The organism is Vibrio sp. VP6 (assembly GCF_028823755.1).
GTDB classification, from domain to species: Bacteria; Pseudomonadota; Gammaproteobacteria; order Enterobacterales; family Vibrionaceae; genus Vibrio; species Vibrio parahaemolyticus.
On the sequence record NZ_JAPEID010000011.1, the window covers coordinates 1 to 57,671 of the forward strand.

The following is a 57,671-nucleotide window of genomic DNA, read 5'->3' on the forward strand; positions in this document are numbered from 1 at the left end:
TAAGATCCACAGAGTAATGAAAGCCGCGAGTGAGCTAGAAAAGCCGAACGCGATGTTGACCAGACCTGTCGCAATCAATCCTAATCCCATGAAATAACGAGGGTTAGAGCGATCTGAAATCGTACCGGAAATAAATTTCGAGCAGCCGTAAGTAATGTAGAAAAGCGTACCGATAAGACCCAAATCACCTTTATCTAAGCCAAGATCGGTAATCATCGCTGGTGCGGCGTAGTTAAAGGTCTTACGGGTAAAGTAGAAACCTGCGTAGCCGATGTACATCCCCAACATAATGTGCAAACGCCAATGGCGGTAACGCTGGTCGATTTGCTCGTTGCTCAGACTCGGCTGAGTAAATTTAGGTGAACGTAAAAATTCAAACATCTTGAGTTACACCTTAGGTAAAGTAATGCTGATTTGTGTGCCGATCACTTGATCGCTGGTGGAGTAGATAACCATTTTTCCACCCAATGCGTGCACACGCTCTTGCATGCCGCGAACGCCCATGCCTTTCATGCTGTCCTGAACTTTGAAGCCGACACCATCATCGTGAATCATCAGTGACACCGCAGCTTCTCCAATTGTCAGTTCAATATTGATCAACTGCGCTTCTGCGTACTTGGCTGCGTTATTTAATGACTCTTGGCATAAACGGAATAGGGTGACTTTGAGTGTGTCACTCAGGCTGGTGTAATCGCCTTGCCAGTTCAATTGAACAGTTGTTCCGTGATTGGCGAATTCCATCTCTCGCGTCAGTTGCTCGACGGATTCTTTTAAGTCCAAATCATCCAGCATTTTGGGTCTTAGTTTGCTCAACAGTCGCTTAGTGGTGTCGTACACGTTGAGAGAAAGCCCCTCAATGGTATCTGCGCAATGTGCGCTCATTTCTGCGTTATCGATGCGCTTGATGATGTTGGCTTGAGTACGGATAGCGGTAATGTTCTGGCCGATTTCGTCATGCAGTTCGCGGGCTATGTCGCGTCTTACCGATTCTTCCGCTTCGATAAGTTGACGAGACAGGTTTTGATTGCGGGATAGCTCGCCACGCAGTTTGTGGTTGAGATCTTTTTGCTTTTGAACCGCCAAACCCAGCATGATGCCGGTGATGGTTTGAGCTGAAAGAGACAACAACAAATCGGTGATTTCTAGATTCGATACGCCGCTACGAGCCGCAATCAGCGCGATGCTGTTGAGCATGGTGGCGAGCAGGGCTCCTTGCCAGCCGTAACGAAGTGCCAACACGATGATTGGGATAGCCATACAAAATGGCGCAAATCGTTTTAACTCTTCAGGCAAACTCGTTTGCACCAGAATGCTGCCGATAAGAAGTACGGCGTAAAACACAATGTGTCGAATGCTGAACACCACAGTGTTGTTCAAAAGATGCGACGTCAGAGGCGACCATCGGCTTTGAAATAGGTAGTTCCACAGCAGGTAGCACATAGGAACCAGCATCAGCCCACCAGAAATACTGGCTAACCACACCATGTAAACAGAAGGCACGTGAAAGCCGACCGCCATTACGTTGATGAAGGCGGTAATGATGATCACAATACCCATGACGGCTAAGTGGCGGTTTTGGTCACCGTAGTAGTATTTTTTCGCAATCAGTGTGACAGGGATGCTGGCAACGCTGGCGATCAGCACGGTGAGCCATTGAGGTTGCTCTAATAGGGTCGCAAGTGCAATCGTCAGCGCCCATTCTGATACGTAGATTGTTGGCCAGTACGCAGTGCGAGTGTGTAGCGCAATCCCCAATCGTAAGGCGAATGGGAAAAGCAGAATGGCGAGCTCTGGATCGTTGACAAAGTAGTAGGCGATCACCCACAAACAGAACCAAGCACAGGCCATAACAAACAGGCCACAAATCGTTGTGACAGAATAGGCTCGCATTAAAAGGACTCTTGAGAGAATAGTTTGGCGAGCTCAACGTTGTTTTTCACGCCGAGTTTGTCGATGGCATTCGCTCGATGAACGTGTACGGTCTTGTGGCTCAAGCCAAGCTCTGCCGCGACGGATTTTACATCCAGCCCTTTGGCTAAAAGCTGGCAAACTTCATTTTCGCGTCTTGTTAGTTGGCAAAGCGATGCAGCTTTGTCACTTGGTGTTGCCAGTTTGATGGCAATGTCGGAGGTAAGATAACAGCCGCCAGACGCACTGGTTCTCACGGCTTGAATAAGTTCGTCTGGGCTACAGCGTTTGCTTAGATAGCCTTTTGCACCAAGTTTTAGTGATTTTTCCACCATTGCAGGGGAGTCGTGCACGCTTAGCATGACACAGGCAATGCCAGTTGGAATTTCGCTCAGTAAGTTTAATCCGCTCTCATCGGGCATGGAAATATCTAGGATGACGACGTGTGGGTGTACCGCAGGCAAGCCTGTGCGTGCTTCGGCGACAGAACCAAATTCACCAACAACGGTAATATCACTTTCTAAATTTAATAATTGTGCGAAACCAGAACGCACGATGACGTGATCATCAACTAGAGCAACATGAATCATCATTACAACCAAATAGAGCAGACAACAAACAACAATAAGCCCCAAAACGGAGCTAATAGAAAAACCTTTAATGATACTGAATTGATCAACTCATTTTAATGATCTTGCGCGCTTTACCGAAGTAAAGCGCGCAGAGAAGTTAGGCTTGGTTTTGTGCAAGTTGAAGCTTCTTCGCGTGTCGAATCTTCTTCTCTTCCGCGATAGCAACGAAAGCAAGCAAAACAATACAAATCATGGCGGAGGTATCTAGGGCTGCGAAGGTACCTTTCCAGCCTGTTAGACCGAAGATTGGTGTACCGTCTGCAATCATACCGAGACCAAGTTTCGCGAAGCTGTCACCGATTAGGTAAGCGAATGTACCTTTCACACCGTCAGCCACACTGATTGCTTTTTTAGGAACAAAACCAACCGCTGCAACACCGATAAGAAGTTGCGGACCAAACACCAAGAAACCAAGTACGAATAGAGACGACAAGTACATGAATTCATTTGTTGCGTGTTGGTAGAATTCAAGCGATACGATGATCAAACCAAGAGATACACAAGCAACCAATGCGCGGCGACCGTTTGCTAAGTCAGATAAGTAACCCCACATCAAAGTACCAACAAGCGCACCAACTTCGAACAGAGTAAAGCCAGAGATTGCCGTTTCTTTTGACAGACCAAGTTCTTGGTACGCGTATACCGTTGACCATTGGTCGATACCGATACGCACGATGTACAGGAAGATGTTGGCAAAGCAAAGTAGCCAGATAACTTTGTTTTTAAGAACGTATTCAACAAAGATTTCTTTTTTGGTCATCTGGTTTTCTTCAGCGGCGGTGTCTTCTTCACTCACTGCTTCATCGAAAAGTTCTTCTACTTTACCTAGACCGTAAGCTTCTGGAGAGTCACTACCAAAGCGCATACCGATAAAGCCAACGATGATCGCGATGATAGAAGGGAACACGAACATGCCGATTACGTGGCCGTCGAATAGGTAGTTAGCGCCGAAAAGAGCAACACCCGCTGCGCCCGCACCACCAACGTTGTGTGACATGTTCCACAAGCCTAGGTAAGAGCCGCGTTTGTTACGAGGTGTCCATTTTGTAATGGTTGAGTAACTAGAAGGGCCACCAGTACTTTGGAAGAAACCACTCAGAGCGTAGAAAGCCACCATCAAGAACAGGCTTGCGCTACCGCCGCCCATGCTGAAGCTGAAACCAAGCATTGCAAGACCAGAAAGGATCAGCATAAAAGGGAGGAATTGCTTGGTGTTCTTACCGTCAGCGTAGTAAGACACAACGGTTTTACCGATGCCGTATGTGATGGAGAAGCCAAGGCCAATAAGACCTAGGTCTGTCATGCTCAAACCGTAAGTTGAGATCATGTCGTTTTGCGCGACATTGAAGTTCTTACGAATCAAGTACATGGTTAGGTAGCCGATGAATACGACCAAGTAAGATTGGATGAACGGTTTAAACCACATCTTTCTTCTAACTTCGACAGGAAGATCGAGGGTCGGCTTCCGCACCTGTTCGAGGAATTTTAACATGATGAACTCTCTTGTAATTGTTTTAGAAACACAACGGAGACCGTTATGTGCTCTTGTTACCTTTGACTGAGCGGAATTCTAGAGAGTGGTTTTGTGAGGCACATGAGATGGTTGCCTAGATCGGCTAGGAAAAATTCCTAGAAATGCCTAGGAAGGCGGAAAAGCGTGAAAAGAGTCACACAAAATCCATACTAATTTATGGGTTTTTTGACAGGGTTCTTATCGATTGGAAAGCGTTCAAATGCAAACGGATTAATATGCATAAGCTTAGTGCTGACAAGGGGTGAGCACGTTTGGTTGGAGAGAATAGTGGCTTGTCGCTAAGTATCAATTGGGAACGAGAAGCAAACAACAGAGGCCCAGAGGTCTCTGTTAGAAATATTTGGAATTCGGCTAAGTTGACGTGTTAAGGCGCAGGGCTGTATAGACGCGGCGAGCCGTGTTTTGGTAAGTGAATTAGGTTCAAATGGTTTCTTCTTGCCCATTCGACGGTTAACGCTGTAGGCGCAGATAAGCAAACCAGAGTGGGGATACGCGCGCGAACGGCTTTGTGGATCAACTCCAAGCTGCAACGGCTTGTCATGATAGCGAAGCCACTTTGCGGCTCGATGTGATTGTTGGCCAATGCACCAATCAACTTATCTAGCGCGTTGTGACGGCCGATGTCCTCTCGGCACAACTTGATGTTGCCTTGTAAATCTGCAAATAAAGCGGCGTGTAACGCGCCAGATTCACGTGCGGCTTCTTGATGCAGTGCGACTTTGTCTCGCAGCCCTTCAAATACATCGGAGCGCGGAGGAAGAGACGGTGTCAGCGGCGCCAAATCAGGCAAAGCTTGTTCCAGAGCCTCGACGCCACAAATCCCGCATCCGGTTGTGCCAGCAAGATTTCGGCGCTGTGTTTTTAACGCCCAGAAAGCGCGGTTGCTGATTTCCACTTCCGCATAGTGAGATTCGTGATCGCCACCAATTTCAATGTCTTTGATCTCTTTGAAGTCGTGGACAATGCCTGTGCTTAGGCTAAATCCTTTCACGAAGTCTTCCAGATGGCCTGGCGTCACCATCATGACCGCTTGGCTAATGCCGTTGTAGCTGATAGCTAAGGCGGATTCACTCGCCAGCGACATTTGTTGTACTGGGCGGCCATCAATCAATTCTCGGTAATTGAACGCACTTGGTTGAGGTGGTGCTTGATTGAAATCGGACAGTTCAAAATAAGATTGAGTAGTACATCTCATGAAATCACCTCATAAGCCGTTATGTATGCCAAAAATTGACGTGTGGATTCTTGTTATCGATTGAATATGTTTTTTGCTTCTGCGAAGCACTGATCGGTTAGCGCGGAGAAGGGTTCTTGTTTTCGCTTTAACAAACCTAGCGGGGCGTGAACGGCGGCTTCTTCGATAGGGATAATGCGAAGCGTATCGTTCAACTCTTCCAATCCACAATTCAGCGGCATAATGGCGCAACAAAGGCCACTGGTTACTGCTTGGATCAAGTGAAAGGTGGAGTTACTTTCAATGACGGTTTGCGGAACCAGCCCTTTACTCACAAAGCTAAGATCAATGGAGTGGCGATAGTGCATACCCTTTGAAAGCAGCCCTAGCGGAATGTTATTGAGTGACTCCCACAACACTTCAGATTCGGCAAAATCAAAATGACGCTCATCGAATAAAACGCCAAGTTTGGTCGAATCTAGCTCGATAACATCGAAGTAAGCGGTGTTAACTTGATCGACATAACACATCCCCAAATCAAGTTGATTGCGATTGAGTTGGTCTATGATCTGTTCGGTCGTCATGGAGAGTATTTGAAAGCGTAACTCAGGGAACTGTTGAGCTAATGGTTTGAGCAATTGCATAGGGTTTTGGCTGGCGAGTGGCACCATTCCAAGCCGAAGAGAGCCTANTTGGCGGCTTCGGCTTGCAATCCATCATGAGCTGCTAAGACGGTTTTTGCCCAAGCTAAAATGCGTTCTCCGGCTTCAGTAAATCCTTCAAATCTTTGACTTCTTTGGATTAATTCGAGATCGAGTTCTTCCTCTAAGCTTCGGATTCTCATGGACAAAGTAGGCTGCGTAATGTGGCACAATGCGGCGGCTTGACCAAAGTGTTTGGTCTGTTCAAGTGCGATGAGATATTTAAGTTGTTTGATATCCATAATGGCTTGTTAACCTTGCGTTGTGAGTCACATGTACGGGGGAACTCCCTAAAAAGGGCACAGCACTACCGTACTTTTTAAGCGCTGGAGCGTTTTAACTGGGGAATGAAAAACCAAAACCAAGTCAAGAATAAAACCACACTCAAAATTGATCTGAATCAAGGCTATTCCTGATATTAATTAGGGTCAAATTTAAAGTATCTATAGTGTGATAGATATTATCTATTATCAAGAGGGCCGATTTTATTGAGTTCGTTAAGCGAACTAGGTGGAATCGAATGGGAAAACGATTAACCTCATAAATTGTATTGATTAAAAATGTGATGACCGTCAGTGGAAAAATTCGTCATAGATTTTGTTTATCACTCGGTCAGGATTATCAATTGGACGCATATTGAATATCGACTTAATCTTTGATTTAGATCAAGACGCAACAATGCAAATTGAATCTAACAGTCTTAGAAACAGTAGGCGGGTATCCGATATCAAGAATCTAGATAAGTAAACACTCGGACAAGCGAGAGCATGTTGAGTGGTTACTTATTTGGATTAAAAAATACATGGATTAGAAACTAAGCCCTTCAATACTTCCGCATTATCTCAATAAATAACGCGCTTGTTTTCACGGGCACCCTGCTTGCTGGTATATCTGCGAGGAGTAAAGTCGTGAGCCAAAAAGAACAAATAAAAGCATACAAAGGTCCAGCTGGTGGTTGGGGTGCACTGAAAGCCGTAACCAGAAGTTGGTGGGGCAGTGAAAATGCAGTTAAAAACATTCGCACTATGCTCAAAACCAACCAAAATGGCGGTTTCGACTGTCCGGGATGTGCATGGGGCGAGTCGCCAGATAGTGGTAAAGTCAATTTCTGTGAGAATGGCGCGAAAGCGGTAAACTGGGAGGCGACCAATCGTCTGGTTGATCCTGAGTTTTTTGCCAATCACAGCGTTTCTTCTCTCTCAACGCAAACCGATTACTGGTTGGAATACCAAGGCCGTATCAAGCACCCAATGCGATACGATGTTGAATCCGATCACTATGTGCCAGTCTCTTGGGATGAGGCTTTTTCTCTTGTGGCTAAACATCTCAACCAATTGGATTCACCACACCAAGCGGAGTTTTATACCTCTGGCCGTGCAAGCAACGAAGCGGCGTTTTTGTATCAGCTATTTGTGCGCGCATTCGGTACCAACAACTTCCCAGATTGTTCCAACATGTGTCACGAAGCCAGTGCAATAGGGATGAAAGACACCATTGGCGTTGGTAAAGGCACAGTGATCTTTGATGATTTTGAAGAAGCCGACGCGATTTTTGTGATTGGTCAAAACCCGGGCACGAATCACCCACGAATGCTTGAACCTCTGCGCGAAGCGGTAAAACGTGGTGCTCAGGTTATCTGTCTAAACCCGCTGAAAGAGCGCGGATTAGAGCGTTTCCAAAACCCACAAATGCCGATAGAGATGTTGAGTAACGGCTCAGAACCTACAAACACGGCGTACCTGCGTCCTGCTTTGGGCGGAGACATGGCAGTGTTTCGTGGCATCGCGAAATTCTTGTTGCAATGGGAACGCGAGGCATTGCAAAACGGTGGCAAAGCGGTATTTGACCGTGAATTCATCAAACAACACACGATAGGTATTGATGAGTATTTGGCTGAAGTGGACGCAACCTCTTGGGAACAGATCGCGGAACAATCGGGTCTTGATTTAAGTGAAATCGAGATGGTGGCGAGCATGTATCGACGTGCAGAACGTGTGATCATGTGTTGGGCGATGGGGTTGACTCAGCATCGTCACTCTGTGCCAACCATTAAAGAAGTCGCAAACGTGCAAATGTTACGAGGTAACGTCGGTAAGCCGGGCGCGGGTCTTTCACCAGTGCGTGGTCACAGTAACGTACAGGGCGACCGTACGATGGGCATTGATGAAAAACCGTCGGATCTATTGTTAGATCGCATCGAAAGTCGATTTAACTTTGCCGTCCCGCGTGGTGAAGGCCACAACACTGTGCAAGCCATTAAAGCAATGGAAGAAGGGCAAGCGAAAGTATTTATCGGTTTGGGCGGTAACTTTGCACAAGCAACGCCAGACACAGAACGTACGCACAACGCGATGCGAAACTGTAATTTAACCGTACACATTTCGACGAAGTTAAATCGTTCTCACCTTGTCACAGGTAAAGATGCGCTTATTCTTCCATGCTTAGGCCGTACTGAAATTGATCAGCAAGCGACGGGCCCACAAGGTGTGACGGTTGAAGATACTTTCAGCATGGTGCATATCTCATTTGGTCAGCTAAAACCGCGTTCGGAGCATTTGCGTTCAGAACCAGCGATTATTGCCGGTATTGCCAATGCTACACTCGGGGCAAAACCAATTGATTGGTTGTGGGCGATTGAAGATTACGACCGTATTCGCGATTTGATTGCCGACACGATTCCGGGCTTTACCGACTTTAACCATAAGCTTAAGCACCCGGGTGGATTCCACTTGGTAAACCCAGCTGCCGAGCGTCGATGGAATACACCAAGCGGCAAAGCACAGTTCAGCTCTAGCGAGTTGCCGAAGCAGTTGATCAGCGAAGCGATACTCGAAAAAGGCCAAAAGCCAGATTTGATTTTGCAAACCATGCGCTCACATGACCAATACAATACGACACTTTACGGCTTGAATGACCGTTATCGTGGAGTATTTGGTATGCGCGAAGTGCTGTTTATCAATGAAGCGGATATTCGTAAACTCGGTTTTGAACCGGGCGACAAAGTGGACATGGTGTCATTATGGGAAGATGGCGTAGAGCGTCGCGTAAGCGGATTTACGCTTGTTGCCTATGATGTGCCAGCAGGTCAGGCGGCGGCTTACTATCCAGAAACGAACCCATTGGTTCCTTTGGACAGTTATGGGGATAGAACGTTTACGCCAACCTCCAAGTTTATTGCGATCAAATTGGAAAAATCGACATCCGATAAGATCGCTTTGGTGGGAACGGAATAGTTACCAAACCAGCGCTACAATATTCGGGATAAGAAAAAAAGGTTTATTTCTCAAATCAAACCGATTTAATGTTTGCGAAGATTACATTACGCTTTTGCAAACTTGTAAGTACGGTAACCACCAATCAAGTTACGAGCTTTGTAACCATTGTTGACAAGTTGACGGTATGCCACGTTACCGCGCAAGCCTACTTGACAGTAAATCACAATCTCTTTGTCTTTTGGTAGCTCACTCATACGATGGCGCAGCTGATCAACCGGAATGTTGATTGCCCCTTCAAGATAACCAACCGACTCCAATTCACCCGGGTTACGGACGTCGAGGAGAACTTGATCTTCAGTCAGGTTGTCGATTTCATCGTAATGAATCGCCGTTGCGTCACCTTTGATGATGTTATTTGCCACAAATGCCGCTTGGTTGATCACATCTTTTGCACTGCCGTAAGGTGGCGCGTAAGTCAGTTCAAGATGCTGCAGTTGTTCAACCGTCATGCCAGCACGTTGTGCAACAGCCATAACGTCGATGCGTTTATCGATGCCATCTTTACCAACTGCTTGAGCACCTAAAATCTTGCCTGATTTTGGTTCGAACAACATTTTGAACGACACCACTTCAGCGCCAGGGTAGTAACTCGCGTGGCTTGCTGGATGCACGTACACTTTGTCGTATGCGATACCAGCGCGTTTTAGTTGCTTCTCGTTTTTACCGGTAGAAGCCACTGCAAGGTCAAAGATCTTACAAATCGCTGTCCCTTGTGTGCCTTGGTAAGTTTCTTTGCGGCCGAGCATATTGTCCGCTGCCATACGGCCTTGACGGTTTGCCGGGCCTGCAAGTGGCACTAGAGTTTGCTCGCCTGTCACGAAGTCTTTCTCTTCTATCGCATCGCCGACAGCGTAGATCGAAGGATCGCTGGTTTGCATGTATTCGTTCGTGTAAATACCGCCTAGCGCGCCAATTTGAAGGCCAGCTTCTTGCGCCAGTTTTGTCTCAGGACGCACACCGATTGCCATGATCAGAATATCGGTAGTGAGTTTTTCACCGTTGTTCAGTGTTAACTCCAATTCACCTTCTAGGTGTTGGTGTTTCTCACTCTCACCAGAGTCGAAACTTGCAACGTGCTCGTTAGGTACGAATTTCACAGATTCAAGCGCGACGCCAAGTTTGAGGTCGACACCTTTGTCACGAATTTCTGCATGAGCAAAACCTGCCATTTCACGGTCTACTGGCGTCATGACTTGGTCTGCCATTTCGATCAGAGAGGTTTTAATGCCAAGTTGGTGGAAGGCTTCCATCATTTCTAAACCGATGAAACCGCCGCCAACAACTGTCGCATGCTCTGGCTTGTTCATTTGGATCGTTTCGATGATGCGATCCATATCTGGAATGTTACGTAGCGAGTGGGTGAGCGGGTTATCGAGGCCTGGGATTGGCGGAACAATAGGGCCAGCACCTGGGCTAAGCAGTAGGAAGTCGTATGGTTCTACGTATTCAGACTCATCCAACAGGTTTTTGATCGTAACGGTTTTGTCCTGTCGGTTAATAGAAACTACTTCATTCATCACGCGAACATCAACGTTAAAACGTGCTAAAAAGCTTTCTGGCGTTTGCAGTAGTAACTTACTGCGTTCTTGGATATCGCCGCCGATGTGATAAGGCAAGCCACAGTTGGCAAATGAAACAAACGGGCCACGTTCAAACATGATGATTTCGGCATCTTCGCTCAGACGACGAGCACGCGCCGCCGCAGATGCACCACCTGCAACACCACCGACGATTAAGATCTTAGTCATTTTTAACTCCAAGTTTTAGGGCGAGCTGACCTTTCACGAATAGCCTGTGTGAAAGGTCACTGCGCTCTAGATTATCTAAAACCAAATTTCTTTAAAAAATAAGCAGCAGGGCAGATTCCCGTGTAAGCACTTTGAATAAGATTAACGCCGATAAACACGGTGAACCAAATGAAGTTACTGTGAACGAACACGGTTAGTATGACCGAGACCAATACCATCGTGCCTGCAAAAACTCGTACTGCATTTTCTAACGTCATAACTCTTCTCCTTCGTACTCTCAAACTGAGAACGCCATCCTTTGATGTTCATCACTATAATTAACTAAATTAGAAATGTCTAATGTTAATTTATCTAAATTCACAATTACTAATTTAGTGTTGACTAAAGATATTGTTTTAGTAATATCTAATTTAGTTTTTAATGTAGAGGTGAGTCATGAGCTATACAGATATGGATGTAGCAGCAATGAAAGGCAATGCCAATGAAGCTGCTGATCTCCTAAAAGTAATGGCACATCCGGAAAGGCTAATGGTGTTGTGCCAACTGACCCAAGGTGAAGTTGGTGTTGGGGAACTGCAAAAGAACTCGTTCCTTAGCCAATCCGCCTTTTCACAGCACTTAACGGTGCTTCGCAAGCACAAATTGATCACGGCTCGTAAGGCATCACAGCAAGTGTTTTATTCGTTGTCAGAACCGAGAGTTGAGTCATTAATTAAAGCGCTTCATGGCGTTTTCTGTAACTAATTCGTAGCTAAGATTTTAGAGGTAAATAATGTTAAACGTTATTCCATGGGAATCGTTGTTTGGTGGCATTTTGTTAGGGATTTCCGCCACTATATTGTTGTTGGTTAACGGTAAAATTGCCGGAATCAGTGGAATTATGAATGGCATTATGTCACCGAAAAAAGGTGATTATTCGTGGCGATTGCTTTTTGCGGTTGGAATGATAGCTGGTGGCTTGATTAGCGTTCTGATGTTGGGCGTTGCGGCTCCTAGTACCGCGAACCTTTCTTTAGGGATGGTGATTGCCGCTGGTTTATTGGTCGGAATCGGGACCAGACTGGGTAACGGATGTACTAGCGGACACGGCATTTGTGGCATGGGCCGTTTGTCTAAGCGCTCTATTTTGGCGACCTGTGTATTTATGTACGTCGCTGGCCTAACGGTATTCGTTCGACTTCACCTAGTTTAAGAGAGATTCCATGAACAAGACTATTTTTCGTTTTTCTGCTCTTTTGAGCGGTGTGTTATTCGGTATGGGCATGGCGGTGTCCGGCATGATCGACCCAGCTAAAGTCATTGGATTTTTAGATATTTCTGGCAGTTGGGATCCAAGTTTGGCTTTTGTGATGGGCGGCGCACTCGCGGTATTCATGCCAAGCTATTTTTTAATCATCAAGCCGAGAAAACAATCAGTTAGCGGTGAAGCGTTTTGCACACCAACCAATAAGAACATCGACGGACGTTTGTTATCTGGTGCGGCGATCTTTGGTTTAGGTTGGGGTTTGGCAGGTATTTGTCCTGGCCCTGCGGTTGCGAGTCTGGCATTAGGCAACGTTAGCATTGTAGTGTTCTTCCTTGCGATGTTAGTTGGATCTCTGTTCGCGAAAGCGATCATTACTAACCGTAACGCGAAGAAGATGAAAACCGCGAATGCGTAAACGATCAATCTGATATGGAGGGGAAAGGATGCCCGACAAACTAAAGCGAAGTTTTGTTCAATCTGTGATGAACAGCTTTTTCCCTCCGATCATGATCTTACTCGCGCTTGTGGTCGGTGCCGCAGCCTTGTGGTTGACCCCGAAAGAGGAAGACCCGCAAATTGTTGTGCCGATGGCAGATGTATTGGTTTCGGCTCCCGGACTCAGCGCTTCTCAAGTTGAGAATCAAATCACTGAACCATTAGAAAAGCTTGTTAGCCAAATTGACGGTGTGGAATACGTTTATTCTTCGTCAATGGAAGGTGCTGCGCAAGTCATCGTTCGTTTCTATGTCGGCGAAAACCGCGAAGATGCTCTGGTTAAGCTTTACAACAAACTCTATTCCAATCAAGACAAAGTTCCTCCTTCTGTCACTAACTGGCTTGTAAAGCCTGTTGAAATCGATGATGTACCCATTGTTGTTGCCGCAATTTATTCCACCGAACCAGACATTCTCGATCGCCATCAGTTGAGACGTATTGCAGACCAAGCCACGTTAGGCATTAAATCATTGGATGCCACCAACAAGGTGGAAGTGATTGGCGGTGAGCCGAGAAAAATCCAGATAGAGCTTGATTCCGTTGCGATGGCAAACTTCAAAGTAACCATCGATGACCTAGAACAGGCCATTCAGCTCAGTAATAGCAAAACCCAAGGCAAGAACGTTCGCGTAAACGGGCAAAATTTCACATTGGAGTCGGGACGGTTTCTGACTAACGCCGAAGAGGTTGGCGATCTTGTTATCGCGGTGCTCAATGGCAAACCTGTTTATTTGAAAGATGTCGCGCGTATTTACGACGGTGAAGGTGAGGCAACATCCGATACTTGGTATCGCGATAAAAACCACGATGAAGCATACCCAGCGGTGTTCATTTCTGTCGCTAAACAAAAAGGCTCGAACGCGGTTAACGTCGCTCAGTCTGTTCGGGATAAACTGGCGGCGCTTCAATCCGAGCAATTTCCTCCACAAGTGCAAGTTGCAGTCATTCGTGACTATGGCGAAACGGCGAATGCGAAAGTAAACAACTTGGTATCAAGCCTTGGCATCTCTATTCTAACGGTCGTGGTGTTTGTCGGTTTGTTCTTGAACTGGCGAAGCGCATTGGTGGTTGGTATCGCGATTCCGATTAGCTATGGTGCTGCGCTCGGGATGGACTTGGCATTTGGCTATTCCATCAATCGAGTCACACTCTTTGCGTTGATTTTGGCGCTAGGTTTGATCGTGGACGATCCGATCGCCAGCATCGACAACATTGAACGCTACCTCAAACGAAAAAATCTAACACGAACCAATGCGATTGTTCTCGCCATGGCAGAAATTCGTAGCGCCTTGTTAATGTCGACGGTCGCGATTGTTATCGTGTTTACGCCGATGTTTTTTATCACTGGGATGATGGGGCCTTACATGGCGCCACTGGCGTTCAACGTTCCGATCAGCGTTATCTTTAGTACCGTTGTCGCGTTTATGATCACGCCTTGGCTTGCCAAGAAGCTACTCAAAGGTGCTGAGGAAAACGGCCACTATGACATCCAATCTTCGCCGATGTATCGTTTGTATCGTGGTGTGTTGATTCCGCTACTTGAAAGCCGCAAGAAAGCATGGCTTTTCCTTGGTTTGGTTGCCTTGTTGTTCGTCTTGGCAGCATTGTTGCCAGCACTTCGCTTAGTTCCACTCAAGTTGCTGCCTTATGACAATAAAAATGAGTTCCAATTGGTATTAAACATGCCAGAGTCTTCAAGCTTTGTGGATACCTCCAACGCGCTGTCGAACTTTACGGACTATTTAATGACGGTGCCGGAAGTGACAAGTGTGTCGGGCTTTGCAGGTACCGCTTCCCCAATGGATTTCAACGGCATGGTGCGCCACTACTTTATGCGTAGCGAACCATACCAAGGCGAGCTTCGAGTCGTTCTTGCAGAGAAGAATCGCCGCGCAATGCAATCACACGAACTGGTGACACGACTCAGGGCGGATTTAGAGCAGATTGCAGATAAGTTTGACGCTGACGTGCAGCTAGTCGAAGTGCCACCAGGCCCGCCTGTTATCGCCACCATTACGGCAGAAGTTTACGGTGATGAAGCGACATCTTATGAAGATCTGATGATTCAAGCAGAGAAAGTCGCGGATAGGCTTCGCAAAGAACAGTTGGTTTCTGAGGTGGATACCAGCATCCAAGGTGATTTAGAAACGTGGCAATTCATCGTTGATCAAGAAAAAGCGGCGCTGTCTGGTGTTTCTGTTGCTGATATCAATAATACGCTTATTACCGCCGCGAACGCCAAAGTGCTCGGTTATATCGCCGATCCAAGAGAAGTGGATCCATTACCTATCGAAGTGCAGCTCCGACGCGAAGACAGAGATAACCTGAATCAACTAGAGCAGCTTTATGTGCGAGGCCGTCCGGGCATTGCAAAAGTAGAATCTAATGGGGCGGTTGTGGATGCTCCTCAGCCTATCGTGCAGTTGTCTGAAGTCGGTCATTTTGTGAAACGCGCAGCGGACAAACCGATTTTCCATAAAAACCTCAAGCCTGTTGTGTATGTCTACGCCGAGGTAGTTGGGCGTGTTCCGGGTGAAGTGATTGCCGATGTGATGGCTGACCAAGATACAACTCACGCGGAAGATGTGCATCGTCACTGGCAAGATCGCACGTACTTGAGCAATGGCGCTGGTCTCACTTGGAGCGTGCCAGACAACATCGAAGTGGTCTGGAGTGGTGAGGGGGAATGGAAAATCACAGTGGACGTATTCCGCGATTTAGGCATTGCTTATGGCGCTGCGCTGCTTGGCGTATTTGTGGTGATGTTGATTCAAACTGGTTTACCTGCGGTATCGGGCATCATCATGCTGGCGATACCTCTGACCGTGATTGGGATTATGCCGGGGTTCTGGATTTTGAATGTGGTAAGCAGTGACATCGGTAATTACCCCAACCCAGCTCTGTTCACGGCGACCGCGATGATCGGCATGATTGCGCTAGCTGGGATTGTGGTGCGTAACTCACTCGTTTTGATTGAATTTGTTCAGCAATCGCTGGCTGAAGGTCGTAGCTTACATGATGCGTTGATTGAATCTGGCGTTGTTCGTATGCGGCCAATCTTGCTGACTGCGGGTACAACGTTACTGGGTAACGTCGTGATTACGTTAGACCCAATTTTTAACGGTTTGGCTTGGGCAATCATATTCGGTATTACCGCCTCGACCATCTTTACGCTGCTTGTGGTTCCGGTGGTTTACAACCTTGCATACCAAAACACCAAAGGACATGGATTACCTCAGATGGAGGAAGAGCAATGAAATTAGATACCAAATGGTTAGGCGTGATTCTGTTTGCCATACTCGCGCTTCTTTTTCTCTATATGGCTGGATTTTTTACAGAAAAGTTGCCGACCGAACATGACGCGAAAACCAACCAGATTGATGTAAATAATGCAGAGATACATCAACTGATGTTAACCAGCGAACCGGTTGTTCGAGAGTTTCCGGGCGTCGTCGTTGCAGAGCAGCACGCCGATATCGCGGCACGGTTAACGGCATCGGTGATGGAGGTATTGGTGAAGGTTGGCGATAGGGTGAAGCAAGGAGACGTGTTGGCGCGGCTAGAAAGCGATGATCTCGACGCCCGAGTTCGTCAAAGTGAGCAGGCTTTATCCTCTGCACAAGCGCAGCTCAATGCAGCGAGAAAGGAGTTTTCTCGTGTCAGAGCGCTTTTAAACAAAAAACTGATCCCTCAATCGCAATTTGACCAAGCGGAAAGTGCGTTGCAAACCGCACAAGCCAACTTTAATAAAGCGCAGGCGGCGGTCTCCGAGGCGGAAACGACCTTTGGCTACAGCATTATTACTGCGCCGTTTGATGGCTTGATCACGCAAAAGCCCATCAACAAAGGTGATACCGCGACGCCGGGGGCTTTGCTTTTATCAATGTACAATCCAAACTCGTTGGAAATAGAGGTGAACTTTGCTGAGTCTGTCATGCCTTATGTGACTTATGATAAAGAAGTGGACGTTGTTTTTCCGTCTTACAACCTCAACGCGCAAGCGGCAGTAAAAGAAGTGACGCCGTCGGCAGATGCCAACTCGCGCAGTTATACCGTAAAGCTTCAATTTGAGCCGCCAACGGCTATCTATCCAGGTACATACGCCAAAGTCGCGTTGACCTTGACCGACGATGTTGTACTTCGCGTGCCAAAAGAGGCGGTTTACCAAGTTGGCCAATTGGACTACGTAAAAGTGGTCCAAGACAGCGGTGAGGTAGAAACTCGGCTTATTCAGCTTGGAGAGTTGGGGAGAGTGCGAACGGGGTTGAAGCAGGGTGACGTAGTGCTGCTGAATCCAAGAGCGCTTTGATAGAACGGTTTCTCTTGTTAACTAGTTAAACGTCTATCTAGCAAACAACATAAAATAGCCCAGCATCATGCTGGGCTATTTTGTTCGTTCAGTTAAGCGTTACCGTTGCGTTTACAGGGCAATGGTCACTCAGTTTGTAATCCAAAACATCTTGTGAGCTAAACAGCGTTTGATGCGCGTTTTTCGCTTTTATTTGCGGGCTAACAATAATGTGATCAATCAAAGAGCGGAATTGGTGTGTTTTGCTTGGGTTCTTATTTGAGCGAACCTTGCAATCGGCTTGGGTATCTCGCGTTACCAATTGTGCATCGTTACCGAGCGTCATGATCGCCCACAACCAATCACGTTGATACGACAAGTTGTGATTGAAGTCGCCCATTACGGCATACTGCTCTTTTTTCTTTTCTCTCTCGCTCATCCATTTCGCAAGTGCTTCTCCTTGTTGACTCAGTGTCTGGCAATCACGACTGTTTTTATACGCTCCGCTGCATCCTGCTTTTAAATGCACAGAGAGTAGGTGAAGCTCGTCCTTTTGGTTTGGGTTAACGACGATGTAACTGGCAAAGCGCAACTTGCTATTACCACGCGTGATTGAGAAGTCTGCTGGGTCAGACACTTCAATGTCTTTACGCACAGCAAAACCAGTGTACTGATTGGTATCAGAAAACTGAAGGTGCTTATTGTTTGATTGAGCTCGATCAGAGATATAAATCGCGTAGCCATCGCCTACAGCTTTTTGAACCGCGGCTTTGGAGTCGACCTCCTGAAAGGCGATGATGTCGGCTTGAGTTTTATCCACATATTGGTTGAGTTTGACGAAATCGTCACTGGTTCTCGAAACCTTACCTCCATTTATAGACAGCCATTCTATATTCCAACTGGTTAAGTTGATGGAGTTTTGAGCAAGTGACGTTGAACTAAAAATTAATAAGGCAGTAACAAATAGTGATCGCATATTGGCTTGTTTCACTCCTGGTTTTTAGCGTATTCCTTTCCAACCTTTATTCTATAAGACATCCCAAAAAAGCAAGTAGATTTAGTTCCAATTTTGCAATTTTCACGGTTTTCTTCGCAACTGAGATCAGTACCAATAAGATCGATTTGTTCTTGTCCGCTAGCCGATCTTTATTGATCAAAATCAATGTTTTCAAGTGGTGCTTTTCGTTAAATACGCCACAATATATTGTGTTAGCAGAATAAAAAATAACCCCATATAGTGTGTTTGTGGATAACTCTGTGAGTATGCTGGGGTAAGGAGAAGAAAGTGAAACCAATCGTAATCAAGCGTGACGGCTCAAGAGCTCCGTTCAACAGGGATCGTATCCAAGCAGCAGTTGAAGCGGCAGCGGAAAACAAAGATAAAGATGTCGCCATTTATGCTCTTAATGTCGCTCTTGCTGTCGAGTTACAGCTAAAAGATCACGATGAAGTTCACATTCATGAGATTCAAGACTTGGTCGAGAATGAACTCATGCAAGGTCCTTACAAAGCCCTAGCACGTTCTTACATTGAATATCGCCATGACCGCGACATCGCGCGTGAAAAGCAAAGTGCACTAACTCGTGAAATCGAAGGCTTGATTGAAGAAAGTAACCTTGATTTGATCAACGAAAACGCGAACAAAGACGGCAAAGTTATCCCAACTCAGCGTGACCTTTTAGCGGGTATCGTGGCGAAGCACTACGCGAAAACGCACATCCTGCCTCGAGATGTGGTTCAAGCACACGAAGTGGGTGACATTCACTACCACGATCTGGATTACGCGCCATTCTTCCCGATGTTTAACTGTATGCTTATCGATTTGAAAGGCATGCTAACGCACGGCTTCAAAATGGGTAATGCAGAAATCGACACGCCTAAATCGATTTCAACTGCGACTGCCGTAACGGCGCAAATTATTGCTCAAGTAGCTAGCCATATTTATGGCGGTACGACAATCAACCGTATCGACGAAGTGCTTGCTCCGTACGTTATGACAAGCTACGAGAAACATCTAGAGATCGCGAAAGAGTGGAACATTGCCGAGCCAGAAGAGTTCGCTAAAGCGCGCACCGAGAAAGAGTGTTACGACGCATTCCAATCGCTAGAGTACGAAGTAAACACACTGCACACGGCAAACGGTCAAACGCCATTCGTTACGTTTGGTTTTGGTCTTGGTACAAGCTGGGCGTCTCGTCTTATTCAGCAATCGATTTTGAAAAACCGTATCGCTGGTCTTGGCAAAAACCGTAAAACCGCCGTATTCCCTAAATTGGTGTTCGGTATTAAAGACGGTCTAAACCACAAGGCAGAAGATCCAAACTACGACATTAAGAAACTTGCACTTGAGTGTGCTTCAAAACGTATGTACCCAGACATTCTTAACTACGACAAAGTCGTGGAAGTAACGGGTTCATTCAAAACACCTATGGGTTGTCGTAGCTTCCTAGGCACTTACGAAGAGGATGGCGAACTTATCCATGAAGGTCGTAACAACCTTGGTGTAGTTAGCTTGAACTTGCCACGTATCGCGCTTCGTGCAAAAGGCAGCGAAGCGAAGTTCTATGACCTGCTTGATGATCGTCTACGTCTTGCTCGTAAAGCACTAGAAACGCGTATTTCTCGTCTAGAGAACGTAAAAGCGCGCGTTGCCCCAATTCTATATATGGAAGGTGCATGTGGTGTGCGCTTGAAAGCGGACGATTCGATTGCAGAAATCTTCAAAAACGGCCGTGCGTCAATTTCTCTAGGCTACATTGGCGTGCATGAAACTATCAACGCGTTGTTTGGTACTGAAGCGCACGTTTACGATGATGCAATATTGCGTGAAAAAGCGGTCGCGATCATCAAACATCTAAAAGATGCGGTGAACCAATGGGCTGACGAAACTGGCTATGGCTTTAGCTTGTACGCAACACCAAGTGAAAACCTATGTAGTCGTTTCTGCCGCATCGACACCAAAGAGTTTGGTTTGATTGAAGGCGTAACAGACAAAGGTTACTACACCAACAGCTTCCACTTGGACGTTGAGAAGAAGGTTAACCCTTACGACAAGATCGACTTCGAGATGCCTTACCCTGAAATTTCAAGCGGTGGCTTCATCTGTTACGGTGAGTTCCCGAACATGCAACGTAACGTAGAAGCGCTAGAAAACGTGTGGGACTACAGTTACACCCGCGTTCCTTACTACGGAACCAACACCCCGATTGATGAGTGTTACGAATGTGGTTACACCGGTGAGTTTGAATGTACAAGCAAAGGCTTTACTTGCCCAAGTTGTGGCAATCACGATTCAACCAAAGTATCGGTGACACGTCGCGTATGTGGCTACTTGGGCAGCCCAGATGCACGTCCGTTTAACTTCGGCAAACAAGAAGAAGTTAAACGTCGAGTGAAACACCTATAAGGTTAATTACCACTCGATTCAACACTTTGAAAATCAACCTGCTTTAGGTTGATTTTCTTTTTCGCGATAACAAAGAGACGCATTATGAACTACCACCAATATTATCCAATTGACGTTGTTAACGGACCGGGTACGCGCTGCACATTGTTTGTGTCGGGCTGTGTGCATCAGTGTCGTGGCTGTTATAACCAGTCGACGCAACGCTTGGATTCGGGTGTGTTGTTCACGCAAGAAGCGGAAGACAAGATCATCAATGATTTGAATGACACGCGCATTAAACGTCGCGGCTTGTCGTTGTCTGGCGGAGATCCGCTTCATCCTGCTAATGTGCCTCATATTTTAAAGATCGTGAAAAGGGTGAGAGAAGAGTGTCCCGGTAAAGACATCTGGGTTTGGACAGGCTACACGCTGGCTGAACTGGATGACGCGCAAAGAGAAGTGGTGCAATACATCGATGTTTTGATTGATGGTAAGTTTGAACAAGACAAGAAAGACCTCAATCTCGAATGGCGTGGTAGTTCAAACCAAATCATTCATCGCTTTACAGACATCTAACCAAGTATTCTCCAAACATAAAAAGGGCTCACGCGTGCGTAACGGGTGAGCCCTTTTGGTGTGAGTTCGTCAGTGCATTTACAGTTACGCTGTCACCGTTTGGTCATCTTCGACCATATTGTTTATCCAACGTTTAGATTGGATACGATAAGTCGTCAGTACGCCTTTCACAAATTCTTCAGCTAGCAGAGACATCAAGACAAAATGCAAAGGCAACCCGAGTACCATACCAGTGTAATAGGTAAGGGGAATGCCAATAGCCCACTGACCGAACGTATCAATAAAAATGCTGTAGCGAATATCCGCACCACTCTTTAGTACGCCGCCAATCCCTACCATGTTGAACACTCTCAAAATCATACCCAGCGCCATCACTAAGCATACGTTGAGTGCCATTTCTGCATCGGTTAATGGGCTCAGTACCAATAGATGATGAATCAAAGGCGAGCTCAACCACACTAGGAAAAACAGTAAGGTGGCTAAGATTGCGCTGGTTAACACATACCACCACGCCGTTTTCTCGACCCGATCATAATGTTTTGCGCCAATATCATTCCCAAGAAGAACGGATGCAGCGACCGCAAATCCCATAAAGGTTGAAATCAGTACACCTTCAATTGGCGATAAGAATGAGATGATCGCAAGTTCTGAAACGCCCAATTGACCATAGATGATGCTGTAAACGATCAGCCCTCCAGTCCAGAGTGCATCGTGGACCAACATGGGTAGAGAAACCTTAAAGTATTTTTGACGATACTGCTTTAAACGGCCTTGTGCCCAATCGAATTTGGTCGGAATCAGGTGCGCATAACGTTTGCAGAAAAAGTAAATCAATACCGCAGTTTGGAAAAATCGAGAAACAAAAGTACCGACTGCTGCACCAAATACGCCCCATTGAGGAAATCCAAATAAACCGAAAATCAAAACGGAGTTCAGCACGACATTTACAACAATGGCGGAGATACTAACGTTGGTTGCCAGTTTGGTTTGGCCTACGGAGCGCAATACCGCTTCAATCGGTACCACTATCGCCGTTGCAATGAGACTAAAGCCCGTAACCACAAGATAGTCACGTGCATAAGTGACGTATTCAGGATCGTCTGACATGAAAGAGACGATCTCTTCATCAAAAATCGCATAAAGAACAATAAATGGCAGTGTCACTAAAATGGAAATACACCAAGACTGCGCCAACGTTCTACGAATTCCCGCCATATTCCCTGAGCCGTAATATTGAGAAGCCAGGACCGTTACCGCACCACACAGGCCAAAAACGACCGCAAGGTTGAAGAAAAAGATGCGGTTTCCGACACCGACCGCAGCTGTTGCGGATTCGCCGAGTAGACTCACCATGAAAATATCCACGACACCGAGTAACGCAAAAAGCATGGATTGCAGTGAAACAGGGAGGCCAATCGCAATCAGCTTTTGCCAAAATGCTTTATCGATGTATTCGCGTGTTAAGAGCATCGCATTTCTCCTTAAAGATTGATGCGAGTAGTTTATCCCCATGATTTCGCGTTGTATTTTTCAAAGGCATCCAAAACTTTTGCAAAACTCTCAACTAACACCCGCAAATAAATTTTGTCATTGTAAAAACGCGATGACTCACAGTACGAGCCACCGACATGGAAGAAAAGCAAGAGCGCTACACCATCTCAGAGAAAACCTATCAAGAGTTCATTGATCACACGCGAGTGCTTGCACTGGAAGAACGAGGCATTGTGCAGTGTGGGATCGCGACTTGCCGTGACTTCTTTTCCGTTTATCGCAAGAACCAGAAGAAACACATGCTGCTTTATACTGTGCGTGGTAAAGGTTGGTTAGAAAGTGGGGCGTGCCGTTATGAGCTTGAACCCGGATCGCTGGTGGTCGTGCCTGCGGGGATTGAAAATGGGTTTGGAATGGAAGATGAAACGTGGCAAATCGCTTGGGTATTTCTTTCCCAACATAAAGAGTGGTCGATGGTTGGAGAAAACATCAGCTATCAACTAACACCTGCACCGGAAGTGATGTATTCATGTATTCAGACATTGCTTCGTAGCATAAATCTGTCCATTGATTACGGTAGTGCGGTTGGTGCTCACAGCGTAGCGCAACTGGAATTGATGCTGAATATGCCGTCTTCGGAATCTGTTTCTCGCAATCAGCTTAAACTTCGCCGCGTATTTGACCTCGTTCAGCGTCAATTACATAAAGACTGGAGCGTTGAGCAGTTAGCGGCACTCTATCCATGTTCGGAGCCCCATTTACATCGTTTAACGCAGCAACAATTTGGTCGAAGCCCGATGGCACACTTGATGCGCATGCGAATGGAGTATGCCGCGCGTTTACTTCGTTCAACAGAGTGGCCGATTCAACATATTGGTGAGATTGTCGGGTACCCAACCAGCGCAAACTTTAGTACGCGCTTCAAAGCGTGGTCGAGCATGACGCCAAGAGAGTTCAGACAAAATGGAAGAATAGAGCGAGATCCTGAGAAGTGATTCGTACTTTTTGTGAACGATTGGGCGCACAGAACCTCTTGGCTCTCAGAATATTCTCCTCTAATTGATGAAATAAGTGAAAAATCATTTCGCCATTTTTAACGATAGTGTTAACGTGAGGTTCGATACTTGAATTTCAAAGGGTTATGACTTTCATGTTTTCTAATCTACCAACTCCCGTATTAGATCCAATTTTATCTTTATCCGTTGCATACCGTAACGATGAACGTCCAAACAAGGTTGACCTTGGTATTGGCGTATACAAAAACAGCGCAGGCGAAACGCCGATCATGAAAGCCATTCAAATGGCTCAAGATGTCGTTGTTGAAACTCAAAAAACCAAATCTTACGTTGGTCTTGCTGGTTGTGAAGAGTTCAACCAAAGCATGATTGATCTTCTACTGACGGGAACGTCAGCGATGGATCGTGTTGCTGCAATTCAAACGCCAGGAGCAAGTGGTGCACTGCGTATGCTGGGTGACCTAATGAAGGTCGCACAACCAGATACAACGGTTTGGATTTCGAATCCAAGCTATGTGAACCACAAGCCAGTAATGGAAGCTGCTGGGCTTAAAGTTAAGTTCTACCATTATTTCTCGCCAGAAACGAAACAAGTCGACACTGAAAAAATGCTGGATGATCTTGCTAAAGCAGGGCCGACAGATGTGGTTCTATTGCATGGTTGTTGTCACAACCCAACAGGCGCAGACATCGACTTTTCCGCATGGCAAGCAATTACAGAACTTTCTCAAAAGAACGGTTTTACGCCATTTGTTGATATCGCGTATCAAGGTTTTGGTGACGGCTTAGAAGCTGACGCAAAAGGTCTTCGTTACATGGCGGATAATGTCGAAGAGATGTTGATTACAACTTCTTGTTCTAAAAACTTTGGCTTGTACCGCGAACGTACTGGTGCTGCTATTGTTGTGGGTAAGAACACGCAAGACATCACTAACGCGAAAGGCAAATTGTTAACGTTGGCGCGCTCTACGTATACGATGCCACCCGATCATGGTGCTGCTTTAGTGAAAACCATTCTGCAAGATGCGAACCTGACTTCTGTCTGGAAGCAAGAGTTGAGCGAAATGCAACAACGTTTGGTCAGCCTTCGTCAAAGTTTGTGTAACGAATTGAGAAACAACCATAATACAGATCAATTTGACTTCATTGAGAGTCACAAAGGCATGTTTACTGTGCTAGGCTTTAGTGAAAACCAAATGGCGCAACTGCGTGAAGATTATGGCATTTATGGTGTTGGCGATGGTCGAATTAACATCGCTGGCTTAACCGAAACTCATATTCCATACGTAGCTGACGCAATTAAGAAAATATCTCAACCTTAATTGGAGTGTGGATGAATAACTGGAAACTGATTCTGCCGCTTATGATGAGCGGCAGTTTAATTGCTTGTACGTCAACTCAAACGACCACAGAGCCTGTTGAGCCAGAAACACCAAAAGTTGAACAACCGGTGACGGTTGAACCAGAAGTGAAGCCAGAGGTTGAACCTAAGCCTGAGGTGAAACCTAAACCGGAAACAAAGCCTGAAAAGAAACCAGAACCAAAAAAAACTGTGAAGGTGCAAAAAACACCTGATGGTATGCTGATTTTGGGTTCAGAAGAGTGGGTTTATGTGCCCGCGATTGACCAGACGTTTAAAGCGAGAGTCGATACCGGTGCAACAACGTCTTCAATCAGTGCGACGGAAATCGTGCCTTTTGAGCGTGATGGTAAAGATTGGGTTCAGTTTAAAATCGACATCAATGGTAAGACGAGCAAAGAGTTCAAAGTGCCTGTTGAGCGTTGGGCTAAGGTGAAGCAATCATCTTCTGATGAAGTAGATAAACGAGCTGTTGTTGTTGCTTATATTCAAGTCGGCGATTACAAAGAGAAGACGGAGTTTACTCTAGCTGACCGCGATCACATGAAGTTTCCAATTCTCTTAGGCCGAAGCTTCTTCAGAGATATCGCCGTTGTGGATGTGTCTAAAAAGTACATTCAAGACAAACCAACAAAGTCGACCAAAAAGTAAGAGTTTTAATACGACAAAGGCCTCCACAACGGAGGCCTTTTTATCTTACAGAGAAATCAGATTGGTCTGAATCAACACTAGAACGCGAAACGGGCAGACATTACGATCTGCTGACCATAAACACCGTTGTTTTTGAAGTCTGCGCCTAAAGACAGCTGTTGTGTCGAGTGGAATCGAGCACCAACGTTGTAAATCGTATTGGCGTTGTCGTTATCCATGATTTGACCAAGACGCGCGTGAAGTTCTAAATTTTGCATAAACCAAATGCGAGTACCGATGTTGACCTCTGTGCGCCACTCATCGCCAACTTTATCGCTGCCGTGTTCTTTGATGTTATGTACCAACATCTGACCGTAAATATCAGCAAATTGACCAGCAGGGCCATTGAAACCAATACCACCAGCAACATCCCAGTCACCACTGAATTCACTGTCAGCGCGCGCAACAAAGTGGGTGTTTTCTGTAAAGTACGTAGTGAACTCGCCACCAAAAGTACCAGGGCTAGTGCCCATGCGAAATTCCATCATGTTGTAGTTGAAATTATTTGCATGTGCGGATAGTGGCAAAACAGCACACAAACCAATGGCTGCAACCTTTAGAGCTTTACCTAGCATGGCGTCTCCGGGCAAGATGATTAAAATGAACAAAAAAATGGTCTGCAAAAAGCAGACCAAGAATCGTAAAGCTATCATTTTAAGTGCTTGCCGTCATCTGTTAACAGACACAATTTCTTACATCATGCTGATATAAAGCGAAATTTGTGACTACCTTACATAATGACTAATTGCTCAACCTCGATTTCTGGCTTGTTGCCACCTTCGAACTCACCAAACAGGCGAACTTTGGTGGTTTGGTCAATCGGAGAATTTAGACGAATGTCATCGTCTAACTCGATCATAACTTCACCGGTTCCATCGCTAAAAATGAATGTATCAGCACGAACTTGACGGAGTAAATTACCTTCTACTACTACGTCTTTCTCTGTGAACATATTGGAATCTTTCAATAGCGTATCTAACTTTTCGACGGTAACTGGGCCGCCAAATTGCACGTTAGATGGGGTTTGGCTGGGATCTTTTGCAAGTGCGATAGATGGGGCAATAGTCAATGCTGCAATTGTTGCGATAATTGTTTTTTTCATGATGTTTGATTCCTATGCGTGTTTGTTTTCGATGGTGCTATTAAAACAAACCGAGTTTGAACCAATGATGATTTCAACATTCATATTCCATTCATTTGCTTGAGTCAGGACTGACGATAACGTTATGATTGTTCATCTTCTTTTACTCCTTACAAATGTTCATGAAATCAGCAATTCCATCGTTAATGGTTCAAGGCACCACCTCAGATGCCGGAAAAAGTGTGCTTGTGGCAGGTTTATGCCGTGTATTAGCCAGAAAAGGGATAAATGTTGCCCCATTTAAGCCACAAAATATGGCGCTCAATAGTGCCGTAACCAAAGATGGCGGTGAAATTGGACGAGCTCAAGCGGTTCAAGCTCAGGCGTGTAATATTGAGCCAACTGTGCACATGAATCCGGTTTTGATTAAGCCAAATAGCGACACAGGTGCTCAGATAATTCTTCAAGGTAAAGCTTTGTCGAATATGGATGCCGCCAGTTTCCACGACTACAAAAAAGTGGCCATGAACACGGTGTTGGATTCGTTTTCTAAGCTGACTAAAGAGTTTGATTCGATCATGATCGAAGGTGCTGGTAGCCCAGCGGAAATCAACTTGAGAGAAGGCGATATCGCAAACATGGGGTTTGCGGAAGCAGCCGATGTGCCAGTGATTATTGTTGCGGATATTGATCGTGGCGGTGTGTTTGCGCATTTATACGGAACATTGGCGTTACTTTCTGAATCTGAACAGACGAGAGTAAAAGGGTTTGTCATTAATCGCTTTCGTGGCGATATTCGTTTGCTGCAATCAGGTCTGGATTGGCTAGAAGAAAAAACGGGTAAGCCTGTTTTAGGCGTGTTGCCATATCTGCACGGCTTGAACCTAGAAGCCGAAGACGCCATTACTGCACAGCAGGAGTTGAACTCTGAAGTTAAGTTAAATGTGGTTGTTCCGGTGTTTACGCGCATTAGCAATCATACTGACTTTGATGTTTTACGCTTAAATCCCGACATTAATCTTAGCTATGTTGGGAAAGGTGAGAAGATCGATAAAGCCGATCTCATCATTTTACCGGGAACGAAATCAGTACGAGACGATTTGGCATATCTAAAAAGCCAAGGTTGGGATAAAGACATTCTGCGCCACATTCGTTTAGGTGGAAAAGTAATGGGCATTTGTGGTGGCTACCAGATGCTTGGTAAAACGATTGATGATCCAGACGGTGTAGAAGGTGAACCGGGTTCAAGCGAAGGTTTGGGACTATTGAATGTTCATACCGTGCTGACTGGTAGTAAACAGCTCACCAAGACTGAAGCTGTGCTCAATCTCAATAACCAAAAAGCGAAGGTGAAAGGTTATGAGATTCATGTTGGTAGAAGCCAGGTACTTGACGAACAACCGCTTGAACTCGACAACGGAGAATGGGACGGTGCCATTAGTGAATGTGGTCAAATTATGGGAACCTACTTGCACGGATTTTTTGACGAAGCGGAAGCGCTAAACCTCATTACTGAGTGGGTGAATGGCACTCAGGTCAAACAGCAAGATTTTGAAGTATTGAAAGAACAAGGTATTAACCGTATTGCGGATGCGATAGAACAACACATGAACCTTGACTTTCTGTTTAAATAACTCGTTAACCAAACGCTATCTTTAACCAAATTTTCTCTCGGCTCCTTATTAGAAAAACGGATCGGGCTGGGAACGCATTCATTTGGCTAGATAGAATTTTCGCTTGCCTTGTACGGAGTCACTTTATGAAAGCATGGAAAACGCATGCTTGCCTAGCGGCAATATTAAGCATTTCATTCTCAACAAATGCAGCAACGGATCTGAAAGTTTATGCTGCGTCTTCGATGACGAATGCGATTGACGAAATCGCTCAAGATTTTAAAGAAAAGTACGACGTAACAGTTACGCCTGTGTATGGCGGCTCGTCTTCGATCGCACGACAAATTATCAATGGTGCTCCAGCCGATGTGTTTATTTCTGCAAACACGAAATGGATGGACTACTTGGTTGATGAAGGCGTTATAGATAGTGACAATGTCACTAATTTAGTGCGTAATAGCCTCGTTCTTATTGCACCTCAATCGTCAAGCATAGCCGTATTTAACTTCGCGGATGCAAAAGCTTGGGAAGCGGCGTTAAATGGCAGTCGCCTCGCATTGGGCAATCCTACGTCTGTGCCGGCAGGGATGTACGCGAAAGAATCACTGACTACACTGGGTGTATGGAAAGAGATTCAAACCAAAGTTGCACCAGCAAAAAATGTACGTCTTGCTTTGGCTTTAGTTGAGCGCGGAGAAGCTCCTTTAGGGGTGGTTTATAAGACCGATGCGCAGTTGACTAGCAAAGTGAAAATTGTTGGCGAGTTTGCGAGTGACACGCACGCGGCCATCGTTTATCCAGCGGCGGTAGTGAAAGATTCAACGGAATCGAGACAATTCTTCCAGTATTTGAAATCGGAAGACGCGAAGCGAGTTTTTGCTCATTACGGTTTCCAACAATAATGCTGTTTTCAATAATAGGGACAAAGAGTGACAGAACTTGAATACCAAGCCCTAATGTTGAGCTTAAAAGTTGGCGCTTATGCGGTACTTTGGCTTATTCCTTTAGGTGTATTTCTTGCTTGGTTACTTTCTCGCAAAGAGTTCTTCGGCAAATCTATTTTAGATAGCTTGATTCATTTACCACTGGTGCTTCCACCAGTGGTGATTGGTTATTTGTTGTTAGTCTCGTTAGGGCGACAAGGCTTTTTAGGGCGTTGGTTCTATGAGCATTTAGGTTTGGTGTTTAGCTTCAATTGGAAAGGGGCAGTTGTCGCTTGTATTGTTGTCGCATTGCCTTTGATGGTTCGCTCTGTCCGGTTAAGTTTGGAGAGTGTGGACCCTAAACTGGAACACGCGGCATCCACGTTGGGCGCATCGCCTTTAAAAGTCTTTTTAACCATTACTTTGCCTCTGACGATTCCTGGGATCATCACGGGCACTATGCTGTCGTTTGCCCGCAGTCTGGGTGAGTTTGGCGCAACCATCAGTTTTGTGTCCAATATTCCCGGGGAGACACAAACCATTCCTCTCGCTATGTACAATTTTATTGAAACGCCGGGAGCGGAAATGGAAGCGGCACGCTTGTGTATCATTTCTATAGCTCTCGCTTTATCGACGTTGATGATTTCTGAGTGGTTGAATCGTAAAGCAGCGAGTAGATTGGGTGCGAAGCGATGACACTTAAAATTCAATTCAAACAAATGCTTGGCGAAACTAACTTTGATATCGATCTTTCGTTACCACGTAACGAAATAAGTGCATTATTTGGACGTTCTGGAGCCGGTAAAACCACATTAATTAATGTGATTAGTGGGTTGGTGACGCCACAACAGGGCAGAATTGCAATTGGTGATCACGTCTTGTTTGACAGTGAACAAGGGATCAATTTACCAACGCATAAACGTAAAATCGGGTATGTATTTCAGGATTCGCGTTTATTTCCTCATTACTCTGTACAGGGCAATCTTTTGTATGGGGTGAAGGAAAAAGATGATGCGTATTTTGATGCTGTTACGGACTTGCTCTCCATCAAACCTCTTTTAAAGCGTTTCCCAATCTCACTCTCTGGCGGTGAAAAGCAACGTGTCGCTATTGCTCGTGCACTGTTATCGAAGCCTGATTTGTTGTTGATGGATGAACCTCTCGCATCACTAGATATGCCCAGAAAGCGTGAAGTCATGCCATTTCTGGAAGAGTTGTCAGACAAGGTGAACATTCCCATTATCTATGTGACGCATAGTCTACAAGAGATTTTGAGGCTTGCTCAGCATCTTGCGATTATAGATAAAGGACAAGTAACCACATCTGGCAAACTTGAAGAGGTTTGGGCTTCTCACGCAATGCGACCATGGCAATCATTCTCCGATCAAAGCAGTCTGTTTGAAGGAAAGATCGATGCACACCATTCGCAATATGCGCTGACTCGTGTGAAGCTGGCTCCAAACGCGTCACTCTGGGTTCAAAAGATTGATGGCGAGCCCGACACGCCAATTCGTTTACAGGTGCGTGCAAATGATGTCTCCATCGCTTTAGAGCAGCCGAAAGCTACGTCAATCCGAAATGTATTGCCTGCCGAAGTTCATTCGATAGAAGCGTTTAACGCGGGAGATGATAAGCAAAGTATTAACGTCTCTTTGCAGTTAGATGATGGATGCTATTTGTGGGCGACTATTACGCCATGGGCGCTTGATGACTTGAACTTGAAAGTGGGTGACAAGGTTTATGCTCAGGTGAAAGGTGTGAGTGTCACGCAGAGAGACGTTGCGCTAGCACCGCATTAAACCTATAAAAGAATCGACTTATTACATGATCAAAAAAAGGCCGCGATGCGGCCTTAATTATTTGTATTCTAGCAATTATTTTGCAAATACTTCTTTGAATTCACGCTTAAGAATTGGGTCGCGACGTGCTTTCTTCAGTTGCTTAACCATGTCTTTAACACAGTTATGAAGAACGTTATCAAGCAGTTGCGAACGGTACTCTTCTTTATCTTCATCTGTCATGTTTTCTGGCAGATTCAGAGTTGGGAACTCTTCCATTACATTAATACCAGCAAACGCTTGGCCTACTGATACTAGAGCATGGAACTGCTCGAAGTTATCTAGAATGTTTTGCGCGCTTGCAGGCATTTCGTCCCAAGACGCACGTACAGCTTCTTCAGACACTTCATGGATAGAGGTAACCATTTCGAACATTTGCTCTGGAACTTCGTCAAATTCGATAACTTTGCGTAGTTCTGGAGAAATGGTTTCTAGATCAATTTTTTTGCTTTCGTTGTTAGTTGCTTCTGACATGGTGTGTCTCTCGTTACAAAAGGCGGGAATAGTAATACCAAATGCATCAAATAGCTACCATAAGAACCATTTGAATTCGTGACAAATCGACAAAAAATATAGCACTTAATTCTTAGCGTAATGCAACAAGTCTATGAGTATGGTATATGTTTAATAAAGACAAATAAAAATGGAACGCGTTATGCAGCCTACAGGGACATCAATGCGTATTCTTCTGGTTGATGATGTTCAACTAGACAGAATGCAGTTGGCTATTCGTCTTAAACAGCTTGGACATATCGTCAAAGCCGTCGGTAGCGGTATAGAAGCTTTAAATACTTACGAGAGCTTTGACCCCGAACTGGTACTGCTTGATATTTCCATGCCTGAAATGAACGGTTTTGAAGTCTCCCTCCATGTTCGAGAAACTTTTCCCGGCTGGATTCCTATCATTTTCTTAAGTAGTCATGAAGAACCTGAAATGATTGCGAAAGCGATCGATGCGGGCGGCGATGACTATTTGATTAAGCCAGTTGACAAACTCGTCCTGAACTCCAAACTCATAGCGATGCAGCGTATCGCGCATATGCGTCGAGAACTCAAACAAGCAACAGCTCAACTAGAGCAAGTCAACCAACTTCTCACTCAACAAGCCAACGAGGATGGACTGACCAAGCTTTTCAACCGCCGTTACATTGATCAAAAGTTAGATTCAATGGTGGCGTGGCATGGAAGGCACCATATGCCGATGGCGATGATACTGTTGGATGTCGATTTCTTTAAGCCATTTAATGATAACTATGGACACATAGAAGGTGACCGCTGTTTACAAGCGATTGCCAACCAGCTTAAAGCAACATTCTGTCGCTCTGGTGAATATGTTGGTCGTTATGGCGGAGAAGAGTTTGTGGTTTTACTCAGTAGCACGGACGCGCAAACGGCAGAAAGGGAAGCAGAGCGCATTCAAGAAGCGATGTACTTCCTTGACTATCAACATGAGTTCTCAAGCGTTGCAAATAGAGTGACGGTGTCACAGGGTGTGTTTGTGTTCCAACCCACTGGAAAAGAGAATCAAGCAGATTTGTATGCCACGGCAGATAGGGCGCTTTATACTTCAAAATCGTTAGGTCGCAATACTTATACAATGGTAAACGCAAGTTGAAACAAGCTGTTATCAACAGTTACGCTATAGCTACACTGTCACTTTTGTCCGCGGCTTCACAAGCCGAAACGCTTAATGATTTAATAGTCAAAGAATTTGAGTACAACTTTGCATTGAGTGTGGTTTTAACTGACACCGATGTATTTACATTTGGGTTTCATGATTTCGACCCTAACCAATACTTCAACTTAAGTAACGAAGATATTGGGACGGCAGACTCTTTGGATCTGCGCAAAGAGATCAAAGAATTCACGTTACCTTACAGCTTTGACCTTGCCGAAAACGAAACTGAGAAACTAACGTATCGTTTTAATGGACGCTTTTATCTGCTGGGCATTGATCAAGATGTTTACTTCAATGAAGAACCTATTCCAGATCGAAGTAAAGAGCAGTTTATCGGTGGGTACAACGAGTTTGAAGTGGAAAAGCAGCTCACAGAACACTTTAGCTTAAGTGGTGCGCTAGGGGCTCACCTCATACATTATAAAACGGACTATACCTACCGAAGTGATGCAATTACGGCACTCCAACCTATCTTGGATGGTGCATTGATAAATACCAGCGCTTGGGCTTTGCTCGGACAGCTTAACGCCAAGTTAAAATACCTTGAGCAAGAATCATGGGGTAAATGGTATCTCTGGATATCGCCACATTACTTCTATGGAACTGGATGGGGTGAAGCAAATAACGGGAATGTAGGAAAGCCGGAAGGTTGGTATTGGGTAAATGGTATCAAAGTCTTCTACGACGTCGCTCATATTGGTACGACAGTTCAATCTTTCTATACCAGCTTTAGTCGAATCGATATTGGTGGCGATACGAGCGATCCGCTAAATACCACGAATTATTATGAAGGCAGTATTGGATGGTTGATGACTCCACCGTTTGAGTCCGATTGGATAGACAATATTGGTATCGGTTTAACCATCAATTATGGTAGTGATCTGAAAGGCGGCAGTTTGGTTCTGTTCTTTAATCAGGATTGACGAAACTTGCCGTTGAACTGTCTAAACAAAACGACCGCACTTATTTGAGTACGGTCGTTGTATTTCTTTATCTGATTAGTTCTGATTTACTCTGGTGCAATTTCGACCTGCTTTTTTAGCTTTATACAATGCCGCATCCGCCAGTTTGATGACTTCAGCAGGTTCTCTTCCGTTTCTGCTGTCTGCAGCACCAAAGCTCGCCGTGACGAATACCGATTCTCTTTGCATGTCTTCGGTACCTCGGTTTTGCTGGCCTTGCTTGTGATCGTCAGGGCGAGAGGCTTTGTCACGAAGGATCATTTCATATTCAGCGATAGCTTTACGAGCTTCTTCTATATATTGGCGACAATCTTCAACGTTTTTTCCCTTGAAGACCATGGTGAATTCTTCGCCGCCGAAGCGATAAACCTTCGCACCACCACGTGTTTTCATCAATCTTGAAGCCACCATTTTGAGCACATCATCGCCGATGTCATGCCCGTACGTGTCGTTAAATTTCTTGAAGTGGTCGACATCGAGCATTGCAATTGTGAATTTTCTGCCCATGTGTTTTAGATCTAAATCTAATGCTCTGCGGCTTGGAATCTGCGTTAGGCTGTCAGTAAACGCAAGTTGGTGACTCGCCGAGGTTGAATAGATGATTATGAGCAGACCAGTAAGCGTAAACATGGTGCTGGAAATGTACTGCACATCAAAGAAGATGAATGTCGCGGAAGCCAAAGCCATTGCAGAATAGGTCATCGCATGGATGATTTTGTTGGTTTTCAGCAGCAGAATACCAAGAAAGCACACAATACCAACACAATACAAAACAAGAATAAACGGCAGCTTAGATACGCTAGGCACAATGAACAAAATGCCGCTGGTCCATTGCTCAAAGCCACCATCAACGTAATAAGCCAAGATGATGTAGGACCACAAGATGAACATCACCAGCATCAAAACATAGATGAACATGGCTTTTGAATCGAATCCATCTTTGTTGAACAGAAAGACCGTCAAAAAGGAGACAGGAAGCAGGGTAGCGAGAATAGTGAGTTCTAATAACGCGGTTCCGCTGTTTAGAGGGACTTGCAATCGATGCTGAATAACAAAGTATGCCACCAACATGGATAAACAGACCATTGACTCTCTGCCTTGCTTAAAGGAGTAGCAAAGCACGAGCGCACAACCTAGCAAGATATAAGGTAGGTTTGCAGCAATACCCCAGTTGGATTGAGTCATCTGAATGATGTTGCCCATACCAACACTCACCATACCTAATAGTGCGATCGGGAATAAAAATCTAAAGCCTGATGACGTCATTAAAGATGAGGACATTTATTAAAAACTGCCTGCAAATAGTTGATTATATCTAGTATGTTACGTTAAGCATTCAATCAATACTGAGTAAGGTGAGTATTTGATTTTCCAGCTTTTTGATTTAAGAAGAATACGTGTATTTACGTATTTTCCCAAGTATTTTGGCTCGCATCGCAACAAAAAGAGAGAGATTGATTAAATTAAGAGCAATCAATGAGTTGTTCAAAACGACCGGCTGCTATACTTGTTCACAATGAACATAGGAGAATCATCAATGCAGATCAGTTCTGACGTACATAACTATATGGAAACCCTCGTTGGTCAAGTGCTAAGTTCAGACCAATACACTTCTCAATTCGATAACGAGCAGTTGGCAGATATTGCCTGTCTCGCGCTGATTCAGCTTAAACCTGTTTATATTCGTCATGATATTGATTTTCTCTCTGCACTACCGGAAAGAAAACTCACTCAGTTCAAGCAAAGCGTGGATGTCGCGGTACACAATGCTGCCGCTATGATTTTAGAAGACAGACGTAAGAATCGCGATAATGATGTGCCTGTCATTTTCTCTCATACCAGTTATGATGATGACAAAGAGCTGGACTGGTTTGAGAAACCAATCTTAAACGTCAACATTAGGTGATTGGCGTTTGCGCAGAACCGAAACAATAGAGTAATCGTACCCAAGGAGGAATCGTGGGATTCTTTTCACGCTTGTTTGGTGGCAGTGGAAAAACTGCTGAAGTAAAAACGGTAGAGCCTGTCGAATACAAAGGCTTTCTGATCTATCAAGAGAGCATTTCAGAAGGCGGTCAATACAGAATCGCAGGACGCATTGAAAAGTCCTACGATGGAGAAGTCAAAACGCATCGTTTCATCCGCTCTGATTTGCTCGCTTCTGAGGGAGATGCAAACGAGCTGATGTTGAAGAAATCTCAAATGTTTATCGATCAAATGGGCGACAAAATCTTCGATTAACAATTCGCTGCAACTTGATACGAATCATCTTAACGAGGGCCATTAGTGTATATGCTGATGGCTCTTTCTTTTTTTAGCTTAAATGTCTGTTAACTAAGTAGTTCCGACGATCTGGTTAGACCTCGGTCTTGTGTGACAAAGCGTTGTTATTTTTCATGGTCAAAGCGAGAATCTTTGATTACTTAGCGTTATATGTAATGAAATTTAGTATTTAAATTACAAAACACTTGAAGTCATAACCCACGTTCGATACAAACAGAATAATAACAGGGCTGTTAGTCAAGGTGTTATTGTGCAAATGGGTGGCCCCAAACACCATCTTTCGTTTGCAATTGTCTTGCGTGGTAAACAGATAGAAATAAAAAAGAATTAGAGTAGAGCACAGCTCTGTTTTGGGACTAATTTATTGATATGTATACAAGGAGTATGCGTTTTGCAAATCGGTGTACCTAGAGAGATACTCGCGGGTGAATCGCGAGTGGCTGCATCGCCGAAGTCGGTTGAGCAGTTAATTAAATTGGGATTCGACGTCGTTATCGAATCTCAAGCGGGGGTGCTAGCAAGTTTCGATGATGCTGCTTATGAAGCTGCTGGAGCGAAAGTTGTTTCTAGTGACGAAGTATGGGCATCTGGTCTTATCTTAAAAGTGAATGCGCCAATCGTAGATGAAGAAAAAGGCATCGACGAAATCGCGTTACTACAAGATGGTGCAACACTTGTTAGCTTTATTTGGCCAGCTCAAAACGCAGAGTTGATGGAACAACTATCAAGTAAGAATATTAACGTTCTTGCTATGGATTCTGTTCCTCGAATATCTCGTGCACAAGCCTTGGATGCACTTTCTTCAATGGCTAACATTGCCGGTTACCGCGCGGTAGTTGAAGCGGCGCATGAGTTTGGTCGCTTCTTTACCGGTCAAATTACGGCTGCAGGTAAAGTGCCACCAGCGAAAGTTTTGGTTGCTGGTGCAGGTGTAGCGGGTTTGGCTGCAATCGGTGCTGCTGGCAGTCTTGGCGCTATCGTTCGTGCGTTTGACGTTCGTCCAGAAGTAAAAGAACAAGTTGAGTCGATGGGTGCGGAGTTTCTGACCGTGGATTTCCAAGAAGACTCTGGTTCTGGTGACGGCTACGCAAAAGAAATGTCTGATGACTTCAATAAGAAAGCGGCAGAGCTATATGCAGAGCAAGCTAAAGACGTTGATATCATCATTACAACTGCATTAATCCCGGGCAGACCTGCTCCGAAGTTGATCACCAAAGAAATGGTCGATAGCATGAAAGCGGGTAGTGTGATTGTTGACTTGGCAGCCGCTAATGGTGGTAACTGTGAATACACAGTGAAAGACCAAGTTATCATGACAGACAACGGCGTTAAAATTGTTGGTTACACCGACATGGTCGGCCGTTTGCCAACGCAATCTTCCCAGCTTTACGCAACCAACCTTGTAAACCTTCTTAAACTGCTTTGTAAAGAAAAAGACGGCAACATCAATATTGATTTCGAAGATGTGGTTCTTCGTGGTGTTACTGTTATTAAAGAAGGCGAAATCACTTGGCCTGCGCCACCAATTCAAGTATCGGCTCAGCCTCAAGCTAAGCAAGCTCAACCCGTTAAGAAAGAGCCAAAAGTTGAAGAACCAACTTCTCCGACTAAAAAGTTGATTGGTCTTGTTGCAGCCGTTGGCGCATTTGCTTGGATTGCATCGGTAGCACCTGCTGCGTTCCTTTCTCACTTTACCGTGTTTGTTCTTGCGTGTGTGGTGGGTTACTACGTGGTTTGGAACGTAACACATGCTCTGCATACGCCACTAATGTCTGTAACGAATGCTATCTCGGGCATTATTGTGGTTGGAGCGTTGTTGCAAATCGGACAAGGAAACGGCGTTGTGTCATTCCTATCCTTTATTGCCGTATTGATTGCAAGTATCAATATATTTGGTGGTTTCACCGTAACCAAGCGCATGCTTGAAATGTTCCGAAAAGATAAATAAGGAGTCACAATGTCTGCAGGATTAGTACAAGCAGCTTACATTGTTGCTGCATTATTTTTCATCATGAGTTTGGCGGGGCTGTCTAAGCAAGAGTCCGCACGTAACGGTAACTACTACGGTATCGCGGGTATGGCGATCGCGTTGATCGCAACGATCTTTAGCCCAGATGCTCAAGGTTTTGGTTGGATCATTATCGCGATGGCGATCGGTGGTGCGATCGGTATTTTCTACGCCAAGAAAGTAGAGATGACCGAAATGCCAGAACTGGTTGCTATTCTACATAGCTTTGTAGGTTTGGCGGCGGTACTTGTTGGTTACAATAGCTACTTAGACGCACCAGAAGCTGCAACGCATGCAGAGCATGTTATCCACCTTGTCGAAGTTTTCCTTGGTGTATTCATTGGTGCTGTAACGTTCACAGGTTCTATTGTTGCGTTTGGTAAGTTACGTGGTGTGATTTCATCGTCTCCACTGAACCTTCCTCACAAGCACAAAATGAATTTGGCTGCGATCGTAGTTTCAACGCTTCTAATGATCTACTTCGTAAAAGCAGATGGCAGCATGTTCGCGCTTATCGTGATGACGTTAATTGCGTTCGCATTTGGTTACCACCTAGTCGCATCCATTGGTGGCGCGGATATGCCAGTTGTTGTTTCTATGCTTAACTCGTACTCAGGTTGGGCAGCGGCAGCAGCAGGTTTCATGCTTGCAAACGACCTATTGATTGTAACAGGTGCTTTGGTGGGTTCTTCAGGTGCGATTCTGTCATACATCATGTGTAAAGCGATGAACCGCTCGTTTATCAGTGTTATTGCTGGTGGCTTTGGTCAAGAGATTATCATTTCAAGTGATGAAGAGCAGGGCGAACACCGTGAAACCACTGCTGAAGAAGTGGCTGAAATGCTGAAAAACTCGAAGTCAGTAATCATCACGCCGGGATACGGCATGGCAGTAGCGCAAGCGCAGTACCCGGTGCATGAAATTACTGATGCACTTCGTTCACAAGGTATTGAAGTTCGTTTTGGTATTCACCCTGTCGCGGGGCGTCTGCCTGGTCACATGAACGTGCTACTTGCAGAAGCGAAAGTACCATACGACATCGTTCTGGAAATGGACGAAATCAATGATGATTTCTCAGAAACAGATACGGTTCTGGTTATTGGTGCGAACGACACTGTAAACCCAGCAGCGCTAGAAGATCCGAACAGTCCGATTGCTGGCATGCCTGTATTGGAAGTGTGGAACGCGAAAAACGTCATCGTATTCAAGCGTTCAATGAATACTGGTTACGCGGGCGTTCAGAACCCACTGTTCTTTAAAGAAAACACTTCGATGCTGTTTGGCGACGCTAAAGAAAGCGTAGAGGCGATTTTTAAAGCGTTGTAATCGAAATTGTTTTAAAACTATACAGGGTCAGCACTTGCTGGCCCTTTTTTGTTCCGTTTCAATGTTATAGTAATGCAAATCCTTAAGTTAGCTAATGTCAATTGCTTGTAGATTGATGTATAGTTTTCGCTAATGAAACAAGTAACGGTAACAGTTTGATTAAACAGTTTTTGCTCGGTTTTGCATCAATATTGCCACTATTCTCGGCACCTGCATTATCCGATTCACTACCAGAACGCATAGATACGTTTACAGAGCTATTTAACTATGAAGTGGCTCTTAAATCGTATGATATACGCATTCTGCAATCAAATTACCCTACGAAGTTACTTTCACCTGATTCGTTGCTTCCTCAAACTTCTGACTATCCTTTGAAAGATATTCAGCAGCTCTACAGCTTGGCGAATACATGCCGAGGGAAATTACCTCTCAGCCCTCTAATTACTGAGCCTCTAGTATTTACTCGTGCTATTTGTAAGGGCACGCAATTAACGCCGCGTTGGTTCTCGCGTAGTGGATTAATTCACCCGGGTGGTGGTACTTACGCGGCGCGCTATGTTGAAAAGTATCCCGAGTTGCGTCCTAAACTTGCTCAGTACATGCACATTAAAGAGCGTGACAACGAAGAAGGTGACGAGCTACTAGAAAGCTTGCAAAATATGGACGATGACGCCATTAATGCTCTAATTGCAGGAGCAAGTATGTTTATTGAAGGCAAGGAAATGTGGCTTCGTCGTGGAGACCGTTACTTCGTATTTTCCAAAGATGTTTGGCAAGAAAACGTCGCGAATGCGGGTCTTTCTTATACATTAGCGTCACAAAGCAAAAGCTGTTTCGTGAAACGAGGCAACATATGTTGGGATGTAGAAGATCACTCGCAAGTATTGCGGATCAGCATGATCATCCTTGTCATTGCAAATATCTTGCTTGTCATTGGCTGGGCGGTGTACCGTTGGAACAGTAAGCGTGAAGAACTTCGTAGCCGTATGCTGGTCTTACAGATCTTAACGCATGAGCTTCGAACGCCAATTGCTTCACTATCGCTAACCGTCGAAGGATTTAGACGAGAATTTGAGCACTTACCTGAAAGTGTGTATGACGAATTCCGAAGATTATGTGAAGATACTCGCCGATTGCGTCAATTGGCGGAGGCAAGTAAAGATTATTTGCAATCTGATAACCAAATGCTTGCAACAGATTGGGTTCCATCTGTAGCAGAATGGCTAGAATATAAGATTGAAGAAGAATTTGATAACGCTGTGCTTTTCAACATCAACGAAGATGTAGCGGCAAAAGTTAACGTTTACTGGCTTGGAACATGTATCGATAACTTATTGCGAAACGCACTCAAGTATGGCGTTCCACCGGTTGAACTGAACGTTCAAACCAGTGAAGAAAAAATCGTATTCCAAGTCCGAGATGCCGGTGATTTGACTTCTAAAGACTGGGCAAATTTGAGAAAACCGTTCGTAAGTAAGAGCGGGTTAGGACTTGGATTAACAATCGTTGAATCTATGGTAGGCCGCATGGGCGGAAAAATGTCCTTAATGGGACCACCTACAACCTTTATATTGGAGATACCTTGTGAAACAGACACTGCTTCTCGTTGAGGACGATAAAAACTTGGCTGATGGCCTGTTAGTAAGCCTGGAACAAGCAGGATATGAGTGTTTACATGTGGAGCGTATTGCCGACGTCGAACCTCAGTGGAAAAAAGCGGATCTTGTCATCCTAGATCGCCAGCTACCTGACGGTGACTCCGTACAACATCTCCCTGAATGGAAGAAAATTAAAGACGTTCCAGTTATCTTGTTAACGGCTCTTGTTACCGTTAAAGATAAGGTAGCTGGTTTAGACTCTGGTGCAAATGACTATCTTACAAAACCGTTTGCAGAAGCTGAATTGTTCGCGCGTATTCGTGCTCAATTGCGTGCGCCTGACTCTGCTGATCAAGCTAATGCAGATAAAGTGATGACGAAAGATCTGGAGATCGATCGCGCAACACGTGAAGTTATCTTCAAAGGTGATTTGATCACGTTAACTCGTACTGAGTTTGATTTGCTTCTGTTCTTGGCGTCAAACCTAGGCCGCGTTTTTACTCGTGATGAACTACTAGACCATGTATGGGGTTACAACCATTTCCCTACAACACGTACTGTAGATACCCACGTACTTCAACTTCGTCAGAAATTGCCAGGCCTTGAAATCGAAACGCTTCGTGGCGTAGGCTACAAGATGAAAGCATAATCGATAATGAAAACGCTACTTCCTGTAGTTCTCTCGTTAGCGTTAGTGAAACCAGTCCAAGCGATGGACTGGTTTCAAACCAATACGCCACTGACACAAGCTCATCAACACCTGCTTGAAGATGACCTCGCAGGGATGTTCAACTCGTTGGTTGAGTTATGGCAAACAGAGCCAAGCAAAGATCTAACTCCTCATCTCAATGACTTACTCGGTCAATCTCTTTCGAAAAATTGTGGCAAATCACTGACAGGTGTTACCTTGCCTGATTGGATCAGTGGCGTAAACGTGATTCGTCAAACTATCCAAAGTCCGGGGCGCGATACTTTCCGTTTGGTGATCAAACTTAGAGCGACAACAGATATTGAGGACATATCGTTTCGTCGTTGGGTTGATGAGTCTATATCTGGTGACAGCTCTTTCAGTTATGAAGAGCAAGCTGATGGGACAGAAATAGCAAACGAACGCAGTTTTCTCAAGCGATACAACCTCACAGGTAAACTGGAAGCCGGTTTGTATCACTTGTCCGTTGTATCTAAAGATAAACAAGTTTACCGAACTTGGGTGATACTCGGAGACTCAAACTCCTCCCAATATGTTCGCTGGACATCAAAAGAGAACTGGAAAGTAGAAAAGAGTGCACTTCGCAATCCTCATTGCCCATTACCTCAATTGGAAGTCGGTCTGTACGACTATGTGGATGGCCAGTATGAGCAGATGTGGAAGAAAACCTACGAATCTAATTACCCAAACTCACTTGAATTAGCTGGTGTACCAAACGATAGATATGTTTTAGCGGTAAGTATCAACAGTAGACGTTGGCAAGGGGACATAATTGTTGAGCAAGCTCAAACAATCAGCCGTACTTATGATCTTTCTCAGGAAGAATAATTAAAGAAATAACATTTGTGCCGATATAAGTTCAGGAAGAACTAAAAACACAAGTGTAGTATGAAAACCCAATTCAAAATTTTAGCCACCACCATTACAGCATCACTATTTGCGAATGTCGCTTCTGCTGCGACTTATGCTATTGAAGCACGTAGCGATGCAATGGGTGGTGTTGGTACCGTTTCTGCCTCTTATCTGACCGCTCCATTTTTCAACCCTGCGTTGACTGCAATTTACCGCCGCAATGACGACGCGGGTATGATTATTCCAAGTTTCGGTATAAGTTATGACGATCAATATGATCTTATTGACGAAATAGAGCGCATTAGTAAGCTGACCGATGTTGATGAGATCAAAAAATCCATGGATGCTATTGACGGCAAAAAAATGGATTTTGACTTAGGTGGTGTCGTTGCCGTTGGTATTCCAAATAAATTCTTATCAGCAACTGTCTACGGAAAACTCTACACAGAGTCATTTGTTCAACCTAATGTTGATACATCAGGTGTCGATCCACTAACAGACAGCTATGTTCAAGGTGTTTCGATTGGCGTAGCGGAGGCGGGGGTGTCTCTTGCCAAGTACACCAACTTTATGAATCAGCATCTTTCTTTTGGTATCACCCCAAAACTGCAGCGCATCTATACATATTCGTATGCGACCAGCTTTAAAAACTTTGATACCAAAGATCTCCGTGAACACGAAACTGCTGAAACTATGTTTAACTTAGATGCGGGTGCACTTTGGTTCTTCGGTCCATATCGTTTGGGTATCTCGGCTAAAAACTTGATTGGAAGAGACGTGAAAACCAAATCGTTCCAGTACAACACTGATACGATTCAGTCATACGAATACAGTATGAGACCTGTTTACACAGTAGGTGCGGGTATCGTTGCAGACTACTTTACCATGAGCGTCGACTACGACTTAAATGAAGAGAAACGCTTTTCCTCATTTGATGACAACACCCAAATGATTCGAGCTGGCTTCGAAATAGACATTTTGCGCCAAATGGCACTACGAGGTGGCTATATGAAAAACCTTGCGAGAAGTAATGATGAAGGGACGATTACGGCTGGTATAGGCTTATCGCCATTGAACCTGATTGAATTAGATATTTCTGCGAGATACACAAACGAAAATGCAATGGGCGCATCCATTAATTTTCTTGCGACCTATTAACTGAATCGTTATAGTCGGCTCCTCACATTGAGGAGCCTTTTTTATGTTTGACGATTTACCACCTATATCGCACAAAGAGCAGCAAGAAGCTGTAGAACGAATTCAAGAATTGATGGCAAAGGGCACAAGTACAGCCGAAGCGATCAAAATCGTGGCAGACCAGATTCGCGCAGAATACGCAGCCAAACAACAAGGCAGTTAATAGAAGAAGCAGGGCACAGACCCTGCTTTTTTTTACCCCTTTCTTAATCCATTTCCCATCAATCAATTTAAGTTATTCCGTTACCGCGTAACACAACCTTCTTAACTACAGCAGTAAAAGAGGCCAACCATTTAGACGAAAGCAGTAGGTAAAATTTTACCAATTCATCTTTATCCATAAACGTGCTTCAGTGGCGATTTTATGGTTGTTCAGGTTGATCTTGGTTAAATCTGATATTAATCAGTGAGTTATCGTAGAATTATTTGCTTTCTTAAGATTGATGAGTAATTTGCATGTAATTAAATTACACAGTGACCATTAAGAGGAATAACTAGCCAGTATAATGTGTTGAATTTTTCATTAAGACACAGTGTCACAAAATCAAATCAGAATTCGGTGCTTATATATACTTCCATATAAAGACAGTAAGTACTTGCAGACGGTGTGTCAGAACTGCTTCTCCAGGGACTACATCATTAAAATTGCGGCAGAGTTTTTGATGATCTTTAATCTAGATTTTCAGAGCGCTTAGAGGCAGGAGCCACTACGGACTTAGTTTTACAGCATCGCTTACAAGTCAACTTAAGTTACGGTGTAATGTTTAGTGAGAGGGTATATGTTCGAACAACTGAGCTCTTAGAGATGGGGATTTGGATGTTTTCATTTAGATATCGGCGGGTAAGCCGATGTCTAGTGTGTTCGATAAGCTAGACTAAAAGTAGTACCATTCAAAATAGGAGAACGTAATGAGTTATGGACATATTTTGGTTGCGGTAGACCTTACTGATTCCAGCAAAAAAGTCATCGATAAAGCAGTTTCTTTAGCGAAAGATGAAAAAAGTAAGCTTTCCTTAGTCTATGTAGATGTCGATAAGATTATTCTAGAGTTGAAAGAAGAACGAAAGTTGCAGAATGCATTACAAAAGCTTGCTGACGAGTGTGATTACGAAGTCCATGACAATATGGTTGTGATTGGTGATCTTCACATCAAGCTCTCCGGAATTGCGAAGGAAGTAGGGATAGATCTCGTTGTATGTGGCCATCATCATAGCTTGTTGAGTCGTTTCTTTTCTTCTGTCCCCAAGCTTGCGAACGCCATAGAAGCTGATTTGCTAGTCGTGTACTTAGATGATTAAACAATGATGAGTAAAAGCCGAACCAAAGGCTAGTTCGGCTTACATCGTTTATCGAGTTAACGAGAATGGCTTTTTGGACAAAACAGAAACGGATTCAGCATTTGAAGCCATGTCAAAATGTACGTTAACTTGGACGCCTTCTCGCTCAAAAGTAACATCGTCAAAATCTGTCATGGCGATTTTGAACCCGTTCTTTGCAAAAAGGCCAGTAACCATGGTGCGCTGTTTAATTTCTAAAGCGGACGCCAGTAATTTATCCATAGCCAATATCCTTGTTTTTATGGGGGTCACAAACACCATACCGCTCGCAGATTATGAAATCAATTGATTATTTGGCTGTACTAGGCTTATGTTTTAGTCAAAGTCAATTGATGCACTATTTAACGTGATATGCATTCATTAGAAGCATTTCCGAGGATGTGTTTTACCACGATCTCTGTGACGCAAAGCATCATTCCTCTATTGAGATAATTGAATTGACAATGTCGTTAACATAATTTGTTACAAATTAACTTTGTTTTTGAGTGTTATTTGTCATTTTTCGGCAGACTTCAAATGAGTAAGTCCAACTGGATGTGACTCCGTAATTATAGTTACTTTTCCCCTAAGATCGCTGTGAGCTCTAACCTTATGAAAGATGAAATTTCGGCCAGTTTTCTCGGTAATGGATTTTGATAGGGGTAGGCGACATACATTGACTTTTCTGTGCTGTATGTATGGGTAACTTTTAAAATTTCTTGATGACTACTGCCTTTTAACAGGTAGTTGGGTATTACGCCCAATCCCACACCTTGCTCAACAAAGTTCAATAAAATTGATGTATTATCGACCTCTATCACATCACAATAATTTTTTCTTATTTCTTCCTTATTCGAATGATTTTTATATATAAGAAGAGTGCTACTTTTTTCATTGCTGTTGTTAGAAATTAGAACATCATTATAATTCCCAACTTTATGCGCAATTAAATTATCATCAACAACATCATTTAGTCTTATTGCAATATCAACATTGCTTTCTAATAAATTCTCGACCTTATTACTAGACGAAATTTCAAAAATTACCGCAGGGTATCTCTCTTGTAATTTTCTCAAAATACTGCCGAAAATTGATGAAGCTATAGAGTTTGGCATTGTTATCTTGAATTTACCGCTAATACAGTCACTCAGTGATCTGGCTCTATAGTTTAGTTCTTGTAGCTTACTTAATGTTTCAAGAGCCAGAGGACTAATACTTTTCCCATGGTCAGTTAAGACGAGCTTTCGAGTCGTTCTATGCACCAATGTTACGCCTAAAGCAGTTTCAAGCATCGCGAGTTGACGACTGACTTGAGCCTTTGATTTTCCAAGTTCCTTAGCTGCTTCAGTTAAAGAGAGGTGTTTGCATATTGCCGCGAAGTTGATGAGTTCGCTATTGAGCCATTCCATGATTGTTACCTATCTGCAACTCTGAGTCACGTTGTCTTTTTGGAGGCTGAACAGTATAACTTGCATCAACGGAGGGGGAAAATGATATTTAAAAGTTACGAAGAAGTGGTTTCTGAATACCACTTGGAGCAGATTGTTAATAATATAAAAAATGGGATTATTAACGTTTCAGGCAGTGACGATATTAAATCTTTAGTCAACGATAGGAACTGTAAGGTTGACATTATATCAAAAATAACATCTTTGAATAAAAGTAAAGGTAGCATGTTAATTGAATCGGCTTGCGTTATCCATAATGAAGTTACTGTACCAAAAAATATAAATAAAATTATTTTAGTAATCGATGTTGCATTATCAAATTTAAGTACAAATTATGTTGAGGTTTATGAATATGAAAGTAATAAAACAAAATACGAAACAATTAGCCTTGCCAGAAATAAGTTTTTCTAAGTTAGTTGTACAAACCATAAATTTTTATACTAGAGTATTTCGTGTGTTGTTTGGTGGTGAGTTAAGGCATCGGTACTCAAGAAAGCAAAACGTACGAACATCCGAAGAGTTAAGCGACCATATGAAAAGAGACCTCGGTTTGTGATACTAAAGACTTAAGTCATAAATAAAACAACAGTTCAATAAACCGAATCCTTGGTCATTAGGTTCGGTTTTTACGCCTCAAATTTTCATGAAAAAGTAAATTATTACACTGACGTATACACGAGATAGTTGATAAGGCTTGGTATAGCCGTTCCAAACATTGCTTCAACCTGAGGTACCATTGTGGGCTTGAAGCAATGATAATCCACAGATAAAAGCAGTATGGGAAGGAACTGCAAAAAAGTTTAATGGGCTTGGATTGTCTGGAATCTCAATGGCTTGTGCCGGATTGGCTCTAGTGATTACAAGTCCACAGGAACCACTATTACAGTGCGCATTATGCGACGTTATGTTGAATAATGTTTCATACAGATTACATATACACCCTTTTGATTATCAGGGTATATATGACGAACTTTCGAAAAATGAGCAAGAATTACGTTTTTCGTGAATTTGAATGCGGTTTAAGTGTAGAAGAGACAGCAAAACTATGTTTTAAAAGTGTGAGAGCGGTCAAAAATTGGGATAATGGAAAACCCATACCGCCCGAATGCAAACGCCTGATGAGAATGACCAAGGGGAGGGAACTAGCCACCTCCGAAGCTTGGGAGCACTTCAAGATGCATAAAGAAACATTAGAACTGCCGACGGGGCAACTCGTAACACCACAAGAAATACTCACCGGAATAGCGCTCCTAGAGATAGGAGCCGAACCAGACATGAAAAACGTAACTAGGCTACTAAGATATGCAAGGGTAATTGCTAAAATGAAGAGATAAAAAAGGGGGCTTATAGCCCCTTTTTTTTACGCTTGTTTCTTGTAACTACTTTCAAGAAGCAACTCAATATCCTTAATGAGGTCTAAGCGCTGACCCTCACTCATAGATTTATAGTCATTGGAGACCCGTCCTATTAAGTCCTTTATCTCAACAGGAACGCGAACTAAAGTTGTTGGTAAAGACTTAGGTCGCCCAGCACCCTTACGCTTACCACCATGACCACCTTTAACCTCCGACAATTCAATAACCTCCGATGATTGATGAATACTTGGAGATTCTAACTCAAAGTCATATTTATAGTTAACACTTATCAAGTCTAACGCTTTGCCAAGACCCATTCTATTAATAATGACATTGTATTGACGCGGATGTGTAAGCTGCATTTTCTGGAACTTAGTTAAGTCATCTTTCACCAGATGTTGACCGAAAGCACAAAACATACAGCCAGTCCTAGATTCACCTTTGACACATATGGTCTTACCGTTATGAACAACTGACCTATCATAATAAACATCAGCCAACTTAACTTTGTAAAATTTAACATACTCCCAAACATCTGATTCGTTCCAAAAAAGCATTGGAGAAGACTTAGGGCGAGAAACATCAAACATATTGCAACGTTGTATCATTTCACGAGTGCCACCCTCAGAATTCATCATGGCAGTCATAACCTTAAAGCCAGTCTCTTGCTCATAGGCTATAAAAGGCTTTTTCTTTAGGTAATCACAACATGTGTCAGAGATTTTTACGTCCGAATCAATAAGGTACTTCCATTTTTCTGACATTTTCCATTGAGAATTGGTTTTAGTTCCATCTTTCTTGATGCCATCTAGAACCAATCTTTTTGATTGCTCACCACCAAGCTCCCCCCTGGCTATTCGAACTTGTCTTGCAACACGCTTAGAGACAAGGGGAATTCCGTCATTCTCCCAGATATCCTTAAAAGTCCTTGATGGCTTAATTTGTTCGATGTTCCAACCCTCATGGCTTAGGTTGCGAACATGACTAAGAACCTCCGGAAACTCTAGACCTGTATTCACAAAAACCATAGGTATGTACTTGTAAGGGGCAGGCATACTTCGAATGATATGCCCCAAAACATTGGAGTCCTTACCGCCCGAAAAGCTTAAATAAACATCACCATCATAATGATCATACCACTGGCGAACTCTTAACTTGGTCATCTGAATCTTTGCATCTAGTGGCAAACTTTGTCTTTGCTTGAGTGTCATATTATCCATTTTTCCAGTCTTTTGATTGTTGTTAACGCAAATCATGTTATTTATTTTTGTTACAAAAATCAAGATAGCACCCCCGAATGGGGGCTTTTATTTTCAAAGAAAGGGAAAATCAGTAACTATGGAGTGAAGACTTTCACCCCGTATTACTATACGGGGATGACGCGGCACGTCCGCAATCCTCCTCCTCAGTTTTCGTCGTCGTCATTTGTCCTTAGCCACTACAAGAGAATCAATCTCGACTCTCGATTGATTTGGCGCACTATGAGGTAGGTGTGAGAGAAACGACGATTGGGAGTGCCCTAGTCGTTTAGAATGGCTTAGCAGGAAAGGTGGGCGGCAGAAACCAAGTGAATTTGGGTTTCTAACCGCGCCGATTAAGTGGGAAGGCTATCTTTAGTTTAGTGGGCGGCTTGGTGCCCCGTCGTCGCTCCGCAACTCCTTATCCCTGCGGGGCTGATTCCGAGGAGACAAATACCAACCGAGAAAAATCCCCAAAGAGAATATCCAGAGCAAATCTAAAAACTCAAAAGAAGCAGAAACCCAAAAGAGCAATTCAGCGCCCTTTAGATTCACTGTAGACCAACTGATGAACCCAGTAATACCAATCAGAGAAGTCATAGCCACTACGAAGAATCCAGCGCTTATCCCTTGCAACTTGTCTATAAAAGTCATACATCAAAACCTCACATCAAAAACGAATTTTCACTCATAGCTTTGCTACGCATTGAACCAATGCTAGCGACATCCGTCTCAACCGCCTCACGTTCCCGAGGCTCAATAGGATTGGATGGCTCGCACGTAATAAGGCTCTTAAGCTCACCTTGCTTTAGAACCATTAAACATTCATCGAGTAACTCAAATTGAACATCAACCGCATCAAGATAGCGCTTGTTTAGAGAATACAAACCATCATTGGTGTAAGCGTTAATGATCACATCAAAGTGCGCCGTTCTCAGGTTAAGGCCATTCTTCTCCTTGATGTTGGTGCGCTTATGAAACCCCGATAAGTACGCGTTTTGTAAACCCTCAAAGTAAAGAACTTGAGTTACAGGAACAAAAGGAGAGCTAGCTTGCTGAGTATTCGGATTAGAATTCCCACCGCTAGATAAAACAGAACCGCCTTGAGTAGACGGCGTAGACCGTCCAACCGAAACAGATTCCACAGTTTGGCTATTAACACCCGTCGCAGGTTCATTTGTTGAAACCTGACTTTCATCTTGAGTAAATAAATCCATAACGCCATAAATAAAGTACACCGGACAAGCAATCATTAAGAACAGAGCGAGAAAGAATTTCGGGGAGCGAAACAGTGTATTCAAACCCCCTGATTTGGTAGCGGCACCCGTACCCGTCGATTTGTAGAGAAGATGAGCCTCAATAGGAATTTTTTGAGGAAACAGGTTGGCATCTTTCTTTTGTGGAATAACAGGCTTAGCCACATTGGTAGGGTGTTTGTATATCCAAGGTTTACGCTTAGCAAAAAAGAAACCATCCCTGTTTTTGTGGAAAAATGCTTGCTCCGCACACGCCTTAATTGAACTATCAATTTGCTGCCAGTCAGGTGAGAGCAACTCAATATCCCAATTGTATTTTCTATGGCGCATAAAGCCCTCGTTATAAGTTAACGGGTAGATTATGCGACCATTAGCGTCATACTCAGCAACACCCAAATCGTCAATCTCGCAAGATTGGAGGGTACTTAAATCAACCGGAACATGGCGAGAATCAAAGAACTCTTTATAACCCTTGGGTAGATGAGGAAGAAACTCCTCAAGAGGGCGATATTTGATTTTGCGACCATCAAAACCAATATTCTTGGAAAAAATATCCTGACACTCATCAATAACAATAAGCGCATTGAGAGGACACCAACAAAAGAAATGCTGCCAGAGTTCAATGCCAATCTCAGAACGAGAGAAAATACGAATCAACTTAGCAGACGATGGAAACTTGATGTTTAATCGCTCCTCAATTTCTTCTAATGGCTGCATACCCTCAAAGTTAGTCACCACAACGCGACCAGCCTTAAGAGCAGGAAGAATCACAAACCAAGCCGTATACGCTGATTTGTAAGAACCATTACCGCCAGTACGAATACTAATAGCCATGAATTACCTCGACATACGCATAACAAGTGCAGTGGTAGCACAGTTAACATAAATGGCCATTCCCTCAGGAACCTTGAATAACACCCCCCAATATCTAAGTTCAGAAGGTAGGAGGTTAAATAGCTGACTAAAGAGTGCGCTAAAGCCGATTTCATCGAGCAGTGAAGTAGCAACAAGATAAGAGACCTTAAGGAACTCAATAGCGACCATTAATTTCATCTTTATCCACCATGTTTGGAGCCACACCATTATCTGGTCAAAAAAGTTACCCATATTGGTCAAGTAGTTGTAAATGGTGTCACCAAAGTTAGCCATTAACTGAAAGAAGTCTGTCATTACAAAGCCCCCACAAGTGCGCGTATGCCCAACATGCCAAAGATAAACAAGACCACGGCGGATATGATTCCGGCGTTATCCTGTAACGCTAGCATGACTTGGTTTTTTTGATTGATAGCGTTGCCATGCCAGTTAAGCCCCAGATTGTGAGGATTAAAATCACCACTATTCACGCCATCGTTAAAGTTAAAGTAAGACTTGAAGTCATTAAGAATTTGTTTGTACTCGCCCTTTAATGCTTCGACCTCAGAAAGCAAATTAGCGTACTGAGCACCATCATAGAGAAGAACGGGAGCATCACCTTGACCTTGAGTTACATCGGTATTACCAAGTTCATTAAGTGCATCGACAACATCACCAAAGCCTTTTTGATTCGTCGACTGCAAATCACCAAGTTCGTTAGATAGTTGACCAAAACCATTGTTTAAAAGATTATTCGCAGAAGTGAGCAATCCATTAGTTTTATTACCAATATCAGACAACATGTCCGATTGTCCTTGTATCGCATTCGCAACGTGATTGGCATTATCAACAACCGTATCGGTATTCAAATCAACAGAAGCCTTGAGAGCATCAAGAGCTGATTTGGTTTCAGCTTGGTTTTTGTTCATGTCGTTATTGATGCCAGTTAGCTGGGAGTTAACATCCTTATTCATCGCCTTAATAGCCGCTAGAGTGTCACTAGTATTATCAACATCCGGTTCAGGTTTATCAGGGTCAGTACCACCAGAACCACCACCGTCTGGTTTGTCAGGGTCGCCTAAATCACCACCCGATGGAGGGTCTATATCTGTATCACCAGAACATGCAGGCCAATTTGGAGAGAAGATAGTACAAGATTCAGGAGGTGGAACATCACACCAATTGTTATCTGGCGTACAGCACATTCCATATTCTGGATTCCAATCAGGGTGATTTTCATCACACTTATTTTCATCATCCAAACACTGAGGCCACGAAGGAGAACCTGGCTCACAACCCTCAGGAGGCGGAGGAGGAATATCACAACTCATACGAAAATCAGGCGGGTCAACCAAGTCATTACAAAAAACCGTTGAGTTACCACCATCAGCCGCACACTGTGCCTCAAAATCTTTTATTTGCTGTTGCGTAGAATCCTTTGAACAAAAAGGAATTTCAGGAGCGGGCTGACACTCACCGTCAATCAGAGACTCGCCATCGGGGCAAGACGACTGAGTATGAAATGAGACGACCTTTTGCCTAGAACCGCCATTTTTAGAACAATTAATAGTAGAACTGTAAGGAGTACAGTCATTAAACGTGTTACCGGAATCAGAAACAAACGATGCTGAAAATACATAACTATCAGAGTATATAGAACCGGGACTAAAAGCTCGTTGCGCCCCCGGTATGGTAATAGTTGTAATCTTATATAGCGAAGCAGAAGCACTAAACGAAACACTCAGCAAAATAACCAGTGACGCAATGCTTTGTTTAATACTCATTTGTATTCCTTATAAAAAATAACGCCCCACTAGGAGGCGTTGATACCAGACTTAAAACCCCCAACGAATCCACCGAACATCGAGAGAGCGAAAAGTAGGGTGAGTATGGCGGTTAACGTCTCTTGCATAGCGATTACGAACGCATTGAGCCAACCATCATACGAAGACCGAAGCCGATAGCCGCAAGGCCAATCAGACCAACCACAACTAACGTGTAGTTAGCTTGACCCTCAGTTACAGCGGTATTGATAGCGGCTGAGTGATCAGCAGCGAAAGAAGAAGCAGAAGCAACCAAAGCACCAGTTACAACAGCAGCCTTAGCACCGATTTTTTTAACGTTAAGTTTTTTCATAGGAATATCTCCAAAAGGTTTTACAGGATTAGGCTTTACCAAGCCCTTTAACAATTCGTCCAAGCACGTGACCGGACACAAAAGAGAGCAGCAAATAACCTGTTATCTCAGCGTAAAATGCTGCATCAATATCAAACTCCAAGTTTGCGCGAGTCGCCATCAACTGATAGTCGTCATTGCTCACCACTACGAACGTGCAATTGGCTAACGGCTCGTAGGGGAAAGCTTTAATCGTTCCATCAGTGAGGATTTCCGCACAGACTGAGAGAGTCATAATTCGTCTTCTAACTCCGCAATTTTGAAATCAGTAACTAGGTTGCGCTGAGGGTTCTCAGGGTCAGGCTCGAGAGTCAGAACACACTTAACAGGGAACTGATTTTGAATTTTGTCGAACTCAGATAACAAAGCAGGGTTGGCCGACATAGGCATTTGACATTGAGCCAAACCGTAGGCTTTACATTGACCCTTTGCCGACTTCCAACCCTGATTAGGTGTCAAGATATTAAGTTGAGCAAAGTTATATGGCGTGTCGTCCTTTTTGGACAAACCAACAGAATGCTCACAGCCAGCCACAACAACAGTAATTGTGTTACTCATTTCATTTACTCCAGATTGATTGCGTTTAAAGCCCGACCGACTGGAAAGTTAATCCGGTCGGGGATATCCGTAATATCCAAGCCGTCAGTGAGACGCTTGATAATTTTTTCATGCGAATTTTTTTCATCGGCATAAAGCTGAGACATTAAGTTAATCAACTTACCGTACTGAGTTTTCGCATGTTTGATTGCGTTTTCTAACGTTGTTTGGAACTGAACTTTCACCGTCGGAATAGCCACAGGAACAACGCTAGGAATTAAAGTAGATAGAGCAGGGTATGCACCCGAAAAATATTGGTCACTGTTGGTCAAAACATCCAAAGGAATAACACGGTAACGGTTACCAATCTGTACCTCGAAACGATTCCAGTTTGGGAAGTCCTTACACTTAAGTTGTGCGCCCTTATGGTAAGCGCGGAATATCTTCCCGTTCTCACGAGCACCTACATAGAACGTATGACCAGCATCAGGAACTAAACCGCATTTTTTACGGTCTTCTTTACTCATACCGCGACCACCCCAAAACTCACCCCAAGATGGAGGCGTGCCGCGTGTAATGAACTCACCGTTACAGTAACGCTCTTTAATCTCATCAATCGTCACATTGCCTTGCATATCATCAAGAGCAATATCCACACGAGTTAATTTAGTGTGAGGCATCTGTTTAAGAGAGTATTGAAGCTTAGCCATATCAACGGCCTCGCAACCCTTACCAGAAAACGATACATAAAAGCCAAAGTTAGCCGCACCCCAAGCAACTAAACCAGCTTGAGTACCATTGCAAAGCAACTTAGCTGAATGACGATAACCAGAAAATCCGCCGCCTTTACGTTGGATTTCCCAATGATTACCCTCATAGCTGATTTCGTTTTGAAGCACCTCAAGAAACGATTCCACCTCGCCATGACAAAGGACGTCCAACATATCGATACCGATGTTAGAAATCAGATTGTCGTAACACTCTTTGAACGTCTTATCAGTCGCAATATGTAAATCCGCGTCTTTCAATTCCTTATCAGCCGCAGCAAAGTACAAATCACTGTTAGCGAAGTCGCTACGCTCATCACAGCCCAGAACGTTAGCCAAGTTTTCCATGAAGTAGGCGATTTGAGTTTTCTCACGATGAGCAATAGCCACAACGTTTTGTGATTGGAACTCGTTAATCTGAGAGATAGCGAAACGCTGTTTAGCCATTTCTTTGCAACGCTCAAGTAACTCAGGAGAGCCCGAAAAACTAACGAAGTCGATAATGGTTTTATTCATCGCAGTAATCCGCATCAAAAGCGCCAGACTCACGAAGTTCACGCTCATTTTCATCCGTGATTTGAATCAATTCTCGACACTCACCACACGCAAACATGTACATTTCTTGTTTGGTTTTGAAGTACTCAGGTTGACCATCAATAGAACACCAAAAGCCGTCTGAGTGATGCTCGAAGTAAACTGGACGTTTTTGAGGTCTATTAAGTTCAAAGGCCATTGTTAAGTCTCTTTGGGATGTAGAGTTAGCAAGGGAGTGTTTAATCCCGATTTGTGTAGAATACTAACCTACAAAAGTCGGGTTTGTAAATCGCCCAAAATCGGGTTTGAAGTTATACAATTAGGATAAATGGAGGATTTCTCATGTACCAAAGTAAACTGTTAGATGCTTACAAAAAGGCTCAAAACTACGTACAAGATAAGCAAATTGCTCATGATTTGGGGATTAGCAATCAAAAGATAAGCAAAATAAGACAGGGAGAGCGCTATCTAACTGAAAACGAAGCTCTTTTTATTGCTGAAAAAATAGGTTTATCTGAGGAAGAAGTTTTAGTGTATTTAGCTGCCGATAAGAGCAAAACATACAAAGCGCAGCAAGCGTGGGAAAAGATTACAAAAAAGTTTAACGGGCTAGGATTATCAAGTATTTCAATGGTTTGTGGAATGTTTGCGCTGTGGCTTGGCGACCTTAAAGTGGCTATAGCTAAGTGCGCATTATATGTGTTATGTTAAATGAGGTGTAACCATACGTCAGATTATTTCTACTTTGCTCTCCTATCTCTTTCAGATTTTAAATTTGAGCTAACTTTAGAGAGCTGATTAAACATAATCAGTATTTACCATAAAATAGCTAATATCGATCTATCAATCTTCGATTGCTTGTTCTTCAATTAGCTCGTTGTGTATTGCAAATAAAAATGGCGTCTAATCATATAGACGCCATTTTTAGTTTATCTGAGATTTTAATGTCAGGAATTTAGCCACCGGCTAGTTTTACTGCCATGCCTTTCTTTTCAAGGTGCGTTTTGATCTTATCTCTTGCGTCCCCTTGAATTTCGATGGTGCCATCTTTGACTGAACCGCCACAACCGCATACTTTTTTAAGCTCTGCAGCGAGCAGTTTCAAAGGCGCGTCGTCTAGGTCTAATCCTGAAACGATACAAACGCCTTTGCCTTTACGGCCTTTGGTTTGGCGCTGAATACGAACAATACCATCGCCTTTAGGACGAGCTACTTTTTCTTCTTCCGGTTTAATGCGTCCGGTTTCTGTTGAATATACCAGGGTCATTCTGTTATTTCTTTTGCTGTTGTGCCTGTGCTTGCATCGCTTTCTGCTTTGCAACTAAATAAGCTTCGATGTGTCGTTGAATAGCAGATTTGCCGCCTTTAATGAGTTTTCCATTAAACATACAGTACCAACCGTTTGGTTCACCAGTGTCGTTTTTAATGGTATAGCCGTTAAAAACTTCTGATTGAACACCACCGGTTGGGTTTGCTCTTTGTCCAAGAGACGCGAATTCTTTCGGGTCAATGATTGATGCTGTGTCACACCACCAATCAATGCTCTTTTTCACCGCCGTCAAACTGCCTTGTAAAACGTGGTTTTTGATTTTAACCTTCCAAATACTGCCATCGGGTCCGCCTGACTGCAGGTTAAAACCTCTATAATTTGAAATTGCCATACCACTGAATCATCTGTTTAATGCGTTAATACAATCATAATTGTTACTGAGCATTATTCAAATATCGCTTGAACAAACCGTGCTCTATTCAACTATTTCTAACACAAAATGTATCGCGTAAACGTTAATCACTTTGCACTATTAATACAATCTTCAAGAAACTCATGGAACTTGTGACCATTGTTTTGAAGCATTTTAGGGAACATTGAAATTGGCGTCATTCCTGGGAATGTATTCACTTCATTCAAGTAAATTTCGTTATCTTCCGTAAGGAAAAAGTCGATGCGAGACAAATGACGAAGGTTCATTTGTTTGAATACGGTTTCTGACGCATGACGAATCTTATCGATCTGTTCTTGAGTCAGGTTCTTCGCTTCTACTTCTGTTAATGAATGGCTTGAGCTGCTGTATTTTTCATCGTATGAGTAAAATGCACCATCGGGTGCGATCACTTCACCTGGCTTAGTGATGTGCAGTTCACCGTTCATTTCATAAGCTGCGACTTCTAACTCACGAGGTTTTACCGCTTTCTCTACAAGTACTTGATCTGAATAACCAAACGCATCGTTTACTGCTTTAGCGATAGCTTGTTTTTCCGCTACACTGTAACACCCAACAGACGAGCCCTGACGTGCAGCTTTAACGAACACTTTTCCCCACTTTTCAAAGGCTTGTTCAGCTTGTCTGTGAGCGTGTTCATCATTGCGAGTTAGGAATAAGTAAGGTGTATTTGGAATGTCTAAAGCGTCGTACCAAAGTTTTGATGTGATTTTATTGAAACTGTTGCTGCTTGCTTCTGGTCCACATCCTAAGTATGGGATACCGGCAATTTCGAATAGTGATTGAATGTCACCAGTCTCGCCGGGAAAGCCGTGAATACAAGGCACAATAAAGTCGATCGTTTGATTGGATTCATTCGAGCACAATTGTTTGGTGTTTAAATC

General features: G+C 44.0%; 57 protein-coding genes and 2 pseudogenes (1 of these 59 running past the window's edge). 31 read left to right on the forward strand and 28 right to left on the reverse strand.

All coding sequences use genetic code 11. The annotated features are described in order from the left end of the window. The 6 genes and pseudogenes from OU793_RS09220 to OU793_RS09245 form a co-directional block, all read right to left on the reverse strand. A partial coding sequence (locus OU793_RS09220) for an MFS transporter (RefSeq protein WP_274647758.1) occupies positions 1-381 on the reverse strand: 381 nt, incomplete at its 3' end. A gap of 6 nt (positions 382-387) precedes the next feature. Next, complete coding sequence (uhpB, locus tag OU793_RS09225; protein ID WP_005486302.1) at positions 388-1,890, reverse strand: signal transduction histidine-protein kinase/phosphatase UhpB; 1,503 nt, start codon at positions 1,888-1,890, stop codon at positions 388-390. Beyond that, positions 1,890-2,498, reverse strand: coding sequence for a transcriptional regulator UhpA (gene uhpA, locus OU793_RS09230; RefSeq protein WP_005394558.1), 609 nt, complete (start codon positions 2,496-2,498; stop codon positions 1,890-1,892). The genes uhpB and uhpA overlap by 1 nt, the downstream gene beginning before the upstream one ends. Before the next feature lie 139 nt (positions 2,499-2,637). Then, a complete protein-coding gene (gene uhpT, locus OU793_RS09235; protein WP_005479317.1) occupies positions 2,638-4,032 on the reverse strand; it encodes a hexose-6-phosphate:phosphate antiporter in 1,395 nt (464 codons plus the stop codon). A 406-nt stretch (positions 4,033-4,438) separates the two neighbouring features. Next, positions 4,439-5,269, reverse strand: coding sequence for a formate dehydrogenase accessory sulfurtransferase FdhD (gene fdhD, locus OU793_RS09240; protein ID WP_017447522.1), 831 nt, complete (start codon positions 5,267-5,269; stop codon positions 4,439-4,441). A gap of 53 nt (positions 5,270-5,322) precedes the next feature. Then, positions 5,323-6,191, reverse strand: a pseudogene (locus OU793_RS09245) (LysR family transcriptional regulator). Positions 6,192-6,857: 666 nt separating this feature from the next. On the opposite strand from OU793_RS09245, the gene OU793_RS09250 reads away from it, so the two are divergent. Next, positions 6,858-9,182: an FdhF/YdeP family oxidoreductase gene (locus OU793_RS09250; RefSeq protein ID WP_140103596.1), complete on the forward strand. Its 2,325-nt coding sequence runs from the start codon at positions 6,858-6,860 to the stop codon at positions 9,180-9,182. An 86-nt stretch (positions 9,183-9,268) separates the two neighbouring features. On the opposite strand, the gene OU793_RS09255 is transcribed toward OU793_RS09250, so the two are convergent. Together OU793_RS09255 and OU793_RS09260 are read right to left on the reverse strand one after the other, a co-directional pair. After that, complete coding sequence (locus tag OU793_RS09255) at positions 9,269-10,972, reverse strand: FAD-dependent oxidoreductase (RefSeq protein WP_140103597.1); 1,704 nt, start codon at positions 10,970-10,972, stop codon at positions 9,269-9,271. A gap of 71 nt (positions 10,973-11,043) precedes the next feature. Next, a complete protein-coding gene (locus OU793_RS09260; RefSeq protein ID WP_005460908.1) occupies positions 11,044-11,229 on the reverse strand; it encodes a DUF2892 domain-containing protein in 186 nt (61 codons plus the stop codon). Between the two features lie 178 nt (positions 11,230-11,407). Between OU793_RS09260 and OU793_RS09265 the strand changes: the two genes are divergently transcribed. The 5 genes from OU793_RS09265 to OU793_RS09285 are packed head-to-tail and all read left to right on the forward strand — an operon-like array spanning position 11,408 to position 17,022. Further along, positions 11,408-11,716, forward strand: coding sequence for a metalloregulator ArsR/SmtB family transcription factor (locus OU793_RS09265; RefSeq protein WP_005460911.1), 309 nt, complete (start codon positions 11,408-11,410; stop codon positions 11,714-11,716). A gap of 28 nt (positions 11,717-11,744) precedes the next feature. Next, the gene (locus OU793_RS09270; protein ID WP_159404338.1) at positions 11,745-12,164 is read left to right on the forward strand and encodes a YeeE/YedE family protein; all 420 of its coding nucleotides are present in this window, start codon (positions 11,745-11,747) and stop codon (positions 12,162-12,164) included. 10 nt (positions 12,165-12,174) lie between these two features. Next, positions 12,175-12,633 carry a YeeE/YedE family protein gene (locus tag OU793_RS09275; RefSeq protein ID WP_005460965.1) on the forward strand — a complete coding sequence of 153 codons (459 nt, stop codon included), beginning with the start codon at positions 12,175-12,177 and terminating at the stop codon, positions 12,631-12,633. Positions 12,634-12,661: 28 nt separating this feature from the next. After that, positions 12,662-15,970, forward strand: coding sequence for an efflux RND transporter permease subunit (locus OU793_RS09280; RefSeq protein ID WP_140103598.1), 3,309 nt, complete (start codon positions 12,662-12,664; stop codon positions 15,968-15,970). Continuing rightward, positions 15,967-17,022, forward strand: coding sequence for an efflux RND transporter periplasmic adaptor subunit (locus OU793_RS09285; RefSeq protein ID WP_029833843.1), 1,056 nt, complete (start codon positions 15,967-15,969; stop codon positions 17,020-17,022). Before OU793_RS09280 ends, OU793_RS09285 begins: the two co-directional genes overlap by 4 nt. Before the next feature lie 88 nt (positions 17,023-17,110). On the opposite strand, the gene OU793_RS09290 is transcribed toward OU793_RS09285, so the two are convergent. After that, positions 17,111-17,977: an endonuclease/exonuclease/phosphatase family protein gene (locus tag OU793_RS09290; RefSeq protein ID WP_025627263.1), complete on the reverse strand. Its 867-nt coding sequence runs from the start codon at positions 17,975-17,977 to the stop codon at positions 17,111-17,113. A 309-nt stretch (positions 17,978-18,286) separates the two neighbouring features. Between OU793_RS09290 and nrdD the strand changes: the two genes are divergently transcribed. Together nrdD and nrdG are read left to right on the forward strand one after the other, a co-directional pair. Then, positions 18,287-20,407, forward strand: a complete 2,121-nt coding sequence (nrdD, locus tag OU793_RS09295; protein ID WP_140103599.1) for an anaerobic ribonucleoside-triphosphate reductase — start codon at positions 18,287-18,289, stop codon at positions 20,405-20,407. 84 nt (positions 20,408-20,491) lie between these two features. Beyond that, entirely contained in the window at positions 20,492-20,962 is a 471-nt protein-coding gene (nrdG, locus tag OU793_RS09300) for an anaerobic ribonucleoside-triphosphate reductase-activating protein (RefSeq protein ID WP_005394529.1), read from the forward strand. 84 nt (positions 20,963-21,046) lie between these two features. On the opposite strand, the gene OU793_RS09305 is transcribed toward nrdG, so the two are convergent. Then, complete coding sequence (locus OU793_RS09305; RefSeq protein WP_005460916.1) at positions 21,047-22,432, reverse strand: MATE family efflux transporter; 1,386 nt, start codon at positions 22,430-22,432, stop codon at positions 21,047-21,049. A 158-nt stretch (positions 22,433-22,590) separates the two neighbouring features. Between OU793_RS09305 and OU793_RS09310 the strand changes: the two genes are divergently transcribed. The 3 genes from OU793_RS09310 (at position 22,591) to OU793_RS09320 (ending at position 25,480) form a co-directional block, all read left to right on the forward strand. Beyond that, the gene (locus OU793_RS09310; RefSeq protein ID WP_005460898.1) at positions 22,591-23,448 is read left to right on the forward strand and encodes an AraC family transcriptional regulator; all 858 of its coding nucleotides are present in this window, start codon (positions 22,591-22,593) and stop codon (positions 23,446-23,448) included. A gap of 155 nt (positions 23,449-23,603) precedes the next feature. Next, on the forward strand, positions 23,604-24,791 hold the full coding sequence (locus OU793_RS09315) for an amino acid aminotransferase (protein WP_023623597.1): 1,188 nt from the start codon (positions 23,604-23,606) through the stop codon (positions 24,789-24,791). A gap of 11 nt (positions 24,792-24,802) precedes the next feature. Beyond that, positions 24,803-25,480, forward strand: coding sequence for an ATP-dependent zinc protease (locus OU793_RS09320; RefSeq protein ID WP_053313674.1), 678 nt, complete (start codon positions 24,803-24,805; stop codon positions 25,478-25,480). Between the two features lie 77 nt (positions 25,481-25,557). On the opposite strand, the gene OU793_RS09325 is transcribed toward OU793_RS09320, so the two are convergent. After that, entirely contained in the window at positions 25,558-26,094 is a 537-nt protein-coding gene (locus OU793_RS09325; protein ID WP_005460944.1) for a hypothetical protein, read from the reverse strand. 155 nt (positions 26,095-26,249) lie between these two features. After that, a complete protein-coding gene (locus OU793_RS09330) occupies positions 26,250-26,621 on the reverse strand; it encodes a YgiW/YdeI family stress tolerance OB fold protein (protein ID WP_021484658.1) in 372 nt (123 codons plus the stop codon). A 161-nt stretch (positions 26,622-26,782) separates the two neighbouring features. Here OU793_RS09330 and OU793_RS09335 point away from each other — a divergent pair, with 161 nt between their 5' ends. From OU793_RS09335 to modC, 4 genes are all read left to right on the forward strand, one after another. After that, a complete protein-coding gene (locus OU793_RS09335) occupies positions 26,783-28,234 on the forward strand; it encodes a cobyric acid synthase (RefSeq protein ID WP_140103600.1) in 1,452 nt (483 codons plus the stop codon). 125 nt (positions 28,235-28,359) lie between these two features. Beyond that, the gene (modA, locus tag OU793_RS09340; RefSeq protein WP_021450880.1) at positions 28,360-29,115 is read left to right on the forward strand and encodes a molybdate ABC transporter substrate-binding protein; all 756 of its coding nucleotides are present in this window, start codon (positions 28,360-28,362) and stop codon (positions 29,113-29,115) included. A gap of 27 nt (positions 29,116-29,142) precedes the next feature. Then, a complete protein-coding gene (modB, locus tag OU793_RS09345) occupies positions 29,143-29,832 on the forward strand; it encodes a molybdate ABC transporter permease subunit (RefSeq protein WP_024701956.1) in 690 nt (229 codons plus the stop codon). Further along, a complete protein-coding gene (gene modC, locus OU793_RS09350) occupies positions 29,829-30,935 on the forward strand; it encodes a molybdenum ABC transporter ATP-binding protein ModC (RefSeq protein ID WP_140103601.1) in 1,107 nt (368 codons plus the stop codon). The genes modB and modC overlap by 4 nt, the downstream gene beginning before the upstream one ends. A gap of 75 nt (positions 30,936-31,010) precedes the next feature. Here modC and OU793_RS09355 read toward each other — a convergent pair whose 3' ends face one another. Continuing rightward, the gene (locus OU793_RS09355; protein WP_005461031.1) at positions 31,011-31,448 is read right to left on the reverse strand and encodes a DUF3069 domain-containing protein; all 438 of its coding nucleotides are present in this window, start codon (positions 31,446-31,448) and stop codon (positions 31,011-31,013) included. Between the two features lie 181 nt (positions 31,449-31,629). On the opposite strand from OU793_RS09355, the gene OU793_RS09360 reads away from it, so the two are divergent. Together OU793_RS09360 and OU793_RS09365 are read left to right on the forward strand one after the other, a co-directional pair. Continuing rightward, positions 31,630-32,589, forward strand: a complete 960-nt coding sequence (locus OU793_RS09360; protein WP_180793901.1) for a diguanylate cyclase — start codon at positions 31,630-31,632, stop codon at positions 32,587-32,589. Further along, positions 32,586-33,575 (forward strand): Solitary outer membrane autotransporter beta-barrel domain, encoded by a 990-nt coding sequence (locus OU793_RS09365; protein ID WP_140103603.1) that lies wholly within the window; start codon positions 32,586-32,588, stop codon positions 33,573-33,575. Before OU793_RS09360 ends, OU793_RS09365 begins: the two co-directional genes overlap by 4 nt. A 75-nt stretch (positions 33,576-33,650) precedes the next feature. Here the strand turns inward: OU793_RS09365 and OU793_RS09370 are convergent, their stop codons facing one another. Further along, on the reverse strand, positions 33,651-34,895 hold the full coding sequence (locus OU793_RS09370) for a GGDEF domain-containing protein (protein WP_011106381.1): 1,245 nt from the start codon (positions 34,893-34,895) through the stop codon (positions 33,651-33,653). Between the two features lie 256 nt (positions 34,896-35,151). Here OU793_RS09370 and OU793_RS09375 point away from each other — a divergent pair, with 256 nt between their 5' ends. The 10 genes from OU793_RS09375 to OU793_RS09420 all read left to right on the forward strand — a co-directional run bounded on the left by OU793_RS09375 (position 35,152) and on the right by OU793_RS09420 (position 44,886). After that, complete coding sequence (locus OU793_RS09375; protein ID WP_005479403.1) at positions 35,152-35,520, forward strand: late competence development ComFB family protein; 369 nt, start codon at positions 35,152-35,154, stop codon at positions 35,518-35,520. Positions 35,521-35,573: 53 nt separating this feature from the next. Beyond that, a complete protein-coding gene (locus tag OU793_RS09380; protein ID WP_029830342.1) occupies positions 35,574-35,855 on the forward strand; it encodes an HlyU family transcriptional regulator in 282 nt (93 codons plus the stop codon). A gap of 433 nt (positions 35,856-36,288) precedes the next feature. Further along, on the forward strand, positions 36,289-37,845 hold the full coding sequence (locus tag OU793_RS09385; protein WP_005461001.1) for a Re/Si-specific NAD(P)(+) transhydrogenase subunit alpha: 1,557 nt from the start codon (positions 36,289-36,291) through the stop codon (positions 37,843-37,845). A gap of 9 nt (positions 37,846-37,854) precedes the next feature. Then, positions 37,855-39,231, forward strand: coding sequence for a Re/Si-specific NAD(P)(+) transhydrogenase subunit beta (gene pntB / locus OU793_RS09390; RefSeq protein ID WP_005461042.1), 1,377 nt, complete (start codon positions 37,855-37,857; stop codon positions 39,229-39,231). A gap of 155 nt (positions 39,232-39,386) precedes the next feature. Beyond that, a complete protein-coding gene (gene vxrA / locus OU793_RS09395) occupies positions 39,387-40,841 on the forward strand; it encodes a sensor histidine kinase VxrA (protein ID WP_015313246.1) in 1,455 nt (484 codons plus the stop codon). After that, positions 40,816-41,478: a response regulator transcription factor VxrB gene (vxrB, locus tag OU793_RS09400; protein ID WP_005479407.1), complete on the forward strand. Its 663-nt coding sequence runs from the start codon at positions 40,816-40,818 to the stop codon at positions 41,476-41,478. The genes vxrA and vxrB overlap by 26 nt, the downstream gene beginning before the upstream one ends. A gap of 6 nt (positions 41,479-41,484) precedes the next feature. Continuing rightward, a complete protein-coding gene (locus OU793_RS09405; RefSeq protein ID WP_005455351.1) occupies positions 41,485-42,366 on the forward strand; it encodes a DUF2861 family protein in 882 nt (293 codons plus the stop codon). Between the two features lie 60 nt (positions 42,367-42,426). Further along, complete coding sequence (locus tag OU793_RS09410; protein ID WP_005498876.1) at positions 42,427-43,548, forward strand: conjugal transfer protein TraF; 1,122 nt, start codon at positions 42,427-42,429, stop codon at positions 43,546-43,548. A gap of 43 nt (positions 43,549-43,591) precedes the next feature. Then, the gene (locus OU793_RS09415) at positions 43,592-43,750 is read left to right on the forward strand and encodes a YoaH family protein (RefSeq protein ID WP_005479401.1); all 159 of its coding nucleotides are present in this window, start codon (positions 43,592-43,594) and stop codon (positions 43,748-43,750) included. Between the two features lie 746 nt (positions 43,751-44,496). Beyond that, entirely contained in the window at positions 44,497-44,886 is a 390-nt protein-coding gene (locus tag OU793_RS09420; RefSeq protein ID WP_023585175.1) for a universal stress protein, read from the forward strand. A 48-nt stretch (positions 44,887-44,934) separates the two neighbouring features. Here OU793_RS09420 and OU793_RS09425 read toward each other — a convergent pair whose 3' ends face one another. Beyond that, the gene (locus OU793_RS09425) at positions 44,935-45,147 is read right to left on the reverse strand and encodes a hypothetical protein (protein WP_005479370.1); all 213 of its coding nucleotides are present in this window, start codon (positions 45,145-45,147) and stop codon (positions 44,935-44,937) included. Between the two features lie 332 nt (positions 45,148-45,479). Beyond that, positions 45,480-46,313: a LysR family transcriptional regulator gene (locus OU793_RS09430; RefSeq protein WP_021821685.1), complete on the reverse strand. Its 834-nt coding sequence runs from the start codon at positions 46,311-46,313 to the stop codon at positions 45,480-45,482. Between the two features lie 81 nt (positions 46,314-46,394). On the opposite strand from OU793_RS09430, the gene OU793_RS09435 reads away from it, so the two are divergent. The 3 genes and pseudogenes from OU793_RS09435 (at position 46,395) to OU793_RS09445 (ending at position 47,686) form a co-directional block, all read left to right on the forward strand. Next, positions 46,395-46,763 carry a hypothetical protein gene (locus OU793_RS09435; protein WP_236578049.1) on the forward strand — a complete coding sequence of 123 codons (369 nt, stop codon included), beginning with the start codon at positions 46,395-46,397 and terminating at the stop codon, positions 46,761-46,763. A gap of 340 nt (positions 46,764-47,103) precedes the next feature. Beyond that, positions 47,104-47,358: pseudogene (locus tag OU793_RS09440) on the forward strand (DUF3693 domain-containing protein); the annotation flags it as partial. Further along, positions 47,315-47,686, forward strand: a complete 372-nt coding sequence (locus OU793_RS09445; RefSeq protein ID WP_274647759.1) for a regulator — start codon at positions 47,315-47,317, stop codon at positions 47,684-47,686. The pseudogene OU793_RS09440 and the gene OU793_RS09445, both read left to right, overlap by 44 nt. Before the next feature lie 26 nt (positions 47,687-47,712). On the opposite strand, the gene OU793_RS09450 is transcribed toward OU793_RS09445, so the two are convergent. From OU793_RS09450 to OU793_RS09490, 9 genes are all read right to left on the reverse strand, one after another. Then, positions 47,713-48,990, reverse strand: coding sequence for a phosphoadenosine phosphosulfate reductase family protein (locus tag OU793_RS09450; protein ID WP_274647760.1), 1,278 nt, complete (start codon positions 48,988-48,990; stop codon positions 47,713-47,715). Positions 48,991-49,610: 620 nt separating this feature from the next. Further along, a complete protein-coding gene (locus OU793_RS09455) occupies positions 49,611-51,035 on the reverse strand; it encodes a zonular occludens toxin domain-containing protein (RefSeq protein ID WP_140167848.1) in 1,425 nt (474 codons plus the stop codon). 3 nt (positions 51,036-51,038) lie between these two features. After that, complete coding sequence (locus OU793_RS09460; RefSeq protein WP_025788705.1) at positions 51,039-51,371, reverse strand: DUF2523 family protein; 333 nt, start codon at positions 51,369-51,371, stop codon at positions 51,039-51,041. Continuing rightward, a complete protein-coding gene (locus tag OU793_RS09465; protein WP_274647761.1) occupies positions 51,371-52,837 on the reverse strand; it encodes a chemotaxis protein in 1,467 nt (488 codons plus the stop codon). The genes OU793_RS09460 and OU793_RS09465 overlap by 1 nt, the downstream gene beginning before the upstream one ends. Positions 52,838-52,970: 133 nt before the next feature. Further along, complete coding sequence (locus OU793_RS09470) at positions 52,971-53,189, reverse strand: hypothetical protein (RefSeq protein WP_029849360.1); 219 nt, start codon at positions 53,187-53,189, stop codon at positions 52,971-52,973. 28 nt (positions 53,190-53,217) lie between these two features. Next, a complete protein-coding gene (locus OU793_RS09475) occupies positions 53,218-53,463 on the reverse strand; it encodes a hypothetical protein (protein WP_005376279.1) in 246 nt (81 codons plus the stop codon). Next, the gene (locus OU793_RS09480) at positions 53,460-53,786 is read right to left on the reverse strand and encodes a hypothetical protein (protein WP_274647762.1); all 327 of its coding nucleotides are present in this window, start codon (positions 53,784-53,786) and stop codon (positions 53,460-53,462) included. Before OU793_RS09480 ends, OU793_RS09475 begins: the two co-directional genes overlap by 4 nt. A 5-nt stretch (positions 53,787-53,791) precedes the next feature. After that, positions 53,792-55,048, reverse strand: a complete 1,257-nt coding sequence (locus tag OU793_RS09485) for a replication initiation factor domain-containing protein (RefSeq protein WP_029803951.1) — start codon at positions 55,046-55,048, stop codon at positions 53,792-53,794. Beyond that, positions 55,041-55,265, reverse strand: a complete 225-nt coding sequence (locus tag OU793_RS09490) for a hypothetical protein (protein ID WP_029851168.1) — start codon at positions 55,263-55,265, stop codon at positions 55,041-55,043. Before OU793_RS09490 ends, OU793_RS09485 begins: the two co-directional genes overlap by 8 nt. A gap of 143 nt (positions 55,266-55,408) precedes the next feature. Here OU793_RS09490 and OU793_RS09495 point away from each other — a divergent pair, with 143 nt between their 5' ends. Continuing rightward, entirely contained in the window at positions 55,409-55,777 is a 369-nt protein-coding gene (locus OU793_RS09495) for a DUF3693 domain-containing protein (protein ID WP_273979449.1), read from the forward strand. A gap of 244 nt (positions 55,778-56,021) precedes the next feature. Here the strand turns inward: OU793_RS09495 and yciH are convergent, their stop codons facing one another. The 3 genes from yciH to OU793_RS09510 all read right to left on the reverse strand — a co-directional run. After that, complete coding sequence (yciH, locus tag OU793_RS09500) at positions 56,022-56,333, reverse strand: stress response translation initiation inhibitor YciH (protein ID WP_020835292.1); 312 nt, start codon at positions 56,331-56,333, stop codon at positions 56,022-56,024. A gap of 4 nt (positions 56,334-56,337) precedes the next feature. Then, positions 56,338-56,727, reverse strand: coding sequence for a DUF3319 domain-containing protein (locus OU793_RS09505; protein WP_047123753.1), 390 nt, complete (start codon positions 56,725-56,727; stop codon positions 56,338-56,340). 128 nt (positions 56,728-56,855) lie between these two features. Further along, positions 56,856-57,671 carry the 3' portion of a D-alanine--D-alanine ligase gene (locus OU793_RS09510; RefSeq protein WP_005455294.1) on the reverse strand. Its footprint extends 174 nt past the window's final position, so the window shows 816 of its 990 coding nt (coding positions 175-990); the start codon falls outside the window, past its right edge; the stop codon is at positions 56,856-56,858.

Coding starts and splice junctions, on each gene's coding strand:
- uhpB (WP_005486302.1), bottom strand. CDS start 1,890: ATGCGAGCCTATTCTGTCACAACGATTTGTGGCCTGTTTGTTATGGCC.
- uhpA (WP_005394558.1), bottom strand. CDS start 2,498: ATGATTCATGTTGCTCTAGTTGATGATCACGTCATCGTGCGTTCTGGT.
- uhpT (WP_005479317.1), bottom strand. CDS start 4,032: ATGTTAAAATTCCTCGAACAGGTGCGGAAGCCGACCCTCGATCTTCCT.
- fdhD (WP_017447522.1), bottom strand. CDS start 5,269: ATGAGATGTACTACTCAATCTTATTTTGAACTGTCCGATTTCAATCAA.
- OU793_RS09255 (WP_140103597.1), bottom strand. CDS start 10,972: ATGACTAAGATCTTAATCGTCGGTGGTGTTGCAGGTGGTGCATCTGCG.
- OU793_RS09260 (WP_005460908.1), bottom strand. CDS start 11,229: ATGACGTTAGAAAATGCAGTACGAGTTTTTGCAGGCACGATGGTATTG.
- OU793_RS09265 (WP_005460911.1), top strand. CDS start 11,408: ATGAGCTATACAGATATGGATGTAGCAGCAATGAAAGGCAATGCCAAT.
- OU793_RS09270 (WP_159404338.1), top strand. CDS start 11,745: ATGTTAAACGTTATTCCATGGGAATCGTTGTTTGGTGGCATTTTGTTA.
- OU793_RS09275 (WP_005460965.1), top strand. CDS start 12,175: ATGAACAAGACTATTTTTCGTTTTTCTGCTCTTTTGAGCGGTGTGTTA.
- OU793_RS09280 (WP_140103598.1), top strand. CDS start 12,662: ATGCCCGACAAACTAAAGCGAAGTTTTGTTCAATCTGTGATGAACAGC.
- OU793_RS09285 (WP_029833843.1), top strand. CDS start 15,967: ATGAAATTAGATACCAAATGGTTAGGCGTGATTCTGTTTGCCATACTC.
- OU793_RS09290 (WP_025627263.1), bottom strand. CDS start 17,977: ATGCGATCACTATTTGTTACTGCCTTATTAATTTTTAGTTCAACGTCA.
- nrdG (WP_005394529.1), top strand. CDS start 20,492: ATGAACTACCACCAATATTATCCAATTGACGTTGTTAACGGACCGGGT.
- OU793_RS09305 (WP_005460916.1), bottom strand. CDS start 22,432: ATGCTCTTAACACGCGAATACATCGATAAAGCATTTTGGCAAAAGCTG.
- OU793_RS09310 (WP_005460898.1), top strand. CDS start 22,591: ATGGAAGAAAAGCAAGAGCGCTACACCATCTCAGAGAAAACCTATCAA.
- OU793_RS09315 (WP_023623597.1), top strand. CDS start 23,604: ATGTTTTCTAATCTACCAACTCCCGTATTAGATCCAATTTTATCTTTA.
- OU793_RS09320 (WP_053313674.1), top strand. CDS start 24,803: ATGAATAACTGGAAACTGATTCTGCCGCTTATGATGAGCGGCAGTTTA.
- OU793_RS09325 (WP_005460944.1), bottom strand. CDS start 26,094: ATGCTAGGTAAAGCTCTAAAGGTTGCAGCCATTGGTTTGTGTGCTGTT.
- OU793_RS09330 (WP_021484658.1), bottom strand. CDS start 26,621: ATGAAAAAAACAATTATCGCAACAATTGCAGCATTGACTATTGCCCCA.
- OU793_RS09335 (WP_140103600.1), top strand. CDS start 26,783: ATGAAATCAGCAATTCCATCGTTAATGGTTCAAGGCACCACCTCAGAT.
- modA (WP_021450880.1), top strand. CDS start 28,360: ATGAAAGCATGGAAAACGCATGCTTGCCTAGCGGCAATATTAAGCATT.
- modC (WP_140103601.1), top strand. CDS start 29,829: ATGACACTTAAAATTCAATTCAAACAAATGCTTGGCGAAACTAACTTT.
- OU793_RS09355 (WP_005461031.1), bottom strand. CDS start 31,448: ATGTCAGAAGCAACTAACAACGAAAGCAAAAAAATTGATCTAGAAACC.
- OU793_RS09360 (WP_180793901.1), top strand. CDS start 31,630: ATGCAGCCTACAGGGACATCAATGCGTATTCTTCTGGTTGATGATGTT.
- OU793_RS09370 (WP_011106381.1), bottom strand. CDS start 34,895: ATGTCCTCATCTTTAATGACGTCATCAGGCTTTAGATTTTTATTCCCG.
- OU793_RS09375 (WP_005479403.1), top strand. CDS start 35,152: ATGCAGATCAGTTCTGACGTACATAACTATATGGAAACCCTCGTTGGT.
- pntB (WP_005461042.1), top strand. CDS start 37,855: ATGTCTGCAGGATTAGTACAAGCAGCTTACATTGTTGCTGCATTATTT.
- OU793_RS09405 (WP_005455351.1), top strand. CDS start 41,485: ATGAAAACGCTACTTCCTGTAGTTCTCTCGTTAGCGTTAGTGAAACCA.
- OU793_RS09410 (WP_005498876.1), top strand. CDS start 42,427: ATGAAAACCCAATTCAAAATTTTAGCCACCACCATTACAGCATCACTA.
- OU793_RS09415 (WP_005479401.1), top strand. CDS start 43,592: ATGTTTGACGATTTACCACCTATATCGCACAAAGAGCAGCAAGAAGCT.
- OU793_RS09420 (WP_023585175.1), top strand. CDS start 44,497: ATGAGTTATGGACATATTTTGGTTGCGGTAGACCTTACTGATTCCAGC.
- OU793_RS09425 (WP_005479370.1), bottom strand. CDS start 45,147: ATGGATAAATTACTGGCGTCCGCTTTAGAAATTAAACAGCGCACCATG.
- OU793_RS09430 (WP_021821685.1), bottom strand. CDS start 46,313: ATGGAATGGCTCAATAGCGAACTCATCAACTTCGCGGCAATATGCAAA.
- OU793_RS09435 (WP_236578049.1), top strand. CDS start 46,395: ATGATATTTAAAAGTTACGAAGAAGTGGTTTCTGAATACCACTTGGAG.
- OU793_RS09445 (WP_274647759.1), top strand. CDS start 47,315: ATGACGAACTTTCGAAAAATGAGCAAGAATTACGTTTTTCGTGAATTT.
- OU793_RS09455 (WP_140167848.1), bottom strand. CDS start 51,035: ATGGCTATTAGTATTCGTACTGGCGGTAATGGTTCTTACAAATCAGCG.
- OU793_RS09460 (WP_025788705.1), bottom strand. CDS start 51,371: ATGACAGACTTCTTTCAGTTAATGGCTAACTTTGGTGACACCATTTAC.
- OU793_RS09465 (WP_274647761.1), bottom strand. CDS start 52,837: ATGAGTATTAAACAAAGCATTGCGTCACTGGTTATTTTGCTGAGTGTT.
- OU793_RS09470 (WP_029849360.1), bottom strand. CDS start 53,189: ATGAAAAAACTTAACGTTAAAAAAATCGGTGCTAAGGCTGCTGTTGTA.
- OU793_RS09475 (WP_005376279.1), bottom strand. CDS start 53,463: ATGACTCTCTCAGTCTGTGCGGAAATCCTCACTGATGGAACGATTAAA.
- OU793_RS09480 (WP_274647762.1), bottom strand. CDS start 53,786: ATGAGTAACACAATTACTGTTGTTGTGGCTGGCTGTGAGCATTCTGTT.
- OU793_RS09485 (WP_029803951.1), bottom strand. CDS start 55,048: ATGAATAAAACCATTATCGACTTCGTTAGTTTTTCGGGCTCTCCTGAG.
- OU793_RS09490 (WP_029851168.1), bottom strand. CDS start 55,265: ATGGCCTTTGAACTTAATAGACCTCAAAAACGTCCAGTTTACTTCGAG.
- OU793_RS09495 (WP_273979449.1), top strand. CDS start 55,409: ATGTACCAAAGTAAACTGTTAGATGCTTACAAAAAGGCTCAAAACTAC.
- yciH (WP_020835292.1), bottom strand. CDS start 56,333: ATGACCCTGGTATATTCAACAGAAACCGGACGCATTAAACCGGAAGAA.
- OU793_RS09505 (WP_047123753.1), bottom strand. CDS start 56,727: ATGGCAATTTCAAATTATAGAGGTTTTAACCTGCAGTCAGGCGGACCC.